66 protein-coding genes (2 of these 66 cut by a window edge) are annotated in these 57,671 nt (G+C 39.9%); 60 read left to right on the forward strand and 6 right to left on the reverse strand.

Features of this window, described 5'->3' with window-relative positions; all coding sequences use genetic code 11:
• From QK255_RS00250 to deoD, 6 genes are all read left to right on the forward strand, one after another.
• A protein-coding gene (locus QK255_RS00250) for an ABC transporter ATP-binding protein (protein WP_002291113.1) crosses the window boundary here: on the forward strand, nt 1–452 show its 3' portion. The gene continues 1,111 nt to the left of window position 1, outside the view; 452 of the gene's 1,563 nt are visible here — the last part of the coding sequence; the start codon falls outside the window, past its left edge; its stop codon occupies nt 450–452.
• Nucleotides 445–1,578: an ABC transporter permease gene (locus tag QK255_RS00255; protein ID WP_002291115.1), complete on the forward strand. Its 1,134-nt coding sequence runs from the start codon at nt 445–447 to the stop codon at nt 1,576–1,578. The genes QK255_RS00250 and QK255_RS00255 overlap by 8 nt, the downstream gene beginning before the upstream one ends.
• Nucleotides 1,578–2,534: an ABC transporter permease gene (locus QK255_RS00260; RefSeq protein ID WP_002291116.1), complete on the forward strand. Its 957-nt coding sequence runs from the start codon at nt 1,578–1,580 to the stop codon at nt 2,532–2,534. The genes QK255_RS00255 and QK255_RS00260 overlap by 1 nt, the downstream gene beginning before the upstream one ends.
• A gap of 98 nt (nt 2,535–2,632) precedes the next feature.
• A complete protein-coding gene (gene deoB / locus QK255_RS00265) occupies nt 2,633–3,799 on the forward strand; it encodes a phosphopentomutase (protein ID WP_002291118.1) in 1,167 nt (388 codons plus the stop codon).
• A 24-nt stretch (nt 3,800–3,823) separates the two neighbouring features.
• Complete coding sequence (locus QK255_RS00270) at nt 3,824–4,642, forward strand: purine-nucleoside phosphorylase (RefSeq protein ID WP_002291120.1); 819 nt, start codon at nt 3,824–3,826, stop codon at nt 4,640–4,642.
• Nucleotides 4,643–4,658: 16 nt separating this feature from the next.
• Nucleotides 4,659–5,366, forward strand: a complete 708-nt coding sequence (gene deoD / locus QK255_RS00275) for a purine-nucleoside phosphorylase (RefSeq protein WP_002291121.1) — start codon at nt 4,659–4,661, stop codon at nt 5,364–5,366.
• Nucleotides 5,367–5,749: 383 nt separating this feature from the next.
• On the opposite strand, the gene QK255_RS00280 is transcribed toward deoD, so the two are convergent.
• A complete protein-coding gene (locus tag QK255_RS00280) occupies nt 5,750–6,616 on the reverse strand; it encodes a carbohydrate binding domain-containing protein (protein ID WP_002291123.1) in 867 nt (288 codons plus the stop codon).
• A 538-nt stretch (nt 6,617–7,154) separates the two neighbouring features.
• Here QK255_RS00280 and QK255_RS00285 point away from each other — a divergent pair.
• Nucleotides 7,155–8,063, forward strand: coding sequence for an IS982-like element ISEfm1 family transposase (locus QK255_RS00285; protein WP_283341563.1), 909 nt, complete (start codon nt 7,155–7,157; stop codon nt 8,061–8,063).
• 154 nt (nt 8,064–8,217) lie between these two features.
• Here the strand turns inward: QK255_RS00285 and gpmA are convergent, their stop codons facing one another.
• The 3 genes from gpmA to rpiA all read right to left on the reverse strand — a co-directional run bounded on the left by gpmA (nt 8,218) and on the right by rpiA (nt 10,472).
• Nucleotides 8,218–8,904, reverse strand: coding sequence for a 2,3-diphosphoglycerate-dependent phosphoglycerate mutase (gpmA, locus tag QK255_RS00290; protein WP_002290434.1), 687 nt, complete (start codon nt 8,902–8,904; stop codon nt 8,218–8,220).
• A 170-nt stretch (nt 8,905–9,074) separates the two neighbouring features.
• The gene (locus tag QK255_RS00295; RefSeq protein WP_002290435.1) at nt 9,075–9,656 is read right to left on the reverse strand and encodes a recombinase family protein; all 582 of its coding nucleotides are present in this window, start codon (nt 9,654–9,656) and stop codon (nt 9,075–9,077) included.
• 132 nt (nt 9,657–9,788) lie between these two features.
• Entirely contained in the window at nt 9,789–10,472 is a 684-nt protein-coding gene (gene rpiA / locus QK255_RS00300; RefSeq protein WP_002290438.1) for a ribose-5-phosphate isomerase RpiA, read from the reverse strand.
• A gap of 318 nt (nt 10,473–10,790) precedes the next feature.
• Between rpiA and rpsL the strand changes: the two genes are divergently transcribed.
• The 37 genes from rpsL (at nt 10,791) to truA (ending at nt 33,491) form a co-directional block, all read left to right on the forward strand.
• On the forward strand, nt 10,791–11,204 hold the full coding sequence (gene rpsL / locus QK255_RS00305; protein ID WP_002294318.1) for a 30S ribosomal protein S12: 414 nt from the start codon (nt 10,791–10,793) through the stop codon (nt 11,202–11,204).
• 83 nt (nt 11,205–11,287) lie between these two features.
• Nucleotides 11,288–11,758, forward strand: a complete 471-nt coding sequence (gene rpsG, locus QK255_RS00310; RefSeq protein ID WP_002290440.1) for a 30S ribosomal protein S7 — start codon at nt 11,288–11,290, stop codon at nt 11,756–11,758.
• 93 nt (nt 11,759–11,851) lie between these two features.
• Complete coding sequence (gene fusA, locus QK255_RS00315) at nt 11,852–13,939, forward strand: elongation factor G (RefSeq protein ID WP_002290441.1); 2,088 nt, start codon at nt 11,852–11,854, stop codon at nt 13,937–13,939.
• A gap of 171 nt (nt 13,940–14,110) precedes the next feature.
• Entirely contained in the window at nt 14,111–15,298 is a 1,188-nt protein-coding gene (gene tuf / locus QK255_RS00320) for an elongation factor Tu (RefSeq protein ID WP_002290442.1), read from the forward strand.
• Nucleotides 15,299–15,702: 404 nt separating this feature from the next.
• The gene (gene rpsJ / locus QK255_RS00325) at nt 15,703–16,011 is read left to right on the forward strand and encodes a 30S ribosomal protein S10 (protein ID WP_002290443.1); all 309 of its coding nucleotides are present in this window, start codon (nt 15,703–15,705) and stop codon (nt 16,009–16,011) included.
• 30 nt (nt 16,012–16,041) lie between these two features.
• Nucleotides 16,042–16,671 carry a 50S ribosomal protein L3 gene (rplC, locus tag QK255_RS00330; protein ID WP_002290445.1) on the forward strand — a complete coding sequence of 210 codons (630 nt, stop codon included), beginning with the start codon at nt 16,042–16,044 and terminating at the stop codon, nt 16,669–16,671.
• 27 nt (nt 16,672–16,698) lie between these two features.
• On the forward strand, nt 16,699–17,322 hold the full coding sequence (rplD, locus tag QK255_RS00335; protein WP_002290446.1) for a 50S ribosomal protein L4: 624 nt from the start codon (nt 16,699–16,701) through the stop codon (nt 17,320–17,322).
• Complete coding sequence (gene rplW, locus QK255_RS00340; protein WP_002290449.1) at nt 17,322–17,612, forward strand: 50S ribosomal protein L23; 291 nt, start codon at nt 17,322–17,324, stop codon at nt 17,610–17,612. Before rplD ends, rplW begins: the two co-directional genes overlap by 1 nt.
• Nucleotides 17,613–17,650: 38 nt before the next feature.
• Nucleotides 17,651–18,484 (forward strand): 50S ribosomal protein L2, encoded by an 834-nt coding sequence (gene rplB / locus QK255_RS00345; protein WP_002290451.1) that lies wholly within the window; start codon nt 17,651–17,653, stop codon nt 18,482–18,484.
• A gap of 42 nt (nt 18,485–18,526) precedes the next feature.
• The gene (gene rpsS, locus QK255_RS00350; protein WP_002288655.1) at nt 18,527–18,805 is read left to right on the forward strand and encodes a 30S ribosomal protein S19; all 279 of its coding nucleotides are present in this window, start codon (nt 18,527–18,529) and stop codon (nt 18,803–18,805) included.
• Nucleotides 18,806–18,827: 22 nt separating this feature from the next.
• Nucleotides 18,828–19,175 (forward strand): 50S ribosomal protein L22, encoded by a 348-nt coding sequence (rplV, locus tag QK255_RS00355; protein WP_002290452.1) that lies wholly within the window; start codon nt 18,828–18,830, stop codon nt 19,173–19,175.
• 13 nt (nt 19,176–19,188) lie between these two features.
• Nucleotides 19,189–19,845 (forward strand): 30S ribosomal protein S3, encoded by a 657-nt coding sequence (gene rpsC / locus QK255_RS00360; RefSeq protein ID WP_002288659.1) that lies wholly within the window; start codon nt 19,189–19,191, stop codon nt 19,843–19,845.
• A gap of 2 nt (nt 19,846–19,847) precedes the next feature.
• The gene (rplP, locus tag QK255_RS00365) at nt 19,848–20,282 is read left to right on the forward strand and encodes a 50S ribosomal protein L16 (RefSeq protein ID WP_002288661.1); all 435 of its coding nucleotides are present in this window, start codon (nt 19,848–19,850) and stop codon (nt 20,280–20,282) included.
• Nucleotides 20,272–20,460 (forward strand): 50S ribosomal protein L29, encoded by a 189-nt coding sequence (rpmC, locus tag QK255_RS00370; RefSeq protein ID WP_002288664.1) that lies wholly within the window; start codon nt 20,272–20,274, stop codon nt 20,458–20,460. Before rplP ends, rpmC begins: the two co-directional genes overlap by 11 nt.
• Nucleotides 20,461–20,484: 24 nt before the next feature.
• Complete coding sequence (gene rpsQ, locus QK255_RS00375; protein ID WP_002288668.1) at nt 20,485–20,751, forward strand: 30S ribosomal protein S17; 267 nt, start codon at nt 20,485–20,487, stop codon at nt 20,749–20,751.
• Nucleotides 20,752–20,808: 57 nt separating this feature from the next.
• The gene (gene rplN, locus QK255_RS00380; protein ID WP_002288669.1) at nt 20,809–21,177 is read left to right on the forward strand and encodes a 50S ribosomal protein L14; all 369 of its coding nucleotides are present in this window, start codon (nt 20,809–20,811) and stop codon (nt 21,175–21,177) included.
• 36 nt (nt 21,178–21,213) lie between these two features.
• The gene (rplX, locus tag QK255_RS00385; protein WP_002288670.1) at nt 21,214–21,522 is read left to right on the forward strand and encodes a 50S ribosomal protein L24; all 309 of its coding nucleotides are present in this window, start codon (nt 21,214–21,216) and stop codon (nt 21,520–21,522) included.
• Nucleotides 21,523–21,549: 27 nt separating this feature from the next.
• Nucleotides 21,550–22,089, forward strand: a complete 540-nt coding sequence (rplE, locus tag QK255_RS00390) for a 50S ribosomal protein L5 (protein ID WP_002288671.1) — start codon at nt 21,550–21,552, stop codon at nt 22,087–22,089.
• An 18-nt stretch (nt 22,090–22,107) separates the two neighbouring features.
• Nucleotides 22,108–22,293: a type Z 30S ribosomal protein S14 gene (locus tag QK255_RS00395; protein WP_002288673.1), complete on the forward strand. Its 186-nt coding sequence runs from the start codon at nt 22,108–22,110 to the stop codon at nt 22,291–22,293.
• A gap of 35 nt (nt 22,294–22,328) precedes the next feature.
• A complete protein-coding gene (gene rpsH / locus QK255_RS00400) occupies nt 22,329–22,727 on the forward strand; it encodes a 30S ribosomal protein S8 (protein ID WP_002288675.1) in 399 nt (132 codons plus the stop codon).
• Nucleotides 22,728–22,758: 31 nt separating this feature from the next.
• The gene (gene rplF / locus QK255_RS00405) at nt 22,759–23,295 is read left to right on the forward strand and encodes a 50S ribosomal protein L6 (RefSeq protein ID WP_002290453.1); all 537 of its coding nucleotides are present in this window, start codon (nt 22,759–22,761) and stop codon (nt 23,293–23,295) included.
• A gap of 160 nt (nt 23,296–23,455) precedes the next feature.
• Entirely contained in the window at nt 23,456–23,812 is a 357-nt protein-coding gene (gene rplR, locus QK255_RS00410; RefSeq protein WP_002288679.1) for a 50S ribosomal protein L18, read from the forward strand.
• A 20-nt stretch (nt 23,813–23,832) separates the two neighbouring features.
• Nucleotides 23,833–24,333, forward strand: a complete 501-nt coding sequence (gene rpsE, locus QK255_RS00415; RefSeq protein ID WP_002288681.1) for a 30S ribosomal protein S5 — start codon at nt 23,833–23,835, stop codon at nt 24,331–24,333.
• A 14-nt stretch (nt 24,334–24,347) separates the two neighbouring features.
• Nucleotides 24,348–24,527, forward strand: coding sequence for a 50S ribosomal protein L30 (rpmD, locus tag QK255_RS00420; RefSeq protein WP_002290455.1), 180 nt, complete (start codon nt 24,348–24,350; stop codon nt 24,525–24,527).
• Nucleotides 24,528–24,569: 42 nt separating this feature from the next.
• Nucleotides 24,570–25,010: a 50S ribosomal protein L15 gene (gene rplO, locus QK255_RS00425; protein ID WP_002288687.1), complete on the forward strand. Its 441-nt coding sequence runs from the start codon at nt 24,570–24,572 to the stop codon at nt 25,008–25,010.
• The gene (gene secY / locus QK255_RS00430) at nt 25,010–26,305 is read left to right on the forward strand and encodes a preprotein translocase subunit SecY (protein ID WP_002288688.1); all 1,296 of its coding nucleotides are present in this window, start codon (nt 25,010–25,012) and stop codon (nt 26,303–26,305) included. The genes rplO and secY overlap by 1 nt, the downstream gene beginning before the upstream one ends.
• A gap of 61 nt (nt 26,306–26,366) precedes the next feature.
• A complete protein-coding gene (locus QK255_RS00435) occupies nt 26,367–27,014 on the forward strand; it encodes an adenylate kinase (RefSeq protein ID WP_002288690.1) in 648 nt (215 codons plus the stop codon).
• A gap of 190 nt (nt 27,015–27,204) precedes the next feature.
• Nucleotides 27,205–27,423, forward strand: coding sequence for a translation initiation factor IF-1 (infA, locus tag QK255_RS00440; protein WP_002288695.1), 219 nt, complete (start codon nt 27,205–27,207; stop codon nt 27,421–27,423).
• Nucleotides 27,424–27,455: 32 nt separating this feature from the next.
• Nucleotides 27,456–27,572, forward strand: coding sequence for a 50S ribosomal protein L36 (gene rpmJ, locus QK255_RS00445; RefSeq protein WP_002288710.1), 117 nt, complete (start codon nt 27,456–27,458; stop codon nt 27,570–27,572).
• A 17-nt stretch (nt 27,573–27,589) separates the two neighbouring features.
• The gene (rpsM, locus tag QK255_RS00450; protein ID WP_002288713.1) at nt 27,590–27,955 is read left to right on the forward strand and encodes a 30S ribosomal protein S13; all 366 of its coding nucleotides are present in this window, start codon (nt 27,590–27,592) and stop codon (nt 27,953–27,955) included.
• A gap of 27 nt (nt 27,956–27,982) precedes the next feature.
• On the forward strand, nt 27,983–28,372 hold the full coding sequence (rpsK, locus tag QK255_RS00455; RefSeq protein WP_002288714.1) for a 30S ribosomal protein S11: 390 nt from the start codon (nt 27,983–27,985) through the stop codon (nt 28,370–28,372).
• Between the two features lie 79 nt (nt 28,373–28,451).
• Nucleotides 28,452–29,390: a DNA-directed RNA polymerase subunit alpha gene (locus QK255_RS00460; protein WP_002288715.1), complete on the forward strand. Its 939-nt coding sequence runs from the start codon at nt 28,452–28,454 to the stop codon at nt 29,388–29,390.
• Between the two features lie 27 nt (nt 29,391–29,417).
• A complete protein-coding gene (gene rplQ / locus QK255_RS00465) occupies nt 29,418–29,798 on the forward strand; it encodes a 50S ribosomal protein L17 (RefSeq protein ID WP_002288716.1) in 381 nt (126 codons plus the stop codon).
• 271 nt (nt 29,799–30,069) lie between these two features.
• Complete coding sequence (locus tag QK255_RS00470) at nt 30,070–30,909, forward strand: energy-coupling factor ABC transporter ATP-binding protein (protein ID WP_002290456.1); 840 nt, start codon at nt 30,070–30,072, stop codon at nt 30,907–30,909.
• Nucleotides 30,885–31,754: an energy-coupling factor ABC transporter ATP-binding protein gene (locus QK255_RS00475; RefSeq protein WP_002290457.1), complete on the forward strand. Its 870-nt coding sequence runs from the start codon at nt 30,885–30,887 to the stop codon at nt 31,752–31,754. Before QK255_RS00470 ends, QK255_RS00475 begins: the two co-directional genes overlap by 25 nt.
• Nucleotides 31,744–32,541, forward strand: a complete 798-nt coding sequence (locus QK255_RS00480; protein WP_002309837.1) for an energy-coupling factor transporter transmembrane component T family protein — start codon at nt 31,744–31,746, stop codon at nt 32,539–32,541. Before QK255_RS00475 ends, QK255_RS00480 begins: the two co-directional genes overlap by 11 nt.
• Before the next feature lie 203 nt (nt 32,542–32,744).
• Nucleotides 32,745–33,491 (forward strand): tRNA pseudouridine(38-40) synthase TruA, encoded by a 747-nt coding sequence (gene truA, locus QK255_RS00485; protein ID WP_002290460.1) that lies wholly within the window; start codon nt 32,745–32,747, stop codon nt 33,489–33,491.
• A gap of 326 nt (nt 33,492–33,817) precedes the next feature.
• Here the strand turns inward: truA and QK255_RS00490 are convergent, their stop codons facing one another.
• On the reverse strand, nt 33,818–36,487 hold the full coding sequence (locus tag QK255_RS00490) for a YfhO family protein (protein ID WP_283341564.1): 2,670 nt from the start codon (nt 36,485–36,487) through the stop codon (nt 33,818–33,820).
• 238 nt (nt 36,488–36,725) lie between these two features.
• Nucleotides 36,726–36,914 (reverse strand): 50S ribosomal protein L28, encoded by a 189-nt coding sequence (gene rpmB / locus QK255_RS00495; protein ID WP_002290463.1) that lies wholly within the window; start codon nt 36,912–36,914, stop codon nt 36,726–36,728.
• A 269-nt stretch (nt 36,915–37,183) separates the two neighbouring features.
• On the opposite strand from rpmB, the gene QK255_RS00500 reads away from it, so the two are divergent.
• The 16 genes from QK255_RS00500 to gshAB form a co-directional block, all read left to right on the forward strand.
• Nucleotides 37,184–37,546, forward strand: coding sequence for an Asp23/Gls24 family envelope stress response protein (locus QK255_RS00500; protein ID WP_002290464.1), 363 nt, complete (start codon nt 37,184–37,186; stop codon nt 37,544–37,546).
• 51 nt (nt 37,547–37,597) lie between these two features.
• A complete protein-coding gene (locus QK255_RS00505; protein ID WP_002290465.1) occupies nt 37,598–39,280 on the forward strand; it encodes a DAK2 domain-containing protein in 1,683 nt (560 codons plus the stop codon).
• A 117-nt stretch (nt 39,281–39,397) separates the two neighbouring features.
• Entirely contained in the window at nt 39,398–41,434 is a 2,037-nt protein-coding gene (recG, locus tag QK255_RS00510; RefSeq protein ID WP_002342312.1) for an ATP-dependent DNA helicase RecG, read from the forward strand.
• Between the two features lie 48 nt (nt 41,435–41,482).
• Complete coding sequence (plsX, locus tag QK255_RS00515) at nt 41,483–42,484, forward strand: phosphate acyltransferase PlsX (protein WP_002290467.1); 1,002 nt, start codon at nt 41,483–41,485, stop codon at nt 42,482–42,484.
• 120 nt (nt 42,485–42,604) lie between these two features.
• The gene (acpP, locus tag QK255_RS00520) at nt 42,605–42,847 is read left to right on the forward strand and encodes an acyl carrier protein (RefSeq protein ID WP_002290470.1); all 243 of its coding nucleotides are present in this window, start codon (nt 42,605–42,607) and stop codon (nt 42,845–42,847) included.
• Nucleotides 42,848–43,114: 267 nt separating this feature from the next.
• Nucleotides 43,115–44,119 carry an ABC transporter ATP-binding protein gene (locus tag QK255_RS00525; protein WP_002290472.1) on the forward strand — a complete coding sequence of 335 codons (1,005 nt, stop codon included), beginning with the start codon at nt 43,115–43,117 and terminating at the stop codon, nt 44,117–44,119.
• Nucleotides 44,120–45,064 carry an ABC transporter ATP-binding protein gene (locus QK255_RS00530; protein WP_002309831.1) on the forward strand — a complete coding sequence of 315 codons (945 nt, stop codon included), beginning with the start codon at nt 44,120–44,122 and terminating at the stop codon, nt 45,062–45,064. It begins immediately after the preceding gene.
• Nucleotides 45,064–46,026, forward strand: coding sequence for an oligopeptide ABC transporter permease (gene opp4B / locus QK255_RS00535; protein ID WP_002290474.1), 963 nt, complete (start codon nt 45,064–45,066; stop codon nt 46,024–46,026). The genes QK255_RS00530 and opp4B overlap by 1 nt, the downstream gene beginning before the upstream one ends.
• A 26-nt stretch (nt 46,027–46,052) precedes the next feature.
• The gene (locus tag QK255_RS00540) at nt 46,053–46,967 is read left to right on the forward strand and encodes an ABC transporter permease (RefSeq protein ID WP_002290475.1); all 915 of its coding nucleotides are present in this window, start codon (nt 46,053–46,055) and stop codon (nt 46,965–46,967) included.
• A gap of 26 nt (nt 46,968–46,993) precedes the next feature.
• Nucleotides 46,994–48,775, forward strand: coding sequence for an oligopeptide ABC transporter substrate-binding protein (locus QK255_RS00545; RefSeq protein ID WP_002290476.1), 1,782 nt, complete (start codon nt 46,994–46,996; stop codon nt 48,773–48,775).
• Nucleotides 48,776–49,421: 646 nt separating this feature from the next.
• Nucleotides 49,422–49,790 (forward strand): ATP-binding cassette domain-containing protein, encoded by a 369-nt coding sequence (locus QK255_RS00550; RefSeq protein ID WP_002290478.1) that lies wholly within the window; start codon nt 49,422–49,424, stop codon nt 49,788–49,790.
• A 534-nt stretch (nt 49,791–50,324) separates the two neighbouring features.
• Complete coding sequence (gene rnc, locus QK255_RS00555; RefSeq protein ID WP_002287896.1) at nt 50,325–51,011, forward strand: ribonuclease III; 687 nt, start codon at nt 50,325–50,327, stop codon at nt 51,009–51,011.
• 19 nt (nt 51,012–51,030) lie between these two features.
• Nucleotides 51,031–54,612, forward strand: coding sequence for a chromosome segregation protein SMC (gene smc, locus QK255_RS00560; RefSeq protein WP_002290480.1), 3,582 nt, complete (start codon nt 51,031–51,033; stop codon nt 54,610–54,612).
• Nucleotides 54,613–54,620: 8 nt separating this feature from the next.
• Nucleotides 54,621–55,430 carry a Cof-type HAD-IIB family hydrolase gene (locus QK255_RS00565; RefSeq protein WP_002287898.1) on the forward strand — a complete coding sequence of 270 codons (810 nt, stop codon included), beginning with the start codon at nt 54,621–54,623 and terminating at the stop codon, nt 55,428–55,430.
• Between the two features lie 11 nt (nt 55,431–55,441).
• Nucleotides 55,442–56,440 carry a signal recognition particle-docking protein FtsY gene (gene ftsY, locus QK255_RS00570; protein WP_002287900.1) on the forward strand — a complete coding sequence of 333 codons (999 nt, stop codon included), beginning with the start codon at nt 55,442–55,444 and terminating at the stop codon, nt 56,438–56,440.
• 186 nt (nt 56,441–56,626) lie between these two features.
• Nucleotides 56,627–57,671 carry the beginning of a bifunctional glutamate--cysteine ligase GshA/glutathione synthetase GshB gene (gene gshAB, locus QK255_RS00575; RefSeq protein ID WP_002290482.1) on the forward strand. The gene runs 1,223 nt beyond the window's last position, so only the first 1,045 of its 2,268 coding nucleotides appear in the window; its start codon is at nt 56,627–56,629; its stop codon lies off the right edge, out of view.

Raw genomic sequence — 57,671 nt, forward strand, 5'->3', positions numbered from 1 at the left:
AAAACGGTATGCTGAATTATTCAGTGATAAATGAACATGCCAGAGAATTGATCGAAGAATATGATGTTCGAACAACGAATGAACTTGTTCCTGCAAAAGCTTTATCAGGCGGAAATCAGCAAAAAGCAATCATCGCTCGGGAAGTCGACCGAGATCCTGATCTGTTGATCGTTGCAAATCCAACTCGTGGACTGGATGTAGGTGCGATCGAATTTATTCATAAACGTCTGATCGAACAAAGGGACAAATACAAAGCAGTGTTATTGATTAGTTTCGAATTAGAAGAAATTTTAAATGTTTCGGATCGTATTGCTGTTATCCATGAAGGAGAAATCGTCGGGATCGTTGATCCGAAAGAAACATCTGAAAATGAATTAGGTCTATTGATGGCGGGCTATACCTTAGAAGAAGCACGAAAAGAGTTAGAAAAGGGGGCTGGCGCACATGAATGATCGCAGCGAGAAATTCCGTAATTTATTAGTGCCTGTACTTTCAGTTGTTTTAGGATTAATCTTAGGCGCGATATTGATGGCTGCTTTTGGTTTTCAGCCCATCCAAGGTTATTCTTCTATGTTAGATGCAGCTCTTGGTTCGCAAAGAGGAATCGGTGAAACATTAAGGCAAGCAACGCCGTTGATTTTTACAGCATTAGGGTTTTCTGTAGCTAACTCAGCTGGGTTCTTCAATATCGGGCTTTCTGGACAAGCGCTTTGCGGATGGATCGTCAGTGTCTGGGTGGCACTTGCTTTTCCAGATCTTCCAAAAGTTGTTTTGCTTCCATTGTGCGTGATCCTAGGTGCCTTAGCAGGTGCGATGGCAGCGGCTGTTCCTGGGTTGCTACGAGCATTTTTTGGAACAAGTGAAGTGATCGTAACGATCATGATGAACTATATCTTATTATACGTAAGCACGTTTGCTTTACATGAAGTGATGCCTGAAAGCTACCGATCAAGTTTGGACTCTTCCAATATGATCAGTCAAAATGCATCGTTGCGGTTACCTTGGTTAACACAAGCTTTTGGCGGCTCTCGCGTAAACTCAGGTTTGTTTTTAGCAATCATCGCGCTTATTTTCGTTTGGCTATTGATGAAGAAAACGACTTTAGGATTTGAGATCCGTTCCGTTGGTTTGAATCCTTTTGCTTCTGAGTATGCAGGGATGAGTAGTAAACGTACGATCGTTTTGTCGATGGTCATTTCTGGCGCTTTGGCAGGGCTTGGCGGTGTGGTTGAAGGATTAGGAACGTATCAAAACTTCTTCGTTCAAACGACCTCGCTATCTATTGGATTTGACGGAATGGCTGTCTCCTTACTTGGATCTGGATCAGCAATCGGTATTCTTTTATCAGCGATTTTGTTCAGTATTTTGAAGATCGGCGGACTTGGCATGCAGACAGGAGCTGGTGTTCCGTTTGAGATCGTCAATGTATCGATTGCTCTGATTATCTTCTTTGTTGGGATCAATTTCTTGATTCGTTTCGTCATGGCTAAGTTCTTCCAAGGAAAAAAACAAGAAGAAATCGTTGCGACAATCGAAGCGAAGCCAACGAATCAAAACCATGAAGGAGGCGAACTATAATGTCGACTATCGAATTAATTGCCTTGATTCTTACTTCAACACTGGTTTATTCAACACCGTTAATTCTAACGTCACTAGGCGGAACGTTTTCTGAACGCAGCGGGATCGTAAACGTAGGGTTAGAGGGAATCATGGTCATGGGTGCTTTTAGTTCCATCGTTTTCAACTTGACGATGAGCCCCTCACTTGGTTCCATGACGCCATGGATCGCTATTTTAGTGGGTGGCGTCGTAGGTATCCTATTTTCTTTGATCCACGCAGTAGCAACAGTCAGCTTGCGTGCTGACCATATCATCAGCGGTACAGTGATCAATCTGATGGCACCAGCTTTAGGTGTTTTCTTGATCAAAGCATGGTATGGGAAAGGTCAAACAGATAACATCACGCAGAATCTGGGATATTTCTCTTTCCCAGGTTTGGCAGATATTCCGGTCATTGGATCAATTTTCTTCAAAAATACATTCTTGCCTGCTTATTGTGCAATTTTGATTGCTGTCATTGCTTGGGTGATCATCTTCAAGACGAAATTCGGCTTACGCCTCCGTTCAGTTGGTGAAAACCCTCAAGCTGCCGATACATTAGGTATCAATGTATATGCTATGCGTTATTCAGGCGTGCTGATTTCAGGCTTGTTAGGCGGTATGGGCGGTGCTGTTTTTGCTCAGTCGATTTCCGGTAACTTTTCAGCTGGGACGATCGTCGGACAAGGGTTCATCTCCATGGCTGCTATGATCTTTGGTAAATGGAATCCTTTAGGCGCAATGGGTGCCTCACTGTTCTTTGGTTTTGCACAAAGCTTGAGTATCATCGGTGCACAATTACCAGTTATTTCTTCGATTCCACCAGTATTGCTGCAAATTGCTCCATATTTGCTGACAATCATTGTGTTGGTTGTTTTCTTAGGGAAAGCTTCTGGACCAAAAGCAAACGGGAAGAACTATATCAAATCAAAATAATCTTTTAGCGAATAAAAAGGGTGGGTTACGGGAAGTGTTTTTCGTCTCGCCCTTTTTGTTTTAAAGGTAATAAAAATAAAAAGAAAGAAGGAATAATCATGTTTAAACGCGTACATCTGATCGTCATGGATTCAGTAGGAATTGGAGAAGCACCAGATGCCGAGAAGTTCGGTGACGTTGGTTCTGATACATTAGGACACATTGCAAAAGAAGCAGGATTGAACATTCCGCATTTAGAGCAGCTTGGTTTGGGAACGATTCGTCCTCTTGAAGGTGTGGAATCAGTGAAAGATCATCAAGGCTATGCGACGAAATTAGAAGAAGTTTCTGTAGGGAAAGATACGATGACAGGCCATTGGGAAATCATGGGATTGAATATCAAGACGCCGTTTCGTGTGTTTCCGAACGGATTCCCTGATGATCTGATCAAACAAATCGAAGAGTTTTCTGGCCGTAAAGTCGTATGCAACAAACCATATAGTGGAACGGCTGTTATTGACGATTACGGTGAACACCAAATGAAAACGGGTGATTTAATCGTATATACTTCTGCTGATCCTGTCCTTCAGATCGCGGCACATGAAGAAATCATTCCTTTAGAAGAACTATACCGGGTTTGCCAATTCGTTCGTGATATAACAAAAGATGACCCGTACATGATTGGTCGAATCATTGCACGTCCATATGTGGGAGAACCAGGAGACTTCACACGAACAAGCAATCGTCATGATTATGCGTTGGATCCATTCGGACACACGGTCCTCGATTCTTTGAAAGAAGCAGGAAAAGACGTGATTGCTGTAGGAAAGATCAACGATATTTTCAATGGACAAGGAATCACTGAATCTGTCCGCACGAAAAGTAATATGGATGGCGTCGACCAGTTGCTGAACGTTATGAAAAAAGAGTTTACAGGTATCAGCTTTACCAATTTAGTAGATTTTGATGCATTATACGGTCATCGCCGGGATGTAGTCGGTTATGCGCATGCGATTGAAGAATTTGACTTGCGGATCCCAGAACTGCTTGAAGCCATGGAAGAAGACGACTTGCTAATGATTACAGCCGATCACGGAAACGATCCGACATTTACTGGTACCGATCATACGCGAGAATATGTACCGTTATTGGTCTACAGTAAAAAAATGAAAGAACAAGGGGCGTTGCCTCAAGGGTATTATTCTGATATCTCCGCAACGATTGCTGAGAACTTTAGTGTTTCTTCGACTGAAAATGGCGAAAGCTTCTTAAAATTATTAAAATAATCTTTTTAAAATAGGAGAAAGCAAATGACCAAGTTAAGCGAGATGTTACAAGAAACGACCCAGTTTATCCTTGATAAAGGAGTAAAAGAAATTGATTTTGGTTTGATCCTAGGTTCAGGATTAGGTGAATTAGCAGATGAAATCGAAGATGCTGTAATGATTTCTTATGATGAGATCCCGTTCTTTCCTGTTTCGACAGTAGTTGGACATGCAGGACAGCTGGTTTACGGATCTCTAGCAGGCAAAAAAGTGTTAGCCATGCAAGGAAGATTCCACTACTATGAAGGTCATTCCATGCAAACAGTGACCTATCCAGTACGTGTGATGGCCGGACTAGGTGCCCATTCAGTCATTGTGACCAACGCATGTGGCGGTGTCAATGAATCCTTCGTACCAGGAGATTTGATGCTGATTACCGATCACATCAATTTTACTGGTGAAAATCCTTTGATCGGCCCGAATGAAGATGAAATGGGTCCTAGATTCCCAGATATGAGTCAAGCATATACGCCTGACTATCAAGCAACAGCAAAAGCAGCAGCAGAAAAACTAGGTTTGGATCTTAAAGAAGGCGTATATATGGGCTACTCTGGCCCAACTTATGAAACGCCTGCTGAGATTCGGATGTCTCGGACAATAGGAGCCGATGCAGTAGGGATGTCGACTGTTCCAGAAGTCATCGTAGCAGCTCACAGCGGATTAAAAGTGTTAGGAATCTCTTGTATTACCAACTTAGCAGCAGGCATGCAAGCGAATCTGAGCCATGAAGAAGTTGTAGAAACAACTCAGAGAGTCAAACAATCTTTTAAAGCATTGGTTAAAGAAACATTGACATTATTGTAATAGGAGGAGCAACAAAATGAGTGTGCATATCGAAGCGAAAGAAGGCGAGATTGCCGATAAGATTTTACTTCCGGGAGACCCTTTGCGAGCTAAATATATTGCAGAGACTTTTTTAGAAGAACCAGTTTGCTACAATCAGGTCCGTGGTATGCTAGGCTTTACCGGCAAATATAAAGGCGAACGTATTTCTGTTCAAGGAACAGGGATGGGGATGCCATCAGCCACCATCTATGCCCATGAATTGATCCAGTCATATGGCGTAAAGAAATTGATCCGAGTAGGTACATGCGGGGCATTGTCAAAAGATGTCCATGTTCGTGATTTAGTACTAGCGCAAGGCGCAGCGACCAGCTCTTCGATGATCGAAAAAAATTTCCAAGCCTTTCATTTTCCGCCAATCAGTGATTTCAATCTATTACTGAAAGCATATGAGATAGCTAAAGAAAAGGGCTATACGGTTCATGTAGGAAATGTCCTTTCGGAAGATTCTTTCTACAAAGATGATTTGACAGAGACATTCCAATTAGCTGAACTTGGTGTCTTAGGAGTGGAAATGGAAGCAGCGGCTCTTTATTACTTAGGCGCGAAATACCATGTGCAGACATTAAGTTTGATGACCGTTAGCGACCATTTGATTACTGGGGAAGAAACAACAGCTGCAGAACGTCAATCGACATTCAATGAAATGATCGAAGTAGGATTGGAAACGGCGATTCAAGGGTAAAGTAATAGCTAAATAGCAAGAAAGTGTGACTGCCTAAACTTCTATTAATAGAAATTTGGCAGTCACATTTTTTTGCAGAAACTGTCTCACATAACCTGAAATCAATGACAACCGTTGCTTCAGTTACTTCGAGGGTCCTTCTAAAGTCAACCATTTGAATGTCTAAAATGTGAATCGATATTCCTTTTAAATTGCAGACGAATGGCACAATCTTAATCAAATAAAAAAGAACAGAAAGAAGCGAGTTACGCTCTTTCTGTTCCGAACTAGGCTACCAACAGGATGTGACAAATGAGTCATCTCCTGTTGGTGGCTTCGTCTAGATGAATACCTTAATCATTCAATTGCTCATGTGATGATGCTTGAAGAATGAAAAATTCAACTTAAATCAAGTCTGCATCAATAATAAGTGTTTCGAATAATACAGCGTGCTCAAGTGAGGTGCCTGATCCAGGACGTCCTGGTAGGCGATATACTTCTATTCGCTGTCCTGCTTTTCCAGGAATTCCGTGACGTACTTGAATATTACCATCAACTATTCTTGGAATGCTATAGTATGCTGTGCCGTCAAATGTTCCAAAACGATATCTTCCATCAATGTGAACGACCCATCTGTCTTGATTATTGTGAAAAAGTTCAGGTGTCAATGTTAAATAAGCAAATGCTTGAGAACCTTCTCGCCCTACAGACAACATGTTTGTTTCTGTTACGCCTGTTTCCACTTGGATATTGTCATATTTCGCCCAACCATTCCATGTAGAAGCAAATCGTATAAGGTATGTATTTTCATCGTCTGGAGTCGCAAAAGTAAGTTTGCCACGTTCCCAGTTCTCATTATTATGTTCACTGCGTTCTAATACATCAAAACCGACATCATGATTCATGATCCCTAATTCAACACGTCCTGGTGCTGATTCGCTTGCTGCAACATCATAACTAAATGTATACGTGGTACTTGGTTTTAATGTCACATATTGATGAACATTTTCACCATTTTTTGCTAAAGCAAAGTTATTTCCATTAACGGTTTGAAGTGTGGGATTATTTGGCTCTTGGCCACTAGTGATCCAATGATCAAACCCGTCATTAAAGTCACCATTATGGATATACAATTGTTGCTCAATGGCCTGTTTACTTGTACTAACGAAGTCAGTTGTTGATAGACTTGTTGCGAATGTCGAAACGGATCCTCCTAAACTTAAAAATACCATACCTGCTGCCATCACTGTTTTTAAATTACTTTTGATCATCTTGTATCTCCTCACTCTATATTTTTATTTTTTGATTTTGTTTGTAAGATGCAGCCGTGTAGTCTGTCTGTATCTCACAAATTAATCATAACCGAGAAAATAGCGGTCGTGTAAACACTTTTTTCTATATAACATTCATCATTAGAAAAAAATGATAAAATAAATAGTTTTATAAGGTTGACTTTTATCTAAACTTCATTTATTAGCAACATAAGAAAAGATGGAGAGTTGTGGTGATAGCTCATACAAATGAAAACTTCCTCTTAGAAACAGGATAAAAGAATGAAATTTAAATAAGTTTCTACAAAAAATGTTCGCTCCACATCTGAATGATTGTCAGACATTCTTTTTTCTCTCAATGCTACGCCTTCTCTCTTAATTTTTTGTTTATTCAAACAGTACTTACTATTATAATCATATAGTTATTACCCGTGGTGCTAGTTAATTTTTTCCTAGAGGAAAATGTCTAAACATGTTGGTAAATCAACAAAAAAACGCATATAGTAGTCTCAAAACTCCCAAGAAATGAGGACTACATATGCGTTCATCAAAATATACTGAACATTATACAGATACTTTTATAACATTCAAGGAAATTATGAGAACTGTTTCTAACATATACCACAATTGTGTACCAGATAAGATTAAAAACCGAAGAAATACTGATCAACTGAAGCAACGCGATACAGTGATTATTGCTTGTGTTATATGGGGCATAATTAATGGCTATACTAGCCAAAGAGCCACGTATAGAGCGGTTTGTTCCGTCTTATTTCCTAATGGTGACTTTCCTAGTAGGAGTCGATTCACTCGCTTAAGTTCAAACTTAGCTTACACTATCAAGATTATTCGATACTTTTTCATCAAGAAGCTCACCAAAGGTGAACTAGTCGGAATTATAGATAGTTTTCCTAGTCCATTATGTAAACCAGTTAGAAATAGACAAGCAAAACTATTGAATCAAATAGTCAAAGTTGGCTATAACTCAACAAAAAAATCTTATTTTTATGGTCTTAAAATTCATATGATCGTTACTAAGACTGGCTTTCCGATTACTTACTCAATCACGAATCCAGGTGTCCATGACGTGAAAGTGTTAGAGACTTTATCGGAAGAAGCGAATCTTCCCAATATCCTAGGGGACAAAGGATATATTAGCCATAAAATCCATGAAAAGCTTGCCCTTAAGGGCATTACTATATCCGTTCCGCCACGTAAAAACATGGATAAATCAGAAAAACTAGACCACAGCTTACTTGGAAAACAAAGAAAAACAGTTGAGACTGTTTTTTCTTCCTTAGAAAAATTAGGTTGTCAAAATTTCAACTCACGTTCTGTTAAAGGGCTAGAGAGTAGATTTGACAGCATATTACTGGCTTACAGTGTTCTATTAAGTCGAGCACAACGACGTTTTGAAGGAACTTTGAGATATTCTTTAGGATATTAAAATTAACTAGCACCACGGGTAGTTATTATGTAAATTGATGTCATTCGCATTAGATAGCCAAGACTACCGTCTTCCAATATCTAAAAAAACAGCCCCTTCATCTCTTACAATAATAGGAGGTGAGAGGGCTGTCTTATTTACAATAGAGTATCTATTATAGGTAGTATTTTTTAGCCACTGTTAAGTCATCATTTAATTCATAAACAAGTGGTTGACCTGTTGGGATTTCAAGATCCATGATGTCTTCGTCAGAGATACCTTCGATATGTTTAGCTAGAGCGCGTAATGAGTTACCGTGTGCAGCTACTAAAACAGTTTTGTTGTCTAGTAATGCTGGAGCAATTTTATCTTGCCAGAATGGCAAAGCACGTTCTAATGTCACTTTCAAGTTTTCGCCACCAGGAATATCGCGTTTGTCTAACATTGCGTAACGACGGTCGTTTGCTGCAGAACCTTCGTCAGTTTCTTCCATTAATGGAGGAAGAGTATCGTAAGAACGACGCCAGATGTGTACTTGTTCGTCGCCGTATTTTTCAGCTGTTTCTTTTTTGTTCAAACCTTGTAATTTACCATAGTGACGTTCGTTCAAGCGCCATGATTTGATTTGTGGTACCCAAAGTTGATCTGAATATTCTAAGATCAAGTTACATGTTTTGATTGCACGAGTTAAAACAGAAGTATAGGCAACATCAAATTCGATTCCAGCTTCTTTGATTTTGCGTCCGCCTTCTTTTGCTTCTTCGATTCCTTCTGGTGCTAGGTTTACATCAGCCCAACCAGTAAATTGGTTCAATGCATTCCATTCACTAAGACCGTGACGAGAAAAAACTAATTTTGGCATGTTTAGCTCTCCTTTAAGATAGGTTTATATTTCTGAAAATTTCAGTTCTGTTTTATTGTACAATTTTTTGGAAGAGATTTCCATCGAAAAATTGGATAAGATTCTATGAGAAAACGAGTAGAGAAGATAAAAAAACGAACAGCTGCGAAAGCACTGTTCGTTTTTAGGCATTAGATGCATAATTGCTCGATTTCTTTTTCAGGCAAATTGATATATTTATAACATGTTCCAACTGAAACACCGCATTTTGAAGAAATAAATTGGATTGTTTCTTTTTTTTCGTAATAGAGACGTCGGATTTTTTTGATCGTTTTTGCATCGATTTTTGGTCTTCCGCCGATTTTTCCTTTTTTACGAGCTTCATCTAATCCAACTAATGTACGTTCTTTGATCAATGCGCACTCCATGTTTGCCAGGTTTTCCATCAATTGGAAATAGATTTTCCCCATTTCGCGCGTATCGATTCCTTCATCAATGCTAATCAAGTGCAGCCCGCGGTCTTTGAATAATTGTGTAAGTTCTGTTAATTGCCGTGTAGATTTGCCCAATCGATGAAGTTGGCAGACGACTAGTGCATCGCCTTGCTGCATGTCAGCAATCACTGACTCCAAATGAACAGCAGTAGCATCGTTTTGTTCCACTTCATATGTCTCATGGAAAATTTCTTGACAACCAAAGTCAGATAATTGTTCAACCTGAGTTGTTAAATCAACATCATTTATGGTTGTGCGTGCATAACCAATGATTTTCATGGTGATTCCTTTCTAGCAGTGATTTTCTAACTGGATATAACAGTAAAAATGTAGCATAAAGTACGTCAAAAAGATAGTTTTTTCGCAAATTTTCCGCTGTCTTTTTTTATTGGATGATCAAGCAGTTTTTCTTTATTTATGGCGGATGGCATCAAGAATCTCAACACCTTTTTCTGAGCCAACAACAACTTTTGAAACCATATTTAGGAAAAGTCCATGTTCGACTACCCCAACAAGTTCATCTAAATAGGTAGCTAAGCTTTCTGGTTGTTCAATAACTTCTAGATGCAGATCAATGATATAATGACCACCATCTGTGGTTAGGACTTCGCCGTTTTCGTCTGTACGCAAAACAGGTTGGAATCCTTTTTCGTCAAAAATACGAAGTAGCTGTTGGGAGCCATAAGGGATGACTTCAACTGGGAGTGGGAACTTCCCAAGTTTATGGACTAATTTAGAAGAATCAACGATCCAAATCGTTTCTTTTGAGTACGTAGCGACTATTTTCTCGAAAAGCAAAGCAGCACCGCCGCCTTTTATCCCTTGAAAATCAGCACTGATTTCATCAGCACCATCTATCGTCAGATCGACTACTGGGACTTCATCGATACTCTTTAGCGGTATTCCTAATTTTTCCGCTTGTTCTTTTGTCGCATTTGAAGTAGTGACTCCTGTGATACGTAATCCTTCTTCACGCATACGGCGACCAATCTCTTCTACCATATAATAGGCGGTTGAACCGGTCCCGAGACCAACGATCATCCCGTCCTTTACGAATTTCGCGGCTTCAATGCCAGCTAATTGTTTTAAATTCATCTTTGCATCCACCTTTTTTTAGTTTGAGCTTCGTGCTTTCCTCACTATTTTAGCGTGATTTACGGCAAAAAGATACCATTCTTTTTTATTGCAATAAAGCTTTTTCAAAAAAAATTGCATCTCTTGTTGACATGTTTTTTCATTCGTGATATTCTAACAAAGGTGCTTTATCTACAGGTTTCTGTGAAGAAACGTGCTGACTGTTTATCAAAGCATATTTGATAAGGATGCAGACATTGCATTTATTTTTTATCGCAAAAAAAGAACCACCTGGATGTGTGGAACTAGACGCAAATCGTGGGAAGGAGGAAACAAGGAATGCCTACAATTAACCAATTAGTACGTAAACCTCGTAAATCAAAGGTGGAAAAATCTAATTCACCTGCTTTGAACAAAGGATATAACAGCTTTAAGAAAACTCAAACTAACGTAAACTCACCTCAAAAACGTGGGGTAGCAACTCGTGTGGGTACAATGACACCTAAAAAACCGAACTCAGCTTTACGTAAATATGCACGTGTTCGTTTGTCAAACTTAATTGAAGTTACTGCTTATATCCCAGGGATTGGTCATAACTTACAAGAACACAGTGTTGTATTATTACGCGGTGGTCGTGTAAAAGACTTACCAGGGGTACGTTACCATATCGTTCGCGGTGCTTTAGATACTGCTGGTGTTAACGACCGTAAACAAAGCCGTTCTAAATACGGAACTAAAAAACCTAAAGCTTAATTTTAATTATTAAACAAATGAAACTTGCTTCTATTATATAGAAGTAATTACTATGAACAATATTTCGGAAGGAGGAGTTACGGATGCCACGTAAAGGTCCTGTTGCAAAACGTGATGTTTTACCAGATCCTATTTATAACTCAAAATTAGTAACTCGCTTGATCAACCGTGTAATGGTTGACGGAAAACGCGGGATTGCAGCTAACATTATCTATAATGCCTTTGATTTGATCAAAGAATCTACAGGTAACGATCCATTAGAAGTGTTTGAACAAGCAATGAAAAACGTTCAACCTGTTCTTGAAGTTAAAGCACGTCGTGTTGGGGGTTCAAACTACCAAGTACCAGTTGAAGTTCGCCCTGAACGCCGCGTTACTCTAGGTCTTCGTTGGGTAGTAAACTACGCTCGCTTGCGCGGTGAACACACAATGGAAGAACGCTTAGCAAAAGAAATCATGGATGCTGCAAACAACACAGGTGCTTCTGTTAAAAAACGTGAAGACACTCATAAAATGGCTGATGCCAACCGTGCGTTTGCTCACTATCGCTGGTAAGATTCTCTCTGTTTGGTCGACTTTTATAAGTCGACCTCAGATAGTGTCCTTATTTTTAGCAACTAGATAGTAAAGAGAGGAGAAACAAGGAGAATGACCAGAGAATTTTCTTTACAAAACACTCGTAATATCGGTATCATGGCCCACATCGATGCTGGTAAAACGACTGCTACTGAACGTATCTTGTACTATACTGGTAAAATCCACAAAATTGGTGAAACTCATGAAGGAGCTTCACAAATGGACTGGATGGAACAAGAACAAGAACGTGGTATTACGATCACTTCTGCTGCTACTACAGCACAATGGAAGGGTCATCGAATCAACATCATCGACACACCAGGACACGTAGACTTCACAGTTGAAGTTGAACGTTCATTGCGTGTACTTGATGGTGCTGTAACTGTTCTTGATGCACAATCAGGTGTTGAACCTCAAACTGAAACAGTTTGGCGTCAAGCAACAACTTACGGTGTACCTCGTATCGTATTTGCAAACAAAATGGACAAGATCGGTGCTGACTTCTTATATTCAGTATCAACTTTACATGACCGTTTGCAAGCAAACGCTCACCCAATCCAATTACCAATTGGTGCGGAAGACGACTTCACAGGAATTATCGACCTTGTAACAATGAAGGCTGAAATGTATACAAACGATCTTGGAACAGAGATCGAAGAAACAGAAATTCCTGAAGAATACCGCGAATTAGCTGAAGAATGGCGCGAAAAATTGGTTGAAGCTGTAGCTGAAACTGATGAAGAACTTACTTTGAAATACTTAGAAGGTGAAGAAATCACTGAAGCTGAGTTAAAAGAAGGTATCCGCCGCGCAACAGTTAACGTAGAATTCTACCCAGTACTATGTGGTTCAGCATTTAAGAACAAAGGGGTTCAATTACTATTGGACGCTGTTCTTGATTACTTGCCATCACCGTTAGATATCCCAGCTATCAAAGGGATTGACCCTAAAACTGATGAAGAAGTAGAACGTCCTGCAGACGATAGCGCTCCTTTCTCAGCTTTAGCATTTAAAGTTATGACTGACCCATTCGTAGGCCGTTTAACTTTCTTCCGTGTGTACTCTGGTGTTTTAAAATCAGGTTCATACGTACAAAACGCAACAAAAGGCAAACGCGAACGTGTTGGTCGTATCTTACAGATGCATGCCAACTCTCGTTCAGAAATCTCTGAAGTTTACGCTGGAGATATCGCTGCTGCTGTTGGTTTGAAAGACACAACTACTGGGGACACACTATGTGATGAAAAGAATCTAGTTATTCTTGAATCAATGGAATTCCCAGAACCAGTTATCCAAGTCGCTATTGAACCTAAATCAAAAGCTGACCAAGATAAAATGGGTGTGGCTTTACAAAAACTATCTGAAGAAGATCCTACTTTCCGTGCTGAAACAAACGTGGAAACAGGCGAAACAATCATCGCTGGTATGGGTGAACTTCACTTAGATATCATCGTTGACCGTATGCGTCGTGAATTCAAAGTTGAAGCTAACGTAGGTGCGCCTCAAGTATCTTACCGTGAAACTTTCCGTGCTGGCACTCAAGCCGAAGGTAAGTTTGTACGTCAGTCTGGTGGTAAAGGTCAATACGGTCACGTATGGATCGAATTTACACCAAACGAAGAAGGTGCTGGTTTCGAATTTGAAAATGCGATCGTCGGTGGGGTTGTTCCTCGTGAATACATTCCAGCTGTTGAAGCTGGTTTGAAAGATGCTATGGAAAATGGTGTCTTAGCTGGCTATCCATTAGTAGATATCAAAGCTAAACTTTACGATGGTTCATACCATGATGTCGATTCAAATGAAACTGCCTTCCGTGTTGCTGCTTCTATGGCATTACGTGCAGCAGCTAAGAAAGCTAATCCAGTAATCCTTGAACCAATCATGGCTGTAGAAGTTGTTATCCCTGAAGATTACTTAGGTGATGTTATGGGCCACGTAACTGCTCGTCGTGGACGTGTTGAAGGTATGGAAGCTCGCGCTGGCGGCCAACAAGTTGTTCGTGCGATGGTTCCACTTGCTGAAATGTTTGGTTATGCTACAACTCTTCGTTCTGCTACTCAAGGTCGTGGTACATTTACAATGACATTTGACCACTACGAAGATGTACCAAAATCAGTACAAGAAGAAATCATTAAGAAAAACGGCGGAAAAGCTGAATAATTTCTTAAAACCGGATAGTCCTGCAAAGAGATTATCCAAAGAGACTATATTTTTAATATAGTTTCGTGTAAAATAATTATCGATGATATGGGCATGTGGTGTACCTTGTGTACATCATATACCTATCAGACAAATAAAAAATATATTGTATTTTTAGGAGGACATTTTAAAATGGCAAAAGAAAAATTTGACCGTTCTAAACCACACGTTAACATTGGTACTATCGGACACGTTGACCATGGTAAAACTACATTAACAGCTGCAATCACAACTGTACTATCTAAGAAAAACGGCGGCCAAGCTATGGCTTACGATCAAATCGATGGTGCTCCAGAAGAACGCGAACGCGGAATCACAATCTCAACAGCTCACGTTGAGTATGAAACAGATACACGCCACTACGCTCACGTTGACTGCCCAGGACACGCGGACTACGTTAAAAACATGATCACTGGTGCTGCTCAAATGGACGGAGCTATCTTGGTAGTTTCTGCTGCTGATGGCCCAATGCCTCAAACTCGTGAACACATCCTATTGTCTCGTCAAGTTGGTGTTCCTTACATCGTTGTATTCTTGAACAAAGTAGACATGGTTGATGACGAAGAATTACTAGAATTAGTTGAAATGGAAGTTCGTGACCTATTAACAGAATACGAATTCCCTGGTGACGATGTTCCTGTAGTTGCTGGATCAGCTTTGAAAGCTTTAGAAGGCGACGCTTCATACGAAGAAAAAATTCTTGAATTGATGGCTGCAGTTGACGAATACATCCCAACTCCAGAACGTGACAACGACAAACCATTCATGATGCCAGTTGAAGACGTGTTCTCAATCACTGGACGTGGGACTGTTGCTACAGGTCGTGTTGAACGTGGACAAGTTCGCGTTGGTGACGAAGTTGAAGTTGTTGGTATTGCTGAAGAAACTTCAAAAACAACAGTTACTGGTGTTGAAATGTTCCGTAAATTGTTAGACTACGCTGAAGCTGGAGACAACATTGGTGCTTTACTACGTGGTGTTGCACGTGAAGACATCCAACGTGGACAAGTTTTAGCTAAACCAGGTACAATCACACCTCATACAAAATTCTCTGCAGAAGTATATGTGTTGACAAAAGAAGAAGGTGGACGTCATACTCCATTCTTCACTAACTACCGTCCACAATTCTACTTCCGTACAACTGACGTAACAGGTGTTGTTGAATTACCAGAAGGAACTGAAATGGTTATGCCTGGCGACAACGTAACAATGGAAGTTGAATTAATCCACCCAATCGCTATCGAAAACGGTACTAAATTCTCAATCCGTGAAGGCGGACGTACAGTTGGTGCCGGTGTCGTTACAGAAATCAAAGCTTAATTGAATTAAGCAAAACTAAGCAACATTTATTCGGACGTAATCGCTCGGAATGAAGATCTCAGGATCTTTGTTTCCGAGCTTTTTTATTTATTGCAGGATCAGGAAAGAAAAGACAGGGTATTATAATAGAAGGAACGCGAAATAAAAGAATCAGTATTTTCTAAATGAAACTTTATGAAAACAAAATGTTTTTTACAAGAAAAAGCCTTGCGTTGTGAGTTTATATATATTATAATGACAAAGGTGCGTTTACTTTAGTGAATTGCACAGACGTAATCAGAATGATTTCGTCGGCTAAGAAACGAGAGGTTGCGACACGCCCGGACGCTTTGCCACGAACGAGCGTGACGGAAATTTTCGTGGAGCTATGTCTACTTTTCAAAATAGGCGAAGGAGGGAACAAGATGGCAAAACAAAAAATTCGTATCCGTTTAAAAGCGTATGAACACCGTATTTTAGATCAATCAGCGGATAAAATCGTGGAAACTGCAAAAAGAACTGGAGCTAGCGTGTCTGGTCCAATTCCATTACCAACTGAACGCAGTCTTTACACAATCATTCGTGCGACTCATAAATACAAAGATTCACGCGAACAATTCGAAATGCGTACACACAAACGTCTTATCGACATTGTGAACCCAACACCAAAAACTGTTGATGCTTTGATGAAGCTAGACTTACCATCTGGTGTAAACATCGAAATCAAATTATAAAACTAAAACAAAAATAATGGAGGTGTACTCATGACCAAAGGAATCTTAGGGAAAAAAGTGGGAATGACACAAATCTTCACTGAATCTGGTGAATTAATTCCAGTTACTGTTGTAGAAGCTACGCCAAACGTAGTACTACAAGTGAAAACAATGGAAACGGATGGCTACGAAGCTATTCAAGTTGGTTACCAAGATATGCGTGAAGTTTTATCAAACAAACCTGCGAAAGGTCATGTTGCAAAAGCAAACACGGCTCCTAAGCGCTTCATTCGTGAATTCAAAAATGTTGAGCTAGGAGAATATGAAGTAGGAAAAGAAATTACAGTAGATGTTTTCCAAGCAGGAGACATTATTGATGTAACAGGTACTACGAAAGGTAAAGGATTCCAAGGGGTTATCAAACGCCACGGACAAAGCCGCGGACCAATGGCTCACGGTTCTCGTTACCATCGTCGTCCTGGGTCAATGGGTCCAGTTGCACCTAACCGTGTATTCAAAAACAAACGTCTTGCTGGCCGTATGGGTGGCAACCGCGTAACTATCCAAAACTTGGAAGTTGTACGTGTAGATGCAGAAAGAAATGTTATCTTGATCAAAGGTAATGTTCCTGGAGCGAAAAAATCTTTAATCACTATCAAATCAGCTGTGAAAGCTAAATAATTGTAGGAAGAAAGGAGGAACTAAGGAATGCCGAATGTAGCATTATTCAAACAAGATGGAAGCCAAAACGGTGAAATCACACTTAACGAAGAAATCTTCGGAATTGAACCTAATGAAAGTGTTGTTTACGATGCAATCGTAATGCAACGTGCGTCATTAAGACAAGGAACACACGCGGTTAAAAACCGTAGCGCTGTTCGTGGCGGTGGACGTAAACCATGGCGTCAAAAAGGAACAGGTCGTGCACGTCAAGGATCTATCCGCTCACCACAATGGCGTGGAGGTGGCGTAGTCTTTGGACCAACACCACGTTCTTACAGCTACAAACTTCCTAAAAAAGTTCGTCGTTTAGCAATGAAATCTGTATTGTCAGAAAAAGTTGCTGAAAACAACTTGGTAGCAATCGAAGGCTTGAACTTCGACGCACCAAAAACAAAAGAATTCAAACAAGTTCTTGCTAACTTATCTATCGACTCTAAAGTATTGGTTGTTCTAGAAAAAGGTAACGACTTTGCTGCTTTATCAGCACGTAACTTACCAAACGTTTCTGTAGTAACTTCTGATAATGTGAGTGTGCTAGACGTTGTATCAAATACAAAAGTGTTAGCAACACAAACTGCTCTTACTCAAATTGAGGAGGTGCTTGCATAATGAACTTACTAGACGTAATCAAACGCCCAGTGATCACTGAAAAATCAATGCTTGCCATGGATGACAAGAAATACACTTTTGAAGTGGACACTCGCGCAAACAAAACTTTAGTAAAACAAGCGGTAGAAGCTGCTTTTGACGTTAAAGTCAAAAACGTGAACATCGTGAACGTACGTGCGAAATTCAAACGTATGGGCAAATATGCAGGATATACAAAAAAACGTCGCAAAGCGATCGTTACATTGACTGAAGATTCAAAAGAAATCCAATTATTCGAAGCTGCTGAATAAGCACTAATAGATAACTCATTAAATTAGGAGGGAAAAACGTGGCGATTAAAAAGTACAAACCTACCTCAAATGGTCGTCGTAACATGACAGGTTCTGATTTTGCTGAAATCACAACATCAACACCTGAAAAATCATTGTTACAACCATTGAAAAACCATGCTGGACGTAACAACAACGGCCGCATCACTGTACGTCATCAAGGTGGCGGACACAAACGCCAATATCGCGTGATCGACTTCAAACGTAACAAAGACAACGTTGTTGCAACTGTTCAAACGATCGAATATGATCCAAACCGTTCAGCTAACATCGCGTTAGTACACTATGAAGATGGAGTGAAAGCTTACATCTTAGCACCTAAAGGACTAGAAGTGGGTATGAAACTTGTTTCAGGTCCAGAAGCAGATATCAAAGTCGGAAATGCTCTTCCATTAGAAAACATTCCAGTTGGTACTGTTATCCACAACATTGAAATGAAACCTGGTAAAGGTGGACAATTGATCCGTTCTGCTGGTACAAGTGCTCAAGTACTTGGTAAAGAAGGCAAATACGTATTGATCCGCTTGAACTCTGGTGAAGTTCGTATGATCTTAGCTGCATGCCGCGCAACAATCGGTTCTGTAGGTAACGAACAACACGAATTAATCAACATCGGTAAAGCTGGACGCTCTCGTTGGATGCGTAAACGCCCAACTGTACGTGGTAGCGTAATGAACCCTAATGATCACCCACACGGTGGTGGTGAAGGTAAAGCTCCTATTGGACGTAAAGCACCAGTTTCTCCTTGGGGTCAACCAGCTCTTGGTTACAAAACTCGTAACAAAAAAGCTAAATCAGACAAACTTATTGTTCGTCGTCGCAAAAATAAATAATTACTTTGACCATGTGTCGCACATTTTGAGAGGAGGTTCACCATGGGTCGTAGTTTAAAGAAAGGACCTTTTGTCGATGAGCATTTAATGAAAAAAGTTGAAGCTCAAGCAGGGGTTGAAAAGAAAAAAGTTATCAAAACTTGGTCACGCCGTTCAACAGTTTTCCCAAGTTTTGTTGGATATACCATCGCAGTTTATGATGGACGTAAACATGTACCAGTTTACATCCAAGAAGACATGGTAGGACACAAATTAGGTGAATTTGCACCTACAAGAACTTATCGTGGACATGCTGCTGACGATAAGAAAACGAAACGCTAATTTGAGGGGAGGATAAATCCAAATGGCAGAACAAATCACATCAGCTAAAGCAACTGCAAAAACAGTTCGCACTTCACCTCGAAAAGCCCGTTTAGTAATTGACCTTATCAGAGGTAAAAGTGTCGCAGATGCAATTTCAATCTTGAAATTCACACCAAACAAATCTGCTGGAATCATTGAAAAAGTATTGATGTCAGCAGTTGCGAATGCAGAAAATAACTTTGACTTAGATGTTGAAAACTTGGTAGTAACCGAAGCTTTTGTTAACGAAGGACCTACAATGAAACGTTTCCGTCCTCGTGCAAAAGGATCAGCTTCTCCAATCAACAAACGTACAAGTCATATCACGGTAGTCGTATCAGAAAAATAAGGAGGGATAATCAGTGGGTCAAAAAGTACATCCAATTGGAATGCGTGTAGGCATCATCCGCGACTGGGATGCTAAGTGGTATGCTGAAAAAGAGTATGCTGAGTTCTTACACGAAGATTTAAGAATCCGTAAATTTATTTCAACTAAACTTGCTGATGCTGCTGTATCAACAGTTGAAATCGAACGTGCAACAGGTCGCGTAAACATTTCAATTCACACAGCTAAACCAGGTATGGTTATTGGTAAAGGCGGTTCTGAAGTCGAAAGCCTAAGAAAAGAATTAAACAAATTAACTGGTAAAAGAATCCACATCAACATCGTGGAAATCAAAAAACCAGATCTAGATGCAAAATTAGTAGGTGAAGGAATCGCACGTCAATTAGAAAACCGTGTTGCTTTCCGTCGCGCTCAAAAACAAGCGATCCAACGCTCAATGCGTGCTGGCGCTCAAGGTATCAAAACTCAAGTATCTGGTCGTCTAAACGGAGCAGATATCGCTCGTTCAGAAGGATACTCAGAGGGAACTGTTCCTCTTCATACTTTACGTGCGGACATTGATTACGCATGGGAAGAAGCAGATACAACATACGGAAAACTAGGAGTTAAAGTGTGGATCTATCGTGGAGAAATTCTTCCAACTAAAAAAAACACTGAGAAAGGAGGGAAATAATCATGTTAGTACCTAAACGTGTAAAACACCGTCGTGAATTCCGCGGAAAAATGCGCGGGGAAGCTAAAGGCGGAAAAGAAGTAGCATTCGGTGAATACGGTTTGCAAGCTGTTGATTCACATTGGATCACAAACCGCCAAATCGAAGCTGCTCGTATCGCAATGACTCGTTACATGAAACGTGGTGGGAAAGTATGGATTAAAATTTTCCCTCACAAATCTTATACTGCCAAAGCAATTGGGGTACGTATGGGTTCTGGTAAAGGGGCACCTGAAGGATGGGTTGCACCAGTAAAACGTGGTAAAATCATGTTTGAAATCGCAGGCGTTCCTGAAGAAGTAGCTCGTGAAGCGTTACGTCTAGCTTCTCACAAATTACCAATGAAAACTAAGATCGTAAAACGTGAGGAAATGGGTGGTGAATCGAATGAAGGTTAAAGAAATCAGAGAATTAACCACTGCCGAAATGCTTGATCAAGAAAAACAATTAAAAGAAGAATTGTTTAATCTTAGATTCCAATTAGCAACAGGTCAATTAGAAAACACTGCACGTATTAAAGAAGTACGTAAATCGATTGCACGCATCAAAACTGTGTTGCGTGAACAAGCTAAGTAATTATGGAAGGAGGCCATTAAGCGTATGACTGAAGGAAGAAATCAACGCAAAGTTTATCAAGGTCGCGTGGTTTCAGACAAAATGGATAAAACAATTACCGTTGCTGTCGAAACAAAGAAAAACCACCCTATCTATGGCAAACGCATGAACTATTCTAAGAAATACAAAGTGCATGATGAAAACAACACAGCAAAAGTTGGTGACATCGTGAGAATTATGGAAACTCGTCCATTATCAGCTACAAAACGTTTCCGTTTGTTGGAAGTAGTCGAAGAAGCAGTTATTATCTAATAACACGAGATTTTCCTATATAGATTGAATGCAAAATCTGAAAGGAGGATACACAACGTGATCCAAGCAGAAAGTCGTTTAAAAGTCGCTGATAACTCAGGCGCACGTGAAATTTTGACGATCAAAGTCCTTGGTGGATCTGGTCGTAAAACTGCTAACATCGGTGATGTGATCGTTGCTACGGTTAAACAAGCAACGCCAGGTGGGGTTGTCAAAAAAGGTGACGTCGTTAAAGCCGTTATCGTTCGAACAAAATCAGGAGCTCGTCGTACAGACGGTTCATATATTAAATTTGATGAAAATGCTGCAGTGATTATTCGTGATGATAAAAGCCCTCGTGGAACACGTATCTTTGGGCCAGTTGCACGTGAACTACGTGAAAACAACTTCATGAAGATCGTTTCACTAGCACCAGAAGTTTTATAATCTTGAGACACTTATCAAAGGAGGTGCGAAACAGTTATGTTTGTTAAAAAAGGCGATAAAGTTAAAGTTATCACTGGAAAAGACAAAAACAAAGAAGGCGTTGTACTAGCAGCGTTCCCGAAAAAAGATAAAGTTATTGTCGAAGGTGTAAATGTCGTTAAAAAACACCAAAAACCTTCTCAAGCTGCTCCTCAAGGTGGAATTGTTGAGATGGAAGCGCCAATTCATGTTTCTAACGTGATGGTGGTTGACTCTACTGGTGTAGCTGGCCGAGTTGGCTACAAAGAAGTAGACGGCAAAAAAGTCCGTGTTTCTAAAAAAACCGGTGAAGTTTTAGATAAATAAAAGTTTAAGGAAGGAGGGTCTTACTGAATGAACCGCCTAAAAGAAAAATATCTTAAAGAAGTAACTCCATCATTGATGGAAAAATTTAACTATAGCTCTGTTATGCAAACACCTAAAGTTGAAAAAATCGTCATCAACATGGGTGTTGGTGATGCGGTATCAAACGCTAAAAACTTAGATAAAGCAGTTGAAGAATTAACTTTGATCACTGGTCAAAAACCAATGATTACAAAAGCTAAAAAATCAATCGCTGGATTCCGTTTACGTGAAGGAATGCCAATTGGTGCAAAAGTTACATTGCGCGGAGAAAGAATGTACGAATTCTTAGACAAATTGGTTTCAGTTTCACTACCACGTGTACGTGACTTCCATGGTGTAAGTAAAAAAGCCTTTGACGGTCGTGGAAACTATACTTTAGGTATTAAAGAACAATTGATCTTCCCAGAAGTAGATTATGATTTAGTAGATAAAGTACGTGGTATGGACATCGTTATTGTAACAACAGCAAACTCTGATGAAGAATCTCGTGAGTTGTTGACACAATTAGGCATGCCATTCCAAAAATAATTAAAGGAGGCGAACTACGTGGCTAAAAAATCAATGATTGCTAAAAACAAACGTCCTGCAAAATTTTCAACACAAGCTTATACTCGTTGCGAACGTTGCGGACGTCCACATTCAGTTTATCGTAAGTTCCATCTTTGCCGTATTTGCTTCCGCGAACTTGCCTATAAAGGTCAAATTCCCGGCGTGAAGAAAGCTAGCTGGTAAAAAGTAAATTCGCATAAGAAGGAGGTAAAAGATCAATGGTCATGACAGATCCAATTGCAGATTTTCTAACTCGTATCCGTAACGCAAACATGGTTAAACATGAGTCTTTAGAAGTACCTGCATCAAAAATTAAACGTGACATCGCTGAAATCTTGAAACGTGAAGGTTTCGTTCGTGATGTTGAATACATCGAAGATGACAAACAAGGCGTGATCCGTGTTTTCCTAAAATTTGGTAAAAACGGCGAACGTGTTATCACAAACTTAAAACGTATCTCTAAACCAGGTTTGCGTGCTTATGTCAAAGCTGACGAAGTACCAAAAGTATTGAACGGTTTAGGTATCGCAATCATTTCGACTTCTGAAGGTGTTGTCACTGATAAAGAAGCTCGTGAAAAAAATATCGGCGGCGAAGTTATCGCTTACGTATGGTAATCAAGTAGAATCTACAAGGAGGTGTCTTTAAGTGAGCCGTATCGGAAATAAAGTCGTTGTTATCCCTGAAGGAGTAACAGTTACTCAAGAAGGAAACAACGTTACAGTTAAAGGACCAAAAGGTGAATTGACTCGTACTTTCTCAGCAGATATCAAAATGAATATCGAAGGAAACGAAGTGACTTTCACTCGTCCAAACGACAGTAAAGAAATGAAAACAATTCATGGAACAACTCGTGCGAACTTCAACAACATGGTTGTAGGTGTCAGCGAAGGTTTCCAAAAAGCGTTAGAACTAATCGGGGTTGGGTACCGTGCACAATTACAAGGATCAAAACTTGTATTGAACGTTGGTTACTCACATCCAGTAGAAATCATACCACCAGCTGGAGTAACTGTTGAAGTACCAGCTAACACACAAGTAATTGTTAAAGGTGCGAACAAAGAAGAAGTTGGCGAATTAGCTGCAAATATTCGTGGAACTCGTCCTCCAGAACCTTATAAAGGTAAAGGTATTCGTTATGTTGGCGAATATGTACGCCGTAAAGAAGGTAAAACTGGTAAATAATCGTTTAGAAAAATTGCATAGAAGCCAGCAGCAGGAAAAAGGCATTTGGCTGAAGTTTACCTTCAAAAAAATAAATTTTTACTTGTGCCGCAGCTTCTATTTTTCGAAACGTATTTACTGCTTGAAATAGTAGTACAATAAAAATAAAGAGGTGACAATTGTGATTACAAAACCAGATAAGAACAAAACACGTCAAAAGAGACATCGTCGTGTACGTAACAATATCTCTGGTACTGCTGAGCGCCCACGCTTGAACGTTTTTCGTTCTAACAAAAACATCTACGCTCAAATTATTGATGACGTAGCGGGTGTAACGCTAGCAAGTGCCTCTACCTTGGATAAAGAAATTTCAGGTGGAACAAAAACAGAAGCAGCACAAGCTGTCGGTAAACTAGTTGCTGAACGTGCAGCTGAAAAAGGCATTAAAGTAGTAGTCTTTGACCGTGGTGGATACCTTTACCATGGCCGTGTGCAAGCTTTAGCTGAAGCTGCTCGCGAAAATGGACTAGAATTTTAGAAGAAGGAGGAATACCATTCATGGTTTATATCGATCCAAAACATTTGGAATTAGAAGACCGCGTTGTTGCAATTAACCGTGTAACAAAAGTTGTTAAAGGTGGACGTCGTCTACGTTTTGCTGCTTTAGTTGTTGTCGGTGACAAAAACGGACACGTAGGATTTGGTACAGGTAAAGCTCAAGAAGTTCCTGAAGCAATCCGTAAAGCAATTGAAGATGCGAAGAAAAACTTAGTTGAAGTACCTATGGTTGGTTCAACAATCCCACACGAAGTAATCGGTGCTTTTAGTGGTGGTAGAATCCTAATGAAACCTGCTGTAGAAGGTTCTGGGGTTGCTGCTGGCGGACCAGTTCGTGCCGTATTAGAATTAGCTGGGGTAGCAGATATCACTTCTAAATCTTTAGGCTCAAATACACCAATCAACGTTGTTCGCGCAACAGTTGAAGGTTTGAAACAATTGAAACGTGCAGAAGAAGTTGCAGAACTTCGCGGCAAATCAGTTGAAGAATTAATCGGATAAGGAGGACAACAATAATGGCTGAATTAAAAGTTACTTTAAAACGCAGTATTATCGGACGTCCTCAAAACCAACGCGATACAGTTAAAGCGTTAGGTCTTACAAAGATTAACAGTTCAGTGGTTAAGCCTTCTAATGAAGCAATTAAAGGCATGATCAATACTGTTTCTCATCTAGTGGACGTTGAAGAAGTTTAATTAAAAAAATCAGAACTAGAATATTAAGGAGGTGCCAAACCTATGAAACTTCATGAATTAAAACCTGCTGAAGGTTCACGCCAAGTACGTAACCGTGTTGGTCGTGGTACTTCATCTGGTAACGGAAAAACTGCCGGACGCGGACAAAAAGGACAAAAAGCCCGTTCAGGCGGTGGTGTGCGTTTAGGATTTGAAGGGGGACAAACACCATTGTTCCGTCGTTTACCAAAACGAGGATTCACAAACGTGAACCGTAAAGACTATGCAGTCATCAATCTTGATGTATTGAACCGCTTTGAAGACGGAGCTGAAGTAACTCCTGTTGCTTTAGTTGAAGCTGGAATCGTGAAAAACGAAAAAGCTGGAATCAAAGTATTAGCTAACGGGGAACTAAACAAGAAATTAACTGTGAAAGCAGCAAAATTCTCTAAAGCAGCTCAAGAAGCAATTGAAGCGGCTGGTGGATCAATCGAGGTGATCTAATGTTTAGACTATTAAAAGATGCTTTTAAAGTAAAAGACATTAGATCGAAAATCCTATTTACTGTATTTGTGTTGTTTGTATTTCGCCTAGGTGCACATATCACTGTACCAGGCGTAAATGCTGCTTCATTGCAAAACCTTTCTTCTTTGCCATTTTTCAACATGTTGAACTTGGTAAGTGGTAGTGCGATGCAAAACTTCTCCATTTTCTCAATGGGGGTTTCACCATACATTACTGCTTCTATCGTCATTCAGCTTCTTCAAATGGACATCGTGCCTCGATTTGTTGAATGGTCGAAACAAGGGGAAGTTGGTCGTAAAAAATTGAATCAAGCCACTCGATATCTGACATTAGTATTGGCATTTATCCAATCTGTCGGTATCACTGCTGGATTCAATCAATACGCTCAATTAGGTTTCGTGAATAATCCTAACGTAGCAACTTACGTAACGATCGGTTTGATTCTAACAGCCGGTACGATGTTTGTTACTTGGCTAGGAGAACAGATCACAGAAAAAGGTATCGGAAATGGCGTATCAATGATCATTTTTGCAGGGATCATTTCTAGATTGCCTGAAAGTATCAGAGAAATTTATGAAGATTACTTTATAAATATCGATCCTTCAGACATATGGAAATCTGCTATTTTTGTGGCCATTTTATTAGTAGCGGTCTTATTGATCGTGACATTCGTAACATTTTTCCAACAAGCTGAACGCAAGATCCCGATTCAATATACGAAACGCGTCGCTGGCGCGCCTACAAGCAGCTATCTGCCGTTGAAAGTAAATGCAGCTGGAGTTATTCCAGTTATCTTTGCTAGTTCGTTTATTGCTACGCCAAATGCTGTTTTACAAGCATTGAGTGGTAGATTCGGTTCTGAAAACTGGTATAAAGTGATGATGGAGATCTTTAACTATAATACAGCACCTGGTGCTACGATTTATACGATTCTGATCGTTGCCTTCACTTTCTTCTACGCCTTTGTACAAGTAAACCCTGAGAAATTAGCGGAAAACTTGCAAAAGCAAGGAAGTTATATACCAAGCGTACGCCCTGGTAAGGGGACTGAAGAGTATGTCTCAAGATTACTGATGCGCTTAAGTACAGTTGGTGCAGTCTTCCTTGGTTTAGTGGCATTGCTTCCAATCATTGCTCAAATGGTTTGGGATCTTCCACAATCAATCGGATTAGGCGGTACAAGCTTACTGATCGTTATCGGTGTAGCTTTAGAAACTGCGAAACAGTTAGAAGGCTTAATGCTGAAACGTAAATATGTTGGATTCATTGAGTAAGAAAGCGTGTTGAGGTTCTTCCTCAACACACGTTCTCACACATTTATTAGGAGGGAAAACAATGAACCTCATTTTAATGGGGCTGCCAGGCGCAGGTAAAGGAACACAAGCTGAAAAAATCATTGACGCTTATGGTATTCCGCACATCTCAACAGGAGATATGTTCCGCGCAGCGATGCAAAACGAAACAGCTCTTGGCCTGGAAGCAAAGTCTTATATGGATAAAGGTGCATTAGTTCCTGATGAAGTAACAAATGGAATCGTGAAAGAGCGACTAGCTGAACCAGATACAGAGAAAGGCTTCTTATTAGACGGCTTTCCACGTACACTAGATCAAGCAAAAGCTCTGGACGCAATGCTAAAAGATTTGAATAAAAAAATTGATGCTGTCATCGATATCCATGTTGGTGAAGAAATCTTGGTCGAACGTCTAGCCGGCCGATTTATCTGCAGCAATTGTGGAGCAACTTACCATAAAATTTTCAACCCTACAAAAGTTGAAGACACATGTGATCGTTGCGGTGGGCATGAATTCTATCAAAGAGAAGATGATAAACCTGAGACGGTTAAAAATCGTCTGGCTATCAACATCAAAAATAGTGAACCAATCTTGGCTTATTATAAAGAACAAGGTTTGCTAAACACTATTGATGGTGCTCGTGAAATCGATGCTGTATTTGCAGATGTACAAAAAATCATTGAAAAATAGCACGATTGCCCGTAGCCGACTTGCATTATGCAGTTACTCTTGTCAAGTTCAATAAATTATGATAGAATATGTCAGTCCGACTTCTAGAGAATCCTCTAGATGATCCATTTTGAGAATTTTGAGGTGGGAACTGCAGTTTCCGCCATTTTATCGTGTGAAAATGCGAAACAAGTACAAGGAGGTACTGTGCGTGGCAAAAGAAGATATGATTGAAGTCGAAGGTACAGTCGTCGAAACTTTGCCGAATGCAATGTTTAAAGTTGAACTAGAAAACGGACACCAAGTTCTTGCTACTGTTTCAGGTAAAATTCGTATGCATTACATCCGTATCTTACCTGGTGACAAAGTAACGGTTGAATTGTCTCCATACGATCTTAACCGTGGCCGTATTACTTATCGCTTTAAATAATTGTACTCCGTAAAACTACAGGAGGTATTATCATGAAAGTAAGACCATCAGTAAAACCAATGTGCGAACATTGTAAAGTAATTCGTCGTAAAGGACGCGTTATGGTGATTTGCCCAGCAAATCCAAAACATAAACAACGTCAAGGATAATTGGAGGTGCTATAAATATGGCTCGTATTGCAGGAGTAGATATTCCTCGTGATAAACGTGTGGTAGTTTCACTTACTTATATCTATGGTATTGGTAACACTACTGCTAAAAAGATCTTAGCTGATGCTGGTGTATCTGAAGATGTTCGCGTTCGTGAATTAACGAATGAACAAACAGATGCTATCCGTGCGGAAGTAGATAAATTAAAAGTTGAAGGGGATCTTCGTCGTGAAGTGAACTTGAACATCAAACGTTTGATGGAAATCGGTTCTTACCGTGGAATCCGTCATCGCCGTGGATTGCCTGTTCGTGGACAAAACACGAAAAACAATGCACGTACTCGTAAAGGCCCAGCTCGCGCTATCGCTGGCAAGAAAAAATAATTCTTAAGTGAAGGAGGTTAAAACTTCATGGCAGCAAAAAAAGTGAATCGTAAACGCCGTGTGAAGAAGAATATAGAAGCAGGTATTGCACATATCCATTCTACATTCAATAACACTATCATCATGATCACTGATACTCACGGAAATGCATTAGCGTGGTCATCAGCTGGTTCATTAGGTTTCAAAGGAAGCAAAAAATCAACTCCTTTTGCCGCTCAAATGGCAGCAGAAACTGCTACAAAAGCAGCAATGGAACACGGATTAAAGACTGTTGAAGTAACAGTTAAAGGACCTGGTTCTGGACGTGAAGCAGCAATTCGTTCATTACAAGCTACAGGTTTAGAAGTGACTGCAATTCGTGACGTGACTCCAGTTCCTCATAATGGTGCCCGCCCTCCAAAACGCCGTCGTGTTTAATGAGTGCCGCTCATTTTGAGTTTTATCAGTAACGTCATTGAACATGACACTTTTCGTTTTGAAAGGGGTAAAGATAAGAATGATTGAGTTCGAAAAACCAAGAATCGCAAAAATTGATGAAGAAAAAGATTATGGCAAGTTCATCGTTGAACCTCTTGAAAGAGGGTATGGGACTACTTTAGGGAATTCCCTACGTCGTATTTTATTATCTTCTTTGCCAGGTGCTGCCATCACTAATATTCAAATCGATGGTGTACTGCATGAATTCTCTACCATCAAAGGTGTTAGAGAAGACGTCACTCAAATCATCTTGAACATTAAAGGCTTAGCGCTGAAAATGTATGGCCAAGAAGAAAAAACCCTTGAAATCGATATTACCGGACCTGCTACAGTAACTGCTGGCGATATTATCGTTGATAGTGATGTAGAGATTCTTAACAAAGATATGTACATCTGTAGTGTCTCTGAAGGAGCTACGTTCCATGCTCGCTTAACAGTGAAACCTGGACGTGGTTATGTTCAAGCAGATGAAAATAAAAAAGAAGATATGCCAATTGGCGTTCTTCCAGTCGATTCAATCTACACACCTGTTCGTCGTGTGAACTATCAAGTTGAGAACACACGTGTTGGACACCGTGAAGATTTTGATAAATTGACGATGGAGATTTGGACAGATGGTTCAATCGAACCGTTGGAAGCAATGAGTTTATCTGCGAAAATCATGACTGAACATTTGGATATTTTTGTGAACTTAACTGATGAAGCAAAAAATGCTGAAATCATGGTCGAAAAAGAAGAAACACAAAAAGAAAAAATGTTGGAAATGACAATCGAAGAGTTAGACTTGTCTGTTCGCTCTTACAATTGTTTGAAACGTGCAGGAATCAATACTGTACAAGAACTTACAAATAAATCTGAGCCTGAAATGATCAAAGTCCGTAATTTAGGACGTAAGTCATTAGAAGAAGTTAAAGCAAAATTGCACGACTTAGGTTTAGGTTTACGTAAAGAAGATTAAAACCTTTTACGAAGGAGGGAAACCAACGTGAGTTATCGTAAACTAGGACGCACATCTAGCCAACGTAAAGCGATGTTGCGTGATTTAACAACTGATTTATTAATCAACGAACGTATTGTGACTACTGAAGCTCGTGCGAAAGAAGTTCGCTCAACTGCAGAAAAAATGATCACTTTAGGTAAACGCGGAGATTTGCATGCACGTCGTCAAGCTGCGGCTTTCGTACGTAATGAAGTTGCTAGCGTGCGTGAAGAAAATGAGGACATCGTCATTGAATCAGCTTTACAAAAACTATTCAACGATATTGCACCTCGTTACGCAGAACGTCAAGGCGGATACACACGCATTTTGAAGACAGAACCAAGACGCGGTGATGGTGCACCAATGGTTGTCTTAGAACTTGTCTAAAATCACACTAATAACATCACTTTATAGATGATTCTTTTAGAGTGTTATGATGTTGGAAGATATTTTTCCGAGTCTAGCTCAGCGCTGCTCCTCAAGCGAATATCGCTTGGGGAGTAAGCACTCATCATAAAGTGTTTTTTTATACCTTCAATTAACTGTCATGACATCTCTGCTTGAAGGCATAAAAAAACATTTTAAGCGAGAAATAATTGAAAATTTTGTCTTTTTTTGATAGTGTTAGTAGGAACTTTAGGATGAAGAAGGAGTAATCATGGAGCCAATTATTGAATTAGAGAAAATAAATTATAAATACCAGCCAGATGATCTTCGCCCCGCATTGAAAGATGTCTCCTTTACAATTGATAAAGGTGAGTGGATCGCTATTATTGGACACAATGGTTCAGGAAAATCGACACTTGCCAAAACAATCAATGGGCTACTTCTGCCAGAATCAGGGGTCGTGAAAGTCGGAAATCAAGTATTGGATGAAGAAAACATTTGGACGATCCGGCAAATGGTTGGAATGGTTTTTCAAAATCCAGACAATCAGTTCGTTGGTTCGACAGTAGAAGATGACGTTGCGTTTGGTCTTGAAAATCAAGGGATTCCCAGAGAAGAAATGCTGATACGTGTGAAAGATGCACTTGAGAAAGTTAGAATGGCTGAGTTTGCTACACGCGAGCCTGCTCGTTTATCAGGAGGACAAAAACAACGTGTTGCTATTGCCGGCGTGGTTGCCTTACGACCTGATATCATTATTTTAGATGAAGCAACAAGTATGCTAGATCCAGAAGGCCGTGAAGAAGTGATTTCTACGATCAAGAAGATCAAAGAAGAAAGTCAATTGACCGTTATATCTATCACTCACGATATTGATGAAGCAGCTAATGCCAATCGGATATTAGTGATGAGGCAAGGAGAACTTGTCCGTGAAGGTACACCAAAAGAAATCTTTTCTGCGGGACCCGAACTGATTGATTTAGGTCTAGATCTACCATTTCCTGAAAAACTGAAGCGTGCACTGAAAGAACGCGGGGTAGATGTGCCAAGTGAATATATGACAGAAGAAAGGATGGTGGATTGGTTATGGACATCCGTTTTGAACAAGTAGACTTCACTTATCAGCCGAATACACCATTTGAACAACGAGCCTTATTTGACATCAATATGACGATCAAAGAAAACAGTTATACAGCATTAGTAGGGCATACCGGAAGCGGGAAATCAACTTTACTCCAACATTTGAATGCGCTTGTTAAGCCAACAAGCGGTACCGTCCATATTGGAGAACGCGACATTCAGCCAGATACGGATAATAAAAATCTAAAGCCGATCCGAAAAAAAGTCGGCATCGTCTTTCAGTTTCCAGAAGCACAGCTATTCGAAGAAACGGTGGCAAAAGATATTGCCTTCGGTCCTAAAAACTTTGGTGTCAGTGAAGAAGAAGCGCTGATACTAGCAAAAGAAACGTTAGAACAAGTTGGACTGGATGAAAGCTATTTGGACCGTTCACCATTTGAACTTTCAGGAGGGCAAATGCGTAGAGTAGCAATCGCTGGTGTGCTTGCCATGAAGCCTGAAGTACTTGTATTGGACGAACCAACGGCAGGGCTTGATCCTCAGGGCAGAAAAGAAATGATGGAGATGTTTTGGCGTCTTCATAAGGAACAACAGATTACTATTGTTTTAGTGACGCATTTAATGGATGATGTAGCCAATTTTGCAGACTATGTCTATGTACTGGAGAAGGGGCGAATCGTTAATAGCGGGCAGCCTCAAGAGGTTTTTCAAAACATCAAATGGCTAAAAGAAAAACAGTTAGGCGTACCTACTGCCACAGAATTTGCAGAAGAATTAATGGCTAAAGGGATGGACTTCACTACCTTACCTTTGACAGCTGAAGAATTAGCAGACGCCATCGTCCATTCTGCTGGAGGAAATGCCCATGATGAATAAATTGATATTTGGTCGTTATATGCCAGGAGATTCCTTGATCCATCAATTGGATCCCCGAGCCAAATTATTAGCCAGTTTTTATTTTATTGGTATCATTTTTTTAGCAAATAATTGGGAAACATATCTTGTATTGGCAGTTTTCACATTATTTTCTGTCTTCTTATCAAAAGTAGACTTGAAATTTTTTATCCGAGGTATTCGCCCATTGATTTGGCTGATCCTCTTTACTGTAGCTTTGCAAATCTTGTTCACCAGCGGAGGAGAAACTTATTGGAGTTGGGGTGTTTTCCATATCACTGAATTTGGTGTGATGAACGGTCTCTTTATTTTCTGCCGATTCGTGTTGATTATTTTTATGTCGACGCTACTCACGCTTACTACACCGCCTTTGGAATTATCTGATGCGATTGAGTACTTGCTTCGTCCATTGAAAGCCGTACGGTTCCCAGTCCACGAAATTTCTTTGATGCTGTCGATTGCTCTTCGTTTTGTGCCTACATTGATGGATGAAACAGAAAAGATCATGAACGCTCAGCGCGCGCGTGGTGTTGACTTTGGTGAAGGCAATCTAGTTCAGAAAATGAAAGCAGTCATTCCTTTGCTGATTCCTTTATTTGTCAGCAGTTTCAACCGAGCGGAAGATCTTGCGACCGCTATGGAAGCAAGGGGCTACAAGGGCGGGGAAGGAAGAACGAAATATCGTGTCTTGCATTGGCATAATAGAGACACGATGGTTATCATTGCTTTTATATTATTAACCGTGCTGCTGATCTTTTTAAGAGGATAAACGTTCAGTGGACCGCTATCTATCCTTTTCTTGCTAATCTATTTGCAAGAAAGTATGCGAGCAGTGTATGACAAGAAACATTAGGGTCTGTGGCAGACTAATGTCACAGGCCTCTTTCTTTTATTTGAAAAAAAGAACAAACAACATTATCTGGAAAAACCACTATTTCTAGACAACTTTTTAGAAACAAAGGAGAGAAAACCATGGTACGTTACAAAGCAATCATTGCATACGACGGAACAAATTTCAATGGGTTCCAGAAACAGCCAAATGGACGTACTGTTCAAGAAGAAGTAGAAAAAACATTACAAAAAATGGCAAATGGGAAAGAAATCACGGTCTTTGGTTCGGGAAGGACAGATGCCGGAGTACATGCAATCGGGCAAGTGATCCATTTTGATTATCCAGAAGAACGCCCGTTAGAACGAATGCGTTTTGCGTTAGATACCCAGTCACCAGAGGATATCGCTGTAAGACAAGTAGAAATCGTTTCAGAAGAATTCCATGCAAGATATTTGGTCAAAGAAAAAACTTATCAATTTCGAGTGGATATAGGGAAACCACGCAGTCCTTTTCGACGCCATTATGCAAGTTATTTTCCTTACCCCCTTGATTTGGAAAAAATTCAGCGGGCACTTCCTGATTTATTAGGGACCCACGATTTCACCTCTTTTTGTGCATCAGGAAGCTCGATAGAGGATAAAGTACGTACGATCTACGAGGCTAAGATGGAGGTTAATGAAACAAAAGACGAATTGTTGTTTACTTTTAGGGGAAATGGCTTCTTGTATAAGATGATACGGATCTTAGTAGGAACGCTTTTGAAAATTGGCAATGGCCGATTGCCTGAAGATAGTATCCCAGATATTATTGCGAAAAAAGATCGTAATGCAGCAGGACCTACAGCACACCCTGAAGGACTTTATTTGTATGAAGTGAAATATGAATAAGAGGTTGTGAAAAAGCGGTTCTGCATCAAGTAATAAGAACAGCCAAACCAAAATAGTTTCTCATATTTTGCCATTTGTTGAGCTAATACCGAAGGACAGCTGATTGAACACTGTTTAAGGAAGAGGTTGTGAGCCTGCCATTTAGCTCTGAGTCACAAGAAACAATTTCAAAAAACAGCTTCTCACGTTTGATGAATATCACAACTTGTGAACGAAGCATGGATAAGTGAACCTTCTTTTTGCACACTACTTTTTTGTAACTAAAAACGATGGAACGTTGTTTTGATTGCCCTTGGCAGACAGTCTGAACAGGTTCCATCGTTTCTTTATTTTCTTCGTCTTCTTCTGTGTGTATTTCGCGGTTTTTCTTCTATTGTTGGATCAATCGTGCCATAGAAGGGTTGATTGCGGTCAAGGTACCAGACATAGAGAATAAACAATGCAATGCATAGTACAAAAAGGATTGCACCTATTATAAATCCTTCAGGCAAGTAGCTGAAAGTAACCGTGTGTTTACCTGCTGGAACTTTTAGCATCAAGAATGCGTTTTTGAAGTTGCTGACTTTGACTGGCTTCCCATCGATTTCGGCTTTCCATCCTTTGTCGTAAGGAATAGTCGTCACCAACATAGAATCTTCTGCGGTATCTACAGTTCCAGAAGCTTTTCTGCCAGAGGCTTCCATTTCGACACCTTTTTCTTTGATCTGATTCATTGCGGCTTGATAGGCTACAACATCTAGACCAACGACTTTCGGCTCCATGAAACTTACTTCTTTCGTCCCATAAAAACTTGCAGTAAATGTCACCGTTGTCTCTTGGGGATAATAGCCAAGATCATAGTATTGTCCAGAAATATTGATTTGCGTTTTCCTCGATGTACCATTGACAGTAATCGTTGCACTAGAACTTTCTAATTGTGCAAAATTGGTTGGGAACAAACTTAAGTAAGCTTGTGTATTTGCAGGTACATGGACTTCCCATGTGAGCTCTTTCGGTTGATTGTCTGCCGTCTCTGAATAAGTCACACCAGTCGTTGTTTTTGTAATTGTCGTATTTAACTGATTCTTCAAAGTAGGCGTATAGAATGTAAAATACTGTTCATTTAGACCAGATAATGTATTGATCAAGTTTGTCTGACTAGTTAAATTATCTGTTACGGGCTGCTCAATATCATTAACGGATAACGGTGCGGTAAATGCTAGTGGCAATGCATTGACATTCTGATACAGTGTATAGTCGCCGCTTTGACCAGCTTGGCGGAAGCCATATTTGCTGAACGTGCTTTCGTTCTTAGAAATGTTGTATTTGATTCCTGTAAAGCCATCCATCAGCAAAGTATTATTATTGTAACGGATATTCAAATTTGTCCCTCTTGAACGAAACCCTAATGTATCCAGATAAGAGGAAGAATTACGATTTCTTATAGAAGAAAACAAGCTGATGCCACTGTAACCGTAGTTGATCGAATCGTTTGGCGATACCGGATCCAGATTTTCTAAGCGGTAAAACGAGTCAGAATCTTCTTTTGTTTCATTTACAAGAGCTTTCAAGTCAGGAGAAGGATCCGTATACAAACTGCGGGAAGCATAATTCCAATCATCAAGGATACCATGGATCATGCTGTTCGTATTGACTAGAGCCTCAGCAGACATGATCAATAACAACAATATACTTAGATGATTGAAGAAAAGTTTTTTATGCTGATAAAATCCCACAGCAAAAGCATAGATCCCTAAGAAAACAACTGTCAATACAAAGGAGGTCATCGTCACATAGGTGTAGCTTCCTTCAGGTTTGATGCCCCATGCCACCGCAAAGAGAGTAGCTACGACCAAAATGATTCCTAACAACAGCCCACGATCGTCTTGTTCTATCTTTTCCCATCCTTTTCCTGCAAGCAGGAGAACTAAGAAAGAGAACAGATAGGCATAACGGAATAAAAACATATTCGGTGCATGCATACCATGCCAGAACAAATTCAATGGGACAAGATAAAAACTTGCGATAAGTATGGCGAAAAGACCACCGTACAAAAACTTATTTTTCAACGGTACTTTCCGACTGGCAAAATAAAACAAGCAAAGGACCAACGGAAGTAGACCTGCGTAAATGAACGGAATCGAACCGTATTTTGTGGTGTCATAAACACCCATCATGTTTTTCATGATCAGATCCAGATAAGAAGTCGCTTCTGTTTTCAACGTAGTGATTTGACTCAATGCTTCGCCATTTGAGCGAAGATCCAGTACTGCTGGCAATACAATGATCATTGAAGCGCCGCCTGCCAGTAAAGAAGTGATCCCATAAGGAACAATCGATTTTTTGTATTCTGACCAGTTTGTCAATAGACGGGCAATAAAATATAAGAAAGAAAAGACACCAATCATGAAGCCCATATAAAAACTGGATAGAAACAAGAGCAAATAGCTGATGAATAAAAGTTTCGGCCGTTTCAGATCCATGACACGATGAATCCCCAAAATCACTAATGGAAGATAAACAAATGCATCCAGCCACATGATGATCTCCGAATGTGCAGTAATGAATGAGATCAATGCGTAACTGACGCTAAGTGCAACATGCCCCCAGCGAGGAATCTTGAACGTGCGTGCAAGAAACCAAAAAGCTAATCCGGCACAGCCGACTTTAAGCAAAGTCAGAACATAAAGTGCATCTGGCATCATCTGGTTTGGAAAGAAGAAAACCAGTGGCGTGAAGATCCCGCCGAGATAATAAGAAATCAAAGATAGATAATTCAAGCCCAGAGAAGCATTCCATGTATAGAAAATACTTTGCTTTCCAAGAAGGACATTTCGGAAGCTTGCATGAAAATTAGAAAATTGTGAAAAGGCATCACTTGCCAAAATACTTCTGCTGCTCCCGGGATAGATCCCGATACTTAAATAAACAAGTGCTAAAATCAAAAACGGAATCAGGAAACTAGCTGCTGCGTAGCGTCCGTTTTCTCTAAAGAATGACTTTAAGTTTTTTTTCATATTTATTTTCCACCAAATTTCTATGAAGTTGTATTTAGTTTATCATATCCTTGTTTTTCTCTGCTTAAAAAGAGTCTAGTTTTCATAAAAAAATAAAATTTGGGAATAAATAACTTCACAATTTGTTCGTATAACAAAAATAAACACAAAAAAAGGGGAGGAATCAAAAATTCCACCCGCCAAAATTTTTATTAAATAAAAAACCGTTCACTATCTGAACGGTCCAAGTATCATTCAATTAAACGCGTTCAACTTTTCCTGATTTCAAAGCACGAGTTGACACCCAAACTTTTTTAGGTTTTCCGTCGACCATAACGCGAACTTTTTGTAAGTTAGGTTTAACAGTACGTTTTGTTGAGTTCATAGCGTGTGAACGGTTGTTTCCACTTTTTGTCTTGCGACCTGTAAAGTAACAAACTTTTGCCATGGTAATTTCCTCCTTTGCCTTGATTTGGAGCAATAGAATAATTCAGCTCATACCAGACTAACATATCATATAGATTGGAAATTTGCAAGTACATTTTCATGGATACAATTGACATTTGTGAAGAATAATTGTAAATTAAACAGGGTTATACCTGAAATTTTGCAAGGTTTTTGAGTACTTTGGGTAACTGCCTTTTATTTCAAGTTGCGCTATGATAAAATATGATAGAAGAAAAATGGGAGTATTTTACCCGTTAAGGAGGCTCATTCATGGCTGTAAAAATTCAAACGTCAGCTGGAACCATTGAAATTACCAATGATGTAATTGCAACAGTTGTTGGTGGCGCCGCGACAGATGTGTTCGGTGTTGTAGGAATGGCCAGCAAAAATCAAATTAAAGATAATATTACTGAGATTTTGCGTAAAGAAAATTACTCAAGAGGAGTAGTTGTCCGCCAAGAAGATAATGGTATTGCTGTAGATGTTTATACGATTATCAGCTATGGTACGAAAATCTCTGAAGTTTCTCGCAACGTCCAAGAAAAAGTGAAATACAATCTAGAGGCATTATTAGGTGTAGCTGCCAATTCGGTTAATGTCTTTGTACAAGGTGTTCGTGTACTGCCAGACTAGGCAGGAGACTGGCTGATAACTCAGCAGTCGATCTGAAGGAGGATTATCTAGGTGAGTGTAACAGAAATAAGTGCAAGCCAGTTCCAGGAAATGGTGCAGGCTGGTGCGAATCGTCTGCAAGTAAATGCAGAATACGTCAATTCATTAAATGTATTCCCTGTGCCAGATGGTGATACGGGAACAAATATGAATCTATCTATGACTAGTGGAGCGAAGGCAGTAGTAGATTCAACCTCAGAAAAAGTAGGAGAATTAGCAGCAATGCTTTCAAAAGGATTGTTGATGGGTGCGCGCGGAAATTCCGGCGTTATTTTGTCTCAATTGTTCCGAGGATTTTCTAAGCAAATTCCAGATGTTGTCTCATTAAATGCTTCTGATCTTGCTGCAGCATTCACTCATGGTGTTGAAACTGCGTATAAAGCAGTAATGAAACCAGTAGAAGGAACGATTTTGACAGTAGCTAGAGAAGCAGCAAAAGCTGGAGAAAAGAAAGCTAAGAGTACAGACGATGTCGTTGAAGTGATGACAGCTGTTGTAAAAGGAGCAAAACGTGCTTTAGCTAAAACCCCAGACTTGCTTCCAGTCCTAAAAGAAGTCGGTGTTGTAGACAGTGGAGGACAAGGATTGCTGTTTGTTTATGAGGGCTTTTTAAGCGCATTGAATGGAGAATTCCAAGCGGATGAAACATATGAACCTTCTCCAGCAGAAATGGATGATATGGTCAATGCAGAGCACCATCGCAGTGTCCAAGGACAAATGGCGACAGAAGATATCCATTTTGGTTATTGTACAGAAATCATGGTGAAAATCGGTGAAGGACCTACTGTTGATAGCACGTTCGACTACGAAGAATTCCGTAACTATTTAGATGGTATTGGAGATTCTTTACTTGTGGTCAATGATGACGAGATCATCAAAGTTCACGTGCATACAGAAAACCCAGGAGAAGTCTTGAACTATGGACAAAAATTCGGTTCATTAGTCAAAATCAAAGTCGACAACATGCGCTTGCAGCATGAGACGATTTTGGAACATGATGAAGAAGTGAACGAGTTTGCGAAAAAAGAAACACCACGTATCCCGTATGGTATCGTAGCAATCGCTGCTGGTAAAGGCGTCCAAGAGCTGTTTGAAAGTTTAGGCGCTAATTATGTTATCAGTGGTGGGCAAACAATGAACCCAAGTACGGAAGACATCGTTAAAGCGATCCAAGAAGTGAACGCAGATAAAGTGATTGTCTTACCGAACAACAAAAACATCTTCATGGCAGCTGATCAAGCGGCAGAAGTAGCAGATATCCCAGTAGCAGTCGTTCCTTCAAGAACGATTTCTCAAGGATTGACGGCTATGCTTTCATTCAATGATCAAGCTTCTTTAGAAGAAAACAAAGAAACGATGACAGAAATGTTGTCTAGCGTCGTAAGTGGTCAAGTCACTCACGCAATCAGAGATACCTCAATCGACGGTGTAGAGATCAAAGAAGGCGACTTTTTAGGCATGATTGATGGAAAAATCATGATCTCTAACCCAGATATCACAGCAACAGCGTTAAGTACACTAGAACAAATGATCAATGAGGACACAGAGATCGTAACGATCTTAGCAGGTGATGAAGGAACAGTTGAACAAGCAAATGAATTTGCTGAGAAACTAACAGAAAAACATCCTGATTTGGAAATCGAGATCCACCAAGGAGATCAGCCTGTCTATCCTTATCTATTTTCTGCTGAATAATTCCTGTGACAGAATATCTTTCTAACACAGTATTCATTCATAAAAGGCCTTCGGTTAGTGATCAGGTATGATCACTGACCAAGTCCTTTTTTTGTTAAAGGAGGGAGGAAAAAATATATGCGTTCTTTAGATGATCCAATCACTATGCTGGCAGGAGTCGGAGAAAAAAGAGCAGCTAGTCTTGCCAGCTTGGGTATCCGAACGATTGAAGACTTACTGACTTATTATCCTTTTCGCTACGAAGATATTCAGGAAAGAAATCTAAACGAGATCCAAGATCAAGAAAAGGTTACTTTGAAAGGAATCGTAGTCTCTCCTCCTGTGATGAATCGATTTGGTTATAAAAAAAGCCGATTGCAATTTCGTATGATGCAAGAACATGATGTGTTCAACGTTTCTTTTTTTAATCAACCTTATCTAAAAGAAAAAGTCATTTTATCGGAGGAAATCGCCGTATACGGTAAATGGGATGCAAAGCGTAAAGCCTTGAACGGGATGAAGATTTTAGGTTCTCAAACAATGGATGACTTTTCGCCGATATATCACGTCAATAAATCGATTCGTCAAACGACATTAGTTGATCTAATCAAAAAAGGGTTCCAAGAATACGGCACATTGATCGAAGAAAACCTGCCGAACAACCTTGTGGAGAAATATCGACTACTTGACCGAGCTTCCGCTGTAAGAAGTATGCACTTTCCGAAAAACCACGAAGAAAATCACCAAGCCAAACGACGTGTCGTTTTTGAAGAATTCTTTTTATTTCAAATGCGTCTTCAAGGATTGAAAAAAGCAGAAAAAGCAGAAACAAATGGCTTGGAGATCCTTTATGATGTCCAAAAATTAAAAGAATTTACTCAAAAACTACCTTTTGAACTGACAAATGCCCAAAAACGAGTAACGAATGAAATCTGTCGGGATCTTCGCAGTCCTCAACATATGCAGCGACTTTTGCAGGGAGATGTAGGTAGCGGAAAAACAGTGGTTGCCGCAATCGCATTATATGCCACCGTTACAGCGGGTTTCCAAGGTGCGTTGATGGTGCCTACCGAAATCTTGGCACAACAGCACATGGAAAGTTTGCAACAGCTGTTTGATCCCAATGAAGTAACGGTCGCATTGCTTACAGGGTCAACGAAAACAAAAGAACGACGTGAACTCCTTGAAAAACTAGAACGAGGAGAAATCAACGTCGTGATCGGTACACATGCATTGATCCAAGATGGAGTTGAATTTCAGAATTTAGGTCTAGTTATTACGGATGAACAGCACCGTTTTGGTGTGAATCAGCGGAAAGTCCTTCGTGAAAAAGGCTGGCGACCTGATGTCTTGTTTATGACAGCCACTCCGATCCCTAGAACGCTAGCTATCACAGCGTACGGTGAAATGGATGTATCGATCATTGATGAACTTCCAGCTGGGCGTATCCCTATTGAAACACGCTGGGTAAGAACACCTCAATTAGACAGTGTACTGGATTGGACAAGGAAAGAACTGGCAAGAGGACATCAAATGTATGTCATCTGTCCACTGATCGAAGAATCAGAAGCATTAGACGTAAAAAACGCAGTGGAAATCTATGAAAAACTTCGTGAACTATTTGCGCCAAAATATGAAGTTGGCTTGTTACATGGTAAAATGAAGAATCAGGAAAAAGAAGTGATCATGGAAGCTTTCAAAGATAACCAGATGCAGATATTAGTTTCTACTACGGTAATAGAAGTAGGGGTAAACGTGCCAAACGCAACCGTCATGCTGATTATGGATGCGGATCGATTTGGTTTGGCACAGCTGCATCAGCTTCGTGGACGTGTTGGACGCGGAAGTGATGCTTCCTACTGTATCTTAGTTGCTAATCCCAAAAATGAACTAGGCGTGGAACGGATGAAAATCATGACAGAGACCACCAATGGTTTTGTACTAAGTGAAAAAGATCTGGAATTACGCGGTCCCGGTGAAGTATTCGGCTTCCGACAATCTGGTTTACCTCAATTTGCGATTGCTGACTTGGTGACGGATGGAAATGTTTTGGAGGTAGCCAGAGAAGAGGCTGCAGCTCTTTGGCAGATAAAGAATTGGCAGATGCTGCCTGAGTATCAGCCTCTAGCACAAAGCCTCCAGATAGAAAATCAGGATAATCGTTATTTCGATTAGCAGACTATGCTATACTTTATAATGATGATGGAAAAAGGAGTGGGAACAATGAAAATTGCCGTAGATGCAATGGGCGGAGATCACGCACCTCAAGCAATTGTAGAAGGCGTGGCTTTAGCTCAGCAAGATTTTCCAGAAGTAGAATTCTTACTTTACGGAAAAGAAGCAGAAATCAAGAAATACTTAACAAATGAAAAAAACATTACGATTATCCATACAGACGAAAAAATCAATAGTGATGATGAGCCAGTAAAAGCGATCCGACGGAAAAAGACTGCTTCAATGGTCCTTGCTGCACAAGCAGTGAAAAACGGCGAAGCGGATGCTATATTTTCAGCAGGGAATACAGGTGCGCTGCTAGCAGCGGGTTTGTTCATCGTAGGACGTATCAAAAATATCGAACGTCCTGGCTTGATGTCTACCTTGCCAGTAGTAGGAAAAGAAGGTGCCGGTTTCGATATGCTGGATCTTGGCGCTAACGCAGAAAATAAACCAGAACATTTGTTGCAATACGGTATTTTAGGTTCTTTCTATGCACGTAAAGTCCGAGGGATCGGACGTCCCCGCGTTGCTCTTTTAAACAACGGAACAGAAGCCACAAAAGGTAGTGAAGTGACGAAAAAAGCCTATGAACTTCTTCAGAATGAAACCAGTTTGAATTTCATTGGAAATGTAGAAGCGCGCGAGTTGCTCAATGGGGTGGCTGACGTAGTAGTCACAGATGGATTTACAGGCAATGCTGTTTTGAAATCCATTGAAGGAACGGCAATGAATATGATGGATCTATTAAAATCCGCTATTCTAAACGAAGGGATCAAAGGGAAAATGGGCGCCATGCTTTTAAAAGACGGCTTGCGTTCTTTAAAATCTGAAATGGATTATTCCAAACATGGCGGAGCTGTTTTGTTTGGCTTGAAAGCACCAGTCATTAAAACCCACGGAGCAACAGGTCCTGATGCTGTCCGCTATACGATCCGCCAAATCCACACGATGCTTGAAACAAATGTAGTAGGGCAGTTAGTCGAACAATTTGAAAAAAGCGAAGAATAATATTCAGATAGCTGAGGCAATCCGGTTCGTTAAAAAAAGGTGGACAATCCTGAAAAATGTCAGTAAAATTAGCCATGGTGTAGGTAATTGACAAGTGTATGATTCTTGGAGGTGAAAAAGTTGACTCGCGAAGAAGTATTTAACAAAGTAGCGAAAATTATTTCAAATCATTTTGAGATAGATACCGATAAAGTGTCGGATGAATTGAACATCAAAGATGATTTAAAAGCTGATTCAATTAGTATTATGGAGTTCGTTTTAGAACTTGAAGATGAATTCGGTACAGAAATTTCAGATGAAGACGCTGAACAAATTGAAACAGTTGGCGGTGCAGTAGATTATATCAGCAGCCATCTCAAATAATTTCAATAAAAGCAAAGAAGGATAAAAAGTTATATGCAACTTTTTATCCTTCTTTTTTTAATCTTTCTGACACGGAAAAGACATTTTTCTGATAATTCTGGCGATAATTAGAAATTATGTTGCAAAGTAAAGCGGTTTTCTATATAATTATTAATAATTCATTACACAAATATAAGAATAACCTTTGTTATAAAACGCTTTATTCTGTGTAATGTTCTTTCTTTACTAAGAAAAACTTCCGTTTAGGAAGCAGAGAGGGGTATTCGATTGTCAGATAATCAATTATTAGAAGTTCAGAACCTACATACAGGCTTCCGACTCAAAGATGACTATTATGATGCAGTAGATGATGTTTCATTTACTTTAGACAAAAACGAGATCTTAGCAATCGTTGGGGAATCTGGGTGCGGGAAAAGTACATTAGCTACTACGATTATGGGATTACTTGATCCTAATAACACAAAAATTACAGGTGAAATTTTATATAACGATCTGAATTTAATCGAACTGAACGAAACGCTTTATAATAAAATCCGCGGAAATGATATCGGAATGATTTTCCAAGATCCGTTGTCTGCATTAAATCCTCTCATGAGAATCGAAGACCAGATCAAAGAAGGACTTTCCTATCACACAAAGATGAATGCAGAACAGCGTCAAGCTCGCGCACTGGAATTACTAGAACAAGTAGGGATTCCTAATCCAGCAAGAGTTGGACGTCAATATCCCCATGAATTATCAGGCGGTATGAGACAACGTGTCATCATCGCGATCGCAATCGCCTGCAAACCTCCAATCGTCATTGCAGATGAACCGACAACAGCCCTAGATGTAACCATCCAAGCACAGATTCTTGATTTACTGAAAGATCTTCAGGAAGAAACAAAAACAGGAATCATCCTGATCACTCATGACTTAGGAGTCGTAGCAGAAATGGCTGATCGAGTGGCAGTGATGTACGGCGGACAGTTTGTTGAAGTAGCGGGTGTAAAAGAACTGTTTGATCATCCGAAACATCCTTATACGCGCTCTTTATTGAACTCTATACCTCAAGAAGGAAATCATGATGCAGAACTCCATGTGATCGAAGGTGTGGTTCCTTCTCTGAAAAACATGCCTCGTAAAGGGTGCCGATTTGCTCCACGTATTCCGTGGATACCAGCAAGTGACCACGAAGAAGAACCTATCCTTCATGAAGTCGCTCCGAACCATTTGGTACGTTGCTCTTGCTACAAGCATTTCCACTTTAGAGACGAAAAAGGAGAGGTGTAGATGACAGAATTAATCACAATCAAAGACCTGAAAGTTCATTATCCTATTCGCAGTGGATTCTTCAATCGAGTAACGGATCATGTATATGCTGTAGATGGTGTGGATTTTATTATCGAAAAAGGAAAGACGTATGGTTTGGTGGGAGAGTCCGGTTCCGGAAAATCCACTACAGGAAAAGCAGTCGTTGGTTTAGAAAAGACGACAGCTGGACAAATCATGTATGAAGGAAAAGATGTAACGAAGCGAAGCAACCGAAAAAAAATGGGTTATAACAAAGACGTACAAATGATTTTCCAAGATTCAATGTCTAGTTTGAATCCTAAAAAACGAGTATTGGATATCATTGCAGAACCTATCCGAAATTTTGAACGGTTAAGCGATCAAGAAGAAAAGAAGAAGGTAAAAGGATTGCTAGATATCGTTGGGATGCCGGAAGATGCACTTTACAAATATCCTCATGAATTTTCAGGGGGACAACGCCAACGTCTAGGAGTAGCCCGTGCTGTTGCTACTAATCCAAAATTAATCGTGGCCGATGAACCGGTATCTGCTCTGGATCTATCTGTTCAAGCACAAGTATTGAATTTCATGAAACGGATCCAGCAAGAATACGGTCTCAGCTATTTATTTATTTCTCATGATTTAGGTGTAGTAAAACATATGTGCGACAACATCGCAATTATGTACAAAGGTCGATTTGTAGAAATCGGTACAAGAGAGGACATTTATAATGACCCGCGCCACATCTATACGAAACGTCTGCTTTCAGCAATTCCGCAAATCGATGTAGAAAATCGGGAAAGCCACAAAGAAAATCGCCGAAAAGTAGAACAAGAGTATATCCAAAACCAAAGAGAATACTATGATGCGACTGGCCGAGTCTACGATTTGCGTACGATCACAACTACACATAAAGTGGCGTTGAAAGATGGAGGTGCGAGCTAATGTGGAAAACGATTCTGCGACGTGTTTTATTGATGATCCCGCAAGTTATTATTTTAAGTGTTCTGATCTTCTTATTAGCCCAAGCGATGCCAGGGGATCCATTTACTGGTTTGATCAACCCAAACCAAGATCCGGCAGTGATCGAACAAATGCGACAATCAGCTGGATTGAATGACCCATGGTATGTCCAGTACTTCCGTTGGATCGGAAATGCTTTGCAAGGCGATTTTGGTCAAAGTTTCTTATACAAACGCTCTGTTGCTGACCTAATCGGTGAACGGATCATCAACACGTTATATCTATCGATCTTGACAGTTGTCCTTACTTATTTGATTGCTGTGCCTCTAGGGATGCTAGCAGGCCGGTATCAAAATTCGATCTTGGATAAGATCGTCGTGATTTATAACTTCTTTAGTTTTGCTGTTCCGTTATTCATCTTCGGCTTGATCATGCTGTTTGTTTTTGGTTATCGTTTAGGCTGGTTCCCAACAAGCGGTTCTCAAACACTAGGTTTGCAAGGGGGATTTATCACTCAGTGGATAGATCGCTTGAAATATATTCTGCTACCATCGATTACCCAAGCATTTCTGGCGACTGCCGTTACGATCCAATATCTGCGAAGCGAAGTAATCGATTCGAAGTCGCTTGATTTTGTCAGAACAGCCCGTTCCAAAGGGGTACCGACGAATAAAGTATTCAGTAGACATATCTTCCGGAATGCAGCATTGCCGATGGCTTCGCAAATGGGGTATGAAATCACTTCGTTGATTGCTGGTTCTGTAGTTATCGAAAAGATTTTTGGCTATCCAGGAGTCGGGAAACTATTTATTGACTCTATTGGTCAACGAGACTACACCGTGATCACATCCTTAGTATTGATTTTAGGAATCGCGACGCTAGTGGGGACGTTACTGTCAGATATTATTATGAGTATCGTTGACCCGCGTATTCGGATTCAATAAAACCAATCAGAAAGGAGAATGGATCGATGAGTGAAAAAAACAATACAGCAGTTCAAGAAAGTATCCCTCCTATGGGGATACGAATGATTGCTCGAGAATTTAAAAAAGATAAAATCGCTATTTTTTCATTAGGTTTGCTAGTGGTTTTATTATTAGTGATTTTTATCGGTGCGATGCTGACCGATCAAGATAAAGTGATGTATGTTAGTATTTTTGACAAATATGCTGCCCCAGGAGCAGTTTCGACACAAGGACAAAAGTTCATTCTGGGAGCAGATGAAGGCGGACGTGATGTATTAGGTCAATTGATCATAGGTGCTAGAAACTCTGTCACGATCGGATTTGCGATCACGATCCTTACTTCGATCATCGGGGTTGGATTAGGGATCATCTCTGGCTACTACGGAGGGATCATTGACAACATCTTGATGCGAATTGTTGATTTTATCATGATTCTACCGATTATGTTGATCATCATCGTCTTCGTTTCGATTATTTCCAGATACAATGTCTGGTCCTTTATTTTCATCATGAGTGCATTTTATTGGGTAGCTAAAGCCCGATTATTCCGAAGCAAGACATTATCTGAAGCAAGAAGAGATTATGTCAGTGCCTCAAAAACAATGGGAACAAGTGATTTTAAAATCATGTTCCGCGAAATTATGCCGAATCTAAGTTCATTGATCATTACGAACTTGACAATGAACTTTGCGGCAAACATCGGTATCGAGACAACTTTGACTTTCTTAGGTTTCGGTTTGCCGGCAAATGTACCTAGTTTAGGTACACTGATCGGTTATGCAAGTAATGGAGAAGTCTTAGTGAATCGGCAATGGATCTGGTTACCCGCATCAATCCTCATTTTAGTTTTGATGTTGAGTATCAATTATGTTGGACAGGCATTCAAGCGTTCTGCAGATGCACGCCAACGGTTAGGCTAGTTATAGAAGCGAAGGGGGAAATAGGAATGAAGAAAACGATTTTTGGATTTGCAACGCTGATGTCTGCTGTTGTTCTTGCAGCATGCGGGGGCGGAGGTACAGATACTTCTGGAAATAACTCTGGAGGCAACAGCAATAACAAAGAGGAATTAACTTTTCCAATCGCAACAAAAAACAATGATGATGCAATCGAAGACGGTGAATTAGAAGCTGCGGTCGCAACGGACAGTCAGTTCAAAGGATTGTTCCAGTGGGAGTTTTATCAAGATTCTTTTGATGCAGCTTTCATGGCTCCTTCTCATGAAGCGTTATTTGCAAGTAACGATGATTTCCGAATCACCGATGATGGAGCAGCTACGCTTGACCTAGATCAAGATACGAAGAAAGCAACAATCAAAATAAAAGACAATGTCAAATGGTCAGATGGTGAAGACGTAACAGCTGATGACGTGATTTTCCCATATGAGATCATCGGTCATAAAGATTACACTGGTATCCGATACGACGATACGTTCCGTAATATCGTAGGGATGGAAGAGTATCATGATGGAAGTGCCGATACGATCTCTGGTATCAAAAAAGTGGATGACAAAACAGTTGAGATCGAATATAAAGATGTAAACCCAAGCATGCTGCAAGCTGGTGGCGGGATTTGGTCTTATGCAGCACCGAAACATACATTGGAAGGTATAGCAATCAAAGATATGGAATCTAGCGATCAAGTACGTAAAAACCCAGTAACTTTCGGACCGTACTACATGAGCAACATCGTAGCTGGAGAATCTGTGGAATACTTGCCAAATGAGCATTACTGGAATGGTACGCCTAAACTGAAAAAAATCACGATGAAATCTGTACCAACAGCCAGTGCAACTGAAGCATTGAACTCTAAATTATACGATATGATTTTCCAAATGCCAACAGACACATATGATACGTATAAAGAAATTTCCGGCTATACAAATTTAGGTCGTGAACAAACATCTTATACTTATCTAGGATTTAAACTAGGTAAATGGAACGCGGAAACAAAGAGTGTAGAATACAACCCGGATTCAAAAATGGCAGATAAATCATTACGTCAAGCAATGGGCTATGCTTTAGACAATGATGCAGTAGGCGAACGTTTCTATGCAGGATTAAGAAGCAATGCCACTTCATTGATCCCTCCAGTATTCCAATCTTATCATGATGATGAATTGAAAGGATTCACGCAAGATTTAGACAAAGCGAAAAAACTATTGGATGATGCCGGCTACAAAGATGTGGACGACGATGGGTTAAGAGAAGACAAAGATGGAAACAAATTAACCATCAACTTTGCTTCGATGTCTGGTGGAGAAACAGCGCAACCATTGGCAGATTACTATATCCAACAATGGAAAGAAATCGGTTTGGATGTCCAATACACAACAGGTCGTCTGATTGAATTCAACTCTTTCTACGATAAATTAGAAAACGATGATCCTGAAATCGATGTTTACCAAGCTGCTTGGAATACAGGAACTGATCCAAATCCAAGTGGACTATGGGGACCGAATGCAGCATTCAACTACACTCGTTATGAATCAGAAGAAAATACAAAATTGATCAACGATATCAGTTCAAGCCAAGCATTTGATGAAGACTATTTGAAAGAAGCCTATCAAAAATGGCAACAGTATGCGTTTGAAGAAGCATTTGCGATTCCAACGTTGTTCCGTAACGAAGTATTGCCAGTGAACGACCGCGTCAAAGACTGGGATTGGTCTTATGATGTACCAAACCCATGGGCAAATGTTTCTGTTACAGCAGATTCACGTTCATAATCAATAAAAATGACCGAAAAAGGGCGATGTCCTTTTTCGGTTTTTTTAATTATCGTTATTTTTGATAGCAAATAAAAATAAATGTAGTTTTTTAAAACTTTATTTCAAAAACACGTTGATCATAAATGTGTTATTATATATAATTTAAATAGATTTTAAAGAAGGAAAATGTATAAAATCTGCGTTATTTAATTTAAGTTGAATAAAAATTATTGTTATTTTAAATTGATGGGAATTTTTCGTGTAGTTAATAAAAGAGAAGGTTCACACTTATCTCTTTTTAAAATAAAAAAAGGGGGACCGAACGACTGTCGCCTTTGCTTGTTCAAGTATGTTTCAATAGTCACTCGTGAGACACTTTAGGCACTCAAAAAAGGGAGCGGATACAAATGAAGAGAAATGTGAAAAAGATGATAGCAAGTTCATGTACACTTATTGCCTTGAGCAGCTGGATCGCACCAATCAATGCCGTTAGTGCGGCTGATCCAGCCGCTTCTTTCTTCTAAACGATGAAAAAAATCTATCGCTTCTTTTTTCTATTCACAGTCACCAGTTTTTTTATATGCTATTTCTTTTGCTGGAACCGAAATGATCAAATCAGCGATTCCAGAAATCCATTCATCGATCATCATCGAAGCAGCGAGTGGTGAAGAAAATCAGCAGGAAATGTACCAGACGATTACTTGACCTTGGTCTCAAAAGAGGAGCAGAAAATCAAAGAATCCCTCGAAAAATTTCAGGTAGACCATTTGATAGACAAAAAATATTTCTCTTAAGCGGAGGAGAACAGCAGCGAGTTGCTCTTGCTCGTTTATTTTTGAAAGAACCAAAGATCATCTTTGCAGATGAGCCAACAGCCTCTCTTGATCAAAAGAACAAAGGAATCGTCCTTCAAGCATTACAAGAACTGAATGCAAAAGGAGCTACGGTCCTTGTGGTCACCCATGATCCAACATTGGCAGCAGAATTCGATTATGTGTTGGACATGAATGAATGGAAGAAATCAATCCAATAAACCTTATTTATGTGTTCATTCTGTTGGTTTTATCTGATAGTTTACCAGTGATTGGACTGTTTTTTTCAATCGTTTTATTGAAAAGTCATCAGCCAAAGATTCACCCACGATGGATAAAATGGTGTGTGTTCATTTCGCTCCTTTTTCAAGTGTTACTAACGGTGTTTCTTCTATTGAGCATTCATGTTTCAGAGGTTCAGCTAGGACCCGTCCAAGAAGTCATTGAAAACATACGAGAATAAGGGATTGTACAAAAAAAGGAATGTGACAATAGTCGTGTCACATCCTTTTTTTGTATGAACAGTGTTCAATCAGCTATTCCACGGTATTCGTTCAAGAAACGGCAAAATATGAGAAGCTGTCTTTTTGTTTATTTCTCTAATACTCCGAACTAAACGGCTTTTTCACAACCTCTCGTCAATCACTAGGATTATTAAAGCTTTACTTACCTTTTACCCGAACCATTTCAAATTTAACAAAAAACCAGTATAATAAGGAAGTATCGAAAAAATATCCATAAAAGGAATGTGGAAAATGGACAACCAGCTGACAAAAGAACTAAAAGAAAATTATAACATCGTTTTTCACGATCTAAATTTGCTTGAACAAGCTTTTACCCATTCATCCTATGTGAATGAGCATCGCAATCTGCAATTATCGGATAATGAACGACTTGAATTTTTAGGAGATGCCGTTTTAGAATTGATGGTTTCTCAGTATTTATTCCGTTTATATCCTCATTTGCCAGAAGGAAAATTGACAAAAACACGAGCAGCGATCGTTCGCGAAGACAGCTTATCGAAATTTGCCAAAGAATGTCACTTTGATCAATATGTTCTGTTGGGCAAGGGAGAAGAGAATTCAGGAGGACGTACGCGACCAGCATTGCTTTGCGACCTATTCGAAGCTTTTTTAGGCGCGTTATATCTTGACCAAGGATTCGACACGACCCATGCGTTCATCGAAAAAGTGATTTTTCCTAAAGTCAAAGCAGGTGCTTTTTCACATGAGATGGATCATAAAACAAAATTGCAAGAAGTCTTGCAAAAATCAGGTGATGTATCGATCGAATACCGATTGATCAATGAAGAAGGTCCAGCTCATGAACGAGTATTTTGGATCGAAGTTTACGTAGATGATCAATTGATTGGCACTGGACAAGGAAAATCGAAAAAATTAGCAGAACAAGCTGCGGCGGAAAATGCATTGGCAGCACTGTAAAAGTAAGTGAGGGAAAGCTTTGTATTTGAAACGAATTGAAATAGCCGGTTTTAAATCATTTGCAGACAAGACAGTCATTGATTTTGAAAACAGCGTCACAGCAGTGGTTGGACCAAATGGCAGCGGAAAAAGCAATATTACAGAAGCTATCCGCTGGGTATTAGGAGAACAATCTGCTAAAAGTTTGCGAGGCGGAAAAATGCCGGATATCATCTTTGCCGGTTCCGATACCCGTAAGCAGCTGAATATTGCAGAAGTCACAGTGATTTTAGACAATAGTGATCATTATCTGCCATTGGAGTACAATGAGATCAGTGTAACCCGCCGTTATCGACGGACTGGGGAAAGCGAGTTTTTCATCAATAAACAAAGCTGCAGATTAAAAGATATCCAAGAATTGTTCTTAGATTCTGGATTAGGAAAAGAATCGTTCTCAATCATTTCTCAAGGAAAAGTAGAAGCGATTTTCAGTAGTAAACCGGAAGACCGTCGTGGGATCTTTGAAGAAGCAGCTGGTGTGTTGAAATACAAGCAGCGGAAAAAGAAAGCAGAACAAAAGCTTTTTGAAACAGAAGACAACCTCAGCCGCGTCCAAGACATCATCCATGAATTGGAAGAACAGTTAACTCCTTTGGCCGCTCAGAGTGAGGCAGCAAAGGAGTTTTTACGGCTAAAAGAAACACTGACTCAAACCGATGTTTCTTTGATGGTTGCTGAAATCAAGACAGCAAAAAAAGATTGGGACAACAAACAAGCACAGCTTGCGAAATTCAATCTAGAATTAGGCAAACTATCTGAGTCGATCCAAGAACAAGAATCCATTTTGGCGAAGCAGCGTAAAGAAAATGCGCAAGCCGACCGTCTGATTGAAAAAAATCAGCAAGTATTATTAGATCTTTCGGAAAAACTGAAGCAGACAGAAGGACAAAAAGATGTTTTGCAGGAGCGGACAAAGCATACACAAAAAAGCTCGCAAGAATATCAAACTTCATTAGCAGAAGCACAAAAAAAGGTTAAACATTTTGAAAAGCTTCAAGAAAGCTTGATGAAAGAAGCAGCAGAAAAAGAAACAGAGATCCAAAAAGCTGAAGCAAATCTCATAAAAACACAGCAAGAATTAGAAAAATACCAAAAATCAACGAAAGAATTATTGGCAGAATTAAGAGATCAATATGTTGATTTGATGCAAGAACAAGCAGCTGTAGGAAACGAACTGAAGTATCTGGAACGTCAATATGTACAAGAAACAGCAAAAAGCAAGCAGACGTTAGCCAAGCAATCGGAAGTAGAAGCATCAGTAGATCGATTGATCTTACAAAAAGAAGAATTGACACAAAAGCAGGCACAGCTAAAATCATCTTTAACTGAAACAAAAGAGAAGTTAGAACTGATCCAACGAAACGGGAAAAAGTTCCAAGAAGCATTAGCAAAAGAACAGCCTAAAATGTATCAATTGATGAATCAAGTCCAGCAGCTGCGTGCTCGTCAGAAAAGCCTTCAAGAAATCCAAGAAAACTATTTTGGTTTTTACCAAGGCGTTCGATTGGTCTTGCAGCATAAACAGCAGCTTTCCGGTATTGTCGGAGCAGTGGCTGAACTGATCGACGTCCCTGCAGATTTCACGTTAGCCATTGAAACAGCTTTAGGTGGAGCAGCTCAACATGTCATCGTTGAAAATGAAAAAGATGCTCGGCAAGCCATCACGTATTTGAAACAGCAAAGAGGAGGAAGAGCAACATTCCTTCCGCTGACGACAATCAAACCAAGACAGTTACCAGCTCATATATTGACACAAGCAGCAGCTATAGAAGGGTTTATAGGGATTGCCAGTGAACAAGTTGCTTATCCTGATCAAATTCAAACAGTGGTTCAAAACCTGTTAGGAACGATCCTTTTAGCAAAAGACTTAACTAGTGCCAATGCGATCGCGCAAACGATCCGCTATCAATACCGAGTGGTTTCCTTAGAAGGCGACGTGATGAATGCCGGAGGATCCATGACAGGTGGAGCGAACAAACGAGGAAACCAAGGCAGTTTGTTTGTACAAAACCAAGAATTGAAACAGTTGACTAGTGAATTCGAAGAAGCAGATAAGCAACTCCAAGTGCAAGAAAAGAAAGTTCAGGAGCTGCAGCAAGAAACAGCTCGTTTAGCCGAAGAACAAGAAGTTTTGCGTACACGAGGCGAACAATTACGTTTCGAAGAACAAGAAGCGACAAATCAGTTGCAAAACATCATAAACGAACTTGAACGTTTTGAAAAAGAAAAGCAAATCTCAACTTTTGAGACACGTGAGCTACAGCAGTTTATCGAAGATTACGAAAAACAAACGAACGAGTTGAAAGACAAACAAACAGATCTTGAAACGCAACGTCAACAAATCGACGAAGAGATCAAATCTTTAAGTCAAGAAAGTGACCAGATGGAAGCCAGAAGAGCACAAGTGCAAAGTCAAAAAGCACAAGAACAAGCAGATCTTGCTGTCTTGAAAGAGCAGTTTAATCATCTGCAGATCCAGCTCCGCGGTGCCCGGGTCCAAAAAGCAGAGGCAATCGAACGTCAAGAAGCGATAGAAAAACAGTTGGCGACATTGACAGCAGACTTTTCTGATCATGAAGTCACAGAAGAAAGTTTGGAAAAACAAATTGACGAATTATCTGCTCAGCGAGAAACATTGAAAGCTGAGTTGGCAAAAGCCAAAGAGCAGCGAGATAGAAGGCAGAGGGAAATCGATGAGCTTGAAGCAGTCTTGGCAGAGCGTAATCGTGAGCAAAAAGCACGACTGTCGGAACAATCCAAATTAGAAGTCCAAAAAGACCGAGCTGAAATGATTTTAGATAATCATTTGACCTATCTGCAGTCAGAATATCAGCTGACATTTGAGAAAGCTTCCCATGACTATCAAGAAATAACCGATATCGAAGACAGCAGAATAAAGGTTGCCTCCTTAAAAGAACAAATTGAAAAGCTAGGACCAGTAAACTTAAATTCAATCGAACAATATGAACAAGTCAGTGAAAGACATACCTTCTTAGCAACACAGCGAGATGATCTGTTAGCAGCGAAAAACCAGTTGTTTGAAACGATGGATGAGATGGATGATGAAGTGCGGACAAGATTCAAAGAAGTATTTGAAGCTATCCGTCAAGAATTCAAAATTGTCTTTCCTAATATGTTTGGCGGCGGTAAAGCTGAATTAGTATTGACAGAACCAACGGATCTGCTGAAAACAGGTATTGAGATTGAAGTACAACCTCCTGGCAAGAAACTGCAAAGTTTAAGTTTGCTTTCCGGAGGAGAACGAGCACTTACAGCCATTGCGCTGCTCTTTTCTATTATCCGTGTCTGTCCTGTTCCATTTTGTATCTTAGATGAGGTAGAAGCAGCGTTAGATGAAGCAAATGTGAAACGTTTTGGTCGTTACTTAAGCGACTTCCAAGATGACACACAATTTATCGTAGTCACACACCGCAAAGGAACGATGGTCGCAGCAGATGTACTGTACGGAGTGACGATGCAGGAATCCGGTGTATCAAAAATCGTTTCTGTACGGATGGAAGATATCAATGAAGAGGCGAAAATCAACGAAACGAAAGTGTAGGAACGAAAATGATCAAATTAGTAGCAATCGATTTGGATGGTACATTATTAAATGAACAAAAGCTGATTTCAGATGAGAATAAACAAGCATTAGCACAAGCAAAACAGCAAGGGGTCAAGATCGTTCTATGTACAGGACGCCCCTTAGCTGCAATGGCGCATTATCTGCAAGAATTAGGGCTGGTAGATGAGGGTGATTACAGCATCACTTTCAACGGCGGTTTGGTACAAAAAAACGATACTGGTGAAATCATGGAAAAGAAAGTGATGGAAGTATCAGATATCCAACGCTTATACAAATTGGCTCAGCAATTGGATCTGCCACTAGATGTTTTGTCTGACAATGTGGTTTTACAGCTGCCTAGTGCCCCAAGAAAGCAATCCTTGTACAATGTGTTGAATAAGCTGCTGCAATTCCAACCAGCGGATATAAGCGATATTACAGATGAATTTGTGCTTAATAAGGCAGTAATCGCTTATGACCAAGAAGAATTAGATCCTAAAATCAAAGAAATACCAGCAGAATTCCATGAAATGTATGAGATCATCAAAACGAGAAGTATGCTTTTGGAATTTATGCCAAAAGGTGTCACAAAAGCTTATGGTATTTCTTTATTGGCAAAAGATCTTGGTTTGAAACAAGAAGAAATCATGGCAATCGGTGATGAAGAAAATGATTTACCGATGATCCAATACGCTGGTCTAGGCGTAGCGATGGAGAATGCTGTGCCTTTCGTCAAAGAAGCAGCAGATTTTGTGACAGCCAGCAATGAAGAAAATGGCGTAGCCAAAGTGATCCAAAAATTTGTATTAGAGTAGGGGGGAGTCAAATGGGATTTTTTGATAAAATCAAGCGTGCTTTTACTGGCGAAGAGAAAACGGAAGAAGTTGAAGTACAGGAGAAGTACGACAAGGGTTTAGAAAAGACGCGTAAAACATTTGGTGAACGGATGAATGAGCTGTTTGCCAATTTTCGAACAGTCGATGAAGACTTTTTTGAAGAATTAGAAGAAACACTTATCGGGGCAGATGTAGGTTTTGAAACAGCGATACGAATCACCGAAGCGTTACGTCAAGAAGTGAAACTCAGAAATGCGAAAAAATCGGCAGAAGTCCAAAATGCGATCATCGAGAAACTTGTGGATCTCTATGAAGCGGAAGGAATCAATGAAGTAAATGAACTAAATATCCAAGAAGACGGACTAACAGTTATTTTGTTTGTCGGCGTCAATGGTGTAGGGAAAACAACAAGTATTGGTAAACTTGCCCATCAGTTCAAAAACGAAGGTAAAAAAGTATTGATGGCAGCAGCAGATACCTTCCGTGCTGGAGCAATCGACCAATTAGTTGTCTGGGGCGAACGCGCTGGTGTTGAAGTTGTTCGTGGCAATGCAGGCGGCGATCCAGCAGCTGTCGTATTCGATGCTTTGGAAAGAGCAAAGACAGAGCAGGCAGATGTTTTACTAGTTGATACTGCAGGCCGACTGCAAAATAAAGTGAACTTGATGAACGAACTAGAAAAAATAAAACGAGTAATCCAGCGGGAATTACCAGAAGCACCCCAAGAAACACTACTTGTATTAGATGCAACAACTGGTCAAAACGCGATGGTTCAAGCAAAACAATTCAAAGAAACAACAGATGTGACCGGTCTTGTTTTGACAAAATTAGATGGTACAGCAAAAGGCGGTATCGTACTTGCTATCCGTAATGAATTGCATTTACCAGTGAAATTGGTTGGGTTGGGTGAAGGCATCGATGACTTGGAGCCGTTTGATCCAAACGATTTTGTCGTTGGATTATTCAAAGGATTGCTAAAAGAAGAATAACCTATGTCTAAAAAGCAGGAGCTGTGACAAAAGTTGCAGCTCCTTGTTTGAATGATTGTTTTTAACATAGCTGTGTTTTTGATGCCTTCATTTTTATACTTATTTGTAAGCGGTTCTCAAACAATTTCGTTCTTTTTCTTAGACTTTTTGATTATAATTAGATTCATATGAATTGGAGGTCACTTAATGATGAATTTTAAGCAATTATTATTGCATGACAATGCGCGCCCTTTTATCGACCAAGCTCGATTTGGTATAGAACGGGAAGGACAGCGGGTTGATCTTGCAGGAAATCTAGCAAAAACCGATCATCCAGCAATCTTTGGCGATCGATCTTATCACCCCTATATCCAAACAGATTTTAGCGAAACACAAACAGAGATGATCACCCCTGTTACCGATTCTATTCCCGAATTATTTCAGTATCTGGCTGCTGTTTATGATGTGACTGCTCGTTCTATACCGAAAGAAGAGATGATCTGGCCATTAAGTATGCCACCTGCCTTACCGGAAAAAGACGAAGAAATCATTATTGCAAAATTAAAAAATTTCGAAGATGTCTTGTATCGACGTTATTTAGCAAAAGAATACGGGAAGCGAAAACAAATGGTAAGCGGCATCCATTTCAATTTTGAATTTGGTGACGAATTGTTAAGAACATTGTTCAGCCATCAGGAAGAATTTCAGGATTTTTCTGAATTCAAAACAGAACTTTATTTGAAAACAGCGAGAAATTTTTTACGCTATCGCTGGATGATCACTTATTTATTTGGTGCTTCACCGATGAGTGAGAAGAACTATTTTATAAATGAATCACACCCGCAAGAACCTGTTCGCAGTATTCGAAACAGTGCGCTAGGCTACACGAATCATCCAAATGTGAAAGTTTCCTATGCTTCCATGAAACAGTATTTAGCAGATATTGAGCGAATGATCGAAGAAGGGAAACTTTCGGAGGAGAAAGAATTTTATACACCGCTTCGTTTCCGAGGCGGAAAGAAAGTCGCAGATCTGGCAAAAACAGGCGTTCGTTATATTGAATTGCGGAATATCGATCTGAACCCTTACGCAAGGCTGGGAATCAATCCGGAACAAGTTCGTTTCTTACAATTATTCCTGATGTATATGCTATGGACAGAAGAAAAAGAAGACAGTGACCAATGGGTGGCAGAAGGTACGACTCGAAATAACAAAGTAGCACTAGAACAACCATCACATCAGACTGAATTTC

It is taken from the genome of Enterococcus sp. ZQ21 (assembly GCF_030053755.1).
GTDB classification, from domain to species: domain Bacteria; phylum Bacillota; class Bacilli; order Lactobacillales; family Enterococcaceae; genus Enterococcus_B; species Enterococcus_B lactis.

Excerpts from the sequence above, each read along its gene's own strand:
- rpsL (WP_002294318.1), top strand. The coding sequence starts at position 10,791 with ATGCCTACAATTAACCAATTAGTACGTAAACCTCGTAAATCAAAGGTG.
- gpmA (WP_002290434.1), bottom strand. The coding sequence starts at position 8,904 with ATGCCAAAATTAGTTTTTTCTCGTCACGGTCTTAGTGAATGGAATGCA.
- rnc (WP_002287896.1), top strand. The coding sequence starts at position 50,325 with ATGGACAACCAGCTGACAAAAGAACTAAAAGAAAATTATAACATCGTT.
- rplV (WP_002290452.1), top strand. The coding sequence starts at position 18,828 with ATGGCAGAACAAATCACATCAGCTAAAGCAACTGCAAAAACAGTTCGC.
- plsX (WP_002290467.1), top strand. The coding sequence starts at position 41,483 with ATGAAAATTGCCGTAGATGCAATGGGCGGAGATCACGCACCTCAAGCA.
- QK255_RS00545 (WP_002290476.1), top strand. The coding sequence starts at position 46,994 with ATGAAGAAAACGATTTTTGGATTTGCAACGCTGATGTCTGCTGTTGTT.
- rplW (WP_002290449.1), top strand. The coding sequence starts at position 17,322 with ATGAACTTACTAGACGTAATCAAACGCCCAGTGATCACTGAAAAATCA.
- rpsS (WP_002288655.1), top strand. The coding sequence starts at position 18,527 with ATGGGTCGTAGTTTAAAGAAAGGACCTTTTGTCGATGAGCATTTAATG.
- QK255_RS00540 (WP_002290475.1), top strand. The coding sequence starts at position 46,053 with ATGAGTGAAAAAAACAATACAGCAGTTCAAGAAAGTATCCCTCCTATG.
- QK255_RS00285 (WP_283341563.1), top strand. The coding sequence starts at position 7,155 with ATGCGTTCATCAAAATATACTGAACATTATACAGATACTTTTATAACA.
- rpsE (WP_002288681.1), top strand. The coding sequence starts at position 23,833 with ATGGTTTATATCGATCCAAAACATTTGGAATTAGAAGACCGCGTTGTT.
- QK255_RS00530 (WP_002309831.1), top strand. The coding sequence starts at position 44,120 with ATGACAGAATTAATCACAATCAAAGACCTGAAAGTTCATTATCCTATT.
- rpsG (WP_002290440.1), top strand. The coding sequence starts at position 11,288 with ATGCCACGTAAAGGTCCTGTTGCAAAACGTGATGTTTTACCAGATCCT.
- rpmC (WP_002288664.1), top strand. The coding sequence starts at position 20,272 with ATGAAGGTTAAAGAAATCAGAGAATTAACCACTGCCGAAATGCTTGAT.
- recG (WP_002342312.1), top strand. The coding sequence starts at position 39,398 with ATGCGTTCTTTAGATGATCCAATCACTATGCTGGCAGGAGTCGGAGAA.
- rpsK (WP_002288714.1), top strand. The coding sequence starts at position 27,983 with ATGGCAGCAAAAAAAGTGAATCGTAAACGCCGTGTGAAGAAGAATATA.
- opp4B (WP_002290474.1), top strand. The coding sequence starts at position 45,064 with ATGTGGAAAACGATTCTGCGACGTGTTTTATTGATGATCCCGCAAGTT.
- QK255_RS00480 (WP_002309837.1), top strand. The coding sequence starts at position 31,744 with ATGATGAATAAATTGATATTTGGTCGTTATATGCCAGGAGATTCCTTG.
- secY (WP_002288688.1), top strand. The coding sequence starts at position 25,010 with ATGTTTAGACTATTAAAAGATGCTTTTAAAGTAAAAGACATTAGATCG.
- rplO (WP_002288687.1), top strand. The coding sequence starts at position 24,570 with ATGAAACTTCATGAATTAAAACCTGCTGAAGGTTCACGCCAAGTACGT.
- QK255_RS00490 (WP_283341564.1), bottom strand. The coding sequence starts at position 36,487 with ATGAAAAAAAACTTAAAGTCATTCTTTAGAGAAAACGGACGCTACGCA.
- QK255_RS00280 (WP_002291123.1), bottom strand. The coding sequence starts at position 6,616 with ATGATCAAAAGTAATTTAAAAACAGTGATGGCAGCAGGTATGGTATTT.
- rplC (WP_002290445.1), top strand. The coding sequence starts at position 16,042 with ATGACCAAAGGAATCTTAGGGAAAAAAGTGGGAATGACACAAATCTTC.
- rplX (WP_002288670.1), top strand. The coding sequence starts at position 21,214 with ATGTTTGTTAAAAAAGGCGATAAAGTTAAAGTTATCACTGGAAAAGAC.
- QK255_RS00470 (WP_002290456.1), top strand. The coding sequence starts at position 30,070 with ATGGAGCCAATTATTGAATTAGAGAAAATAAATTATAAATACCAGCCA.
- deoD (WP_002291121.1), top strand. The coding sequence starts at position 4,659 with ATGAGTGTGCATATCGAAGCGAAAGAAGGCGAGATTGCCGATAAGATT.
- rpsH (WP_002288675.1), top strand. The coding sequence starts at position 22,329 with ATGGTCATGACAGATCCAATTGCAGATTTTCTAACTCGTATCCGTAAC.
- QK255_RS00475 (WP_002290457.1), top strand. The coding sequence starts at position 30,885 with ATGGACATCCGTTTTGAACAAGTAGACTTCACTTATCAGCCGAATACA.
- rpsM (WP_002288713.1), top strand. The coding sequence starts at position 27,590 with ATGGCTCGTATTGCAGGAGTAGATATTCCTCGTGATAAACGTGTGGTA.
- QK255_RS00565 (WP_002287898.1), top strand. The coding sequence starts at position 54,621 with ATGATCAAATTAGTAGCAATCGATTTGGATGGTACATTATTAAATGAA.
- truA (WP_002290460.1), top strand. The coding sequence starts at position 32,745 with ATGGTACGTTACAAAGCAATCATTGCATACGACGGAACAAATTTCAAT.
- QK255_RS00435 (WP_002288690.1), top strand. The coding sequence starts at position 26,367 with ATGAACCTCATTTTAATGGGGCTGCCAGGCGCAGGTAAAGGAACACAA.
- rpiA (WP_002290438.1), bottom strand. The coding sequence starts at position 10,472 with ATGAATTTAAAACAATTAGCTGGCATTGAAGCCGCGAAATTCGTAAAG.
- QK255_RS00255 (WP_002291115.1), top strand. The coding sequence starts at position 445 with ATGAATGATCGCAGCGAGAAATTCCGTAATTTATTAGTGCCTGTACTT.
- rpsQ (WP_002288668.1), top strand. The coding sequence starts at position 20,485 with ATGACTGAAGGAAGAAATCAACGCAAAGTTTATCAAGGTCGCGTGGTT.
- rplP (WP_002288661.1), top strand. The coding sequence starts at position 19,848 with ATGTTAGTACCTAAACGTGTAAAACACCGTCGTGAATTCCGCGGAAAA.
- rpmD (WP_002290455.1), top strand. The coding sequence starts at position 24,348 with ATGGCTGAATTAAAAGTTACTTTAAAACGCAGTATTATCGGACGTCCT.
- tuf (WP_002290442.1), top strand. The coding sequence starts at position 14,111 with ATGGCAAAAGAAAAATTTGACCGTTCTAAACCACACGTTAACATTGGT.
- rplD (WP_002290446.1), top strand. The coding sequence starts at position 16,699 with ATGCCGAATGTAGCATTATTCAAACAAGATGGAAGCCAAAACGGTGAA.
- QK255_RS00295 (WP_002290435.1), bottom strand. The coding sequence starts at position 9,656 with ATGAAAATCATTGGTTATGCACGCACAACCATAAATGATGTTGATTTA.
- deoB (WP_002291118.1), top strand. The coding sequence starts at position 2,633 with ATGTTTAAACGCGTACATCTGATCGTCATGGATTCAGTAGGAATTGGA.
- rplE (WP_002288671.1), top strand. The coding sequence starts at position 21,550 with ATGAACCGCCTAAAAGAAAAATATCTTAAAGAAGTAACTCCATCATTG.
- fusA (WP_002290441.1), top strand. The coding sequence starts at position 11,852 with ATGACCAGAGAATTTTCTTTACAAAACACTCGTAATATCGGTATCATG.
- rpmJ (WP_002288710.1), top strand. The coding sequence starts at position 27,456 with ATGAAAGTAAGACCATCAGTAAAACCAATGTGCGAACATTGTAAAGTA.
- QK255_RS00270 (WP_002291120.1), top strand. The coding sequence starts at position 3,824 with ATGACCAAGTTAAGCGAGATGTTACAAGAAACGACCCAGTTTATCCTT.
- QK255_RS00260 (WP_002291116.1), top strand. The coding sequence starts at position 1,578 with ATGTCGACTATCGAATTAATTGCCTTGATTCTTACTTCAACACTGGTT.
- QK255_RS00460 (WP_002288715.1), top strand. The coding sequence starts at position 28,452 with ATGATTGAGTTCGAAAAACCAAGAATCGCAAAAATTGATGAAGAAAAA.
- QK255_RS00500 (WP_002290464.1), top strand. The coding sequence starts at position 37,184 with ATGGCTGTAAAAATTCAAACGTCAGCTGGAACCATTGAAATTACCAAT.
- ftsY (WP_002287900.1), top strand. The coding sequence starts at position 55,442 with ATGGGATTTTTTGATAAAATCAAGCGTGCTTTTACTGGCGAAGAGAAA.
- rpsJ (WP_002290443.1), top strand. The coding sequence starts at position 15,703 with ATGGCAAAACAAAAAATTCGTATCCGTTTAAAAGCGTATGAACACCGT.
- rpmB (WP_002290463.1), bottom strand. The coding sequence starts at position 36,914 with ATGGCAAAAGTTTGTTACTTTACAGGTCGCAAGACAAAAAGTGGAAAC.